This is a genomic window from Pseudomonas sp. GD04058, from assembly GCF_029836855.1.
Classification (GTDB): Bacteria; Pseudomonadota; Gammaproteobacteria; order Pseudomonadales; family Pseudomonadaceae; genus Aquipseudomonas; species Aquipseudomonas bharatica.
On the sequence record NZ_JAOECN010000008.1, the window covers coordinates 171,818 to 212,467 of the forward strand.

A 40,650-nucleotide genomic window follows, 5' to 3' on the forward strand; every position below is an offset into this window, starting at 1 on the left:
CCAAGACGCTCAGCAGTTCGCTGCGGGTCGGTTACCTGGTCGCCGATCCGGAACTGACCGCACGGCTGGCCGAGGTGAAGATGGTCACCGGGATTGGCAGTTCGAGGTTCGCTGAACAGGTACTGGCGCAATTGCTTGGCAGCGGGGTCTATCGCAAGAGCGTGCAACGCCTGCGTCTGCGCCTGGCCGAACACATGGCAAGCACCTTGCGCCTGTTGGAGGCCACTGGCTGGGAAGTGTTCGCCGAACCCTGCGGGGGCATGTTCGTCTGGACCCGTTACCCTGGTGTCCCGTTCGCCCGACTGCAACAGAGCGCCCAGGAGCACGGCGTACTGCTCTCGCCGGGCTCGGCTTTCGACCCGCAGGGACGCGACAGCGACTGGTTGCGCATCAATGTGGCCTACGCCCGCGACCACCGGGCCCAGGGGTTTTTCCAGGCGGTCGCGCAAGCATCGTCGTGACGACCTCCAACATTCTGAAAACGACGGCTCCGTAGCTTTTTGCCATTATTGCGACCAGGGTGGCTTGTGCAGTCCCCGGCGCCGTTGCCACTCTGCGCTCTTGGATATCCGGCGAGTTTTCCAAGGGCAGCACGAGGGGGCAGCGAGCAATGAAGTCGGGCACAAATGGCGGTTTTGCCAACCTGGGCATGGCCCGCAAGCTGGGGCTGGGATTCACGCTGGTGCTGGCCTTGACGGCTGTGGTCGCGGCGATCGGGATCGCTGCGCTGTATGGCCTGGGCCAACGCTTCGATGGCCTCAAGCAGGCCACGGCGTTCAACGAGGATGTCCTCGGCCTGCGCCTGCATGAGCAACGTTATGCCCAGCGTTCCGATCCCAAGGACGCCGAGGCCCTGCGCAAGGGCGTCGAAGAACTGCAAAGCCGCATCACGCAATTGCCGGAGCTGGCCGGCAGCGACGTGGGCAGCGCACTGGCCGCATACCGCAAGGCATTCGATGAGTTCGTCGAGTTGACCCAGTCCAAGGAGCTGGCGCTGGATATGGCCAGTTGGTCGGTGTCGAGCGTCGCCAACAACCTGGACGTCCTGCAGTCCGGGCTGGCCGATGACGGTACCTGGACCCTGAAGGACTCCCAAGGCCAGAAGGGCGCTGAATTCGTCGAGCAAGCGGGCCAGGTCGCCCAGGTGGCGCGCCTGATGTTGCAGGCCATGGACGAAGCGCGCATCCGCCTGGACCAGAACCGCAAGGGCGCCGAAGACGTCCGCCAGGGCCGTATCGAACAGGCCGAGCAGGCTGCGCAATTGGCCGAGCAGCTCAAGTCCGCGATACAGGACCCCGGCTACCAGAGCGTGCTTGGCGAAGTCACCACCCATATCGCCAGTTTTGGCGAGAAGCTGGGTGAATACACGGATCTGCTGGCCCGCGAAGCGCAATTGCGCAAACAGTTGCAGGAGCGTGCCGAGCAGGTCATCTCGCGGGTCGAGCAGATCAACGGGGCCATCGATGCCAGCATGCAGCACGAGCTCAAGCGCAATGCCCTGCTGATCCTGGTTTCGTCGCTGGCAGCCCTGCTGGTCGGCGTGGTGGCGGCAATCCTGATTACCCGCGCCATCGTGCTGCCGCTGCGCCGGGTCATCGCTAGGGCCCAGGAGATTGCCGCCGGTGATCTGCGGGGTGAAATCATTGTCGACCGCCGTGATGAAGTGGGCCAGTTGCTATTGGCGATGCAGCAGATGGGCAGTGGCCTGGCCGTTATCGTCAGCGGCCTGCAGACCGGTATCGACAAACTGGCCAGCAGTGCCCATACCTTGTCGGCGGTGACCGAGCAGACCAACCGTGAAGTCGGCAGCCAGAAGGAAGAGACCGACCAGGTCGCTACCGCCATGCAGCAGATGACCGCCACGGTGCACAGCGTCGCCCGCGATGCAGAAGAGGCGGCCCAGGCCGCGCAGGCGGCGGACGGCAAGGTGGAAAGCGGACAGCAGGTGGTGCGCCAGAGCATGCAGCGCATCGAGCGCCTGGCCAGCGCAGCGGATTCTGCAAGCCACAGCATTGAAAACCTCAGCGCCGAGATCCAGCACATCGGTTCGGTGCTGGAGGTGATCAAGAGCGTCGCCGAGCAGACCAACCTGCTGGCGCTCAACGCTGCCATCGAAGCGGCGCGTGCCGGCGAGCAGGGGCGCGGCTTCGCCGTGGTGGCGGACGAGGTACGGGCCTTGGCCCAGCGCACTCAGCAATCCACCGGCGAGATCGAGCGCCTGGTCAGCAGCCTGCGCAGCAATGCCCAGGCTTCGGTCGCGCAGATCCAGGACAGCGGCGAGCTGGTCAAGCTGGCGGTGGCCGATGCGTTGCAGACCGAAAGCGCGCTGGGCAGCATCGCCGGCGCTGTGTCGCTGATCCAGCAGATGAACCAGCAGATCGCCGCTGCGGCAGAGCAGCAAAGTTCGGTAGCCGAGGAAATCAGCCGTAGCGTCACCCAGATCCGCAGCAGTGCCGACCAGTCGGCGATGGCCATGCGCGACAACGCCAGCTCGAGTATCGAGCTGGCGCAGTTGGGTGCGGAGTTGAAGGGGATGGTAGGGCATTTCCGGATCTGAGCCCGGAAATGCCTGTCAGGCGTTTTTGCGCCAGTTCAGGATCAGCAGGGTAAGCACCCCGGCGACGATGCCCCAGAAGGCCGAACCGATCGAAAACAGGGTGAAGCCCGAGGCGGTGACCATGAAGGTGATCAGCGCCGCCTCGCGTTCCTTCGGTTCATTCATCGCCACGCTCAGGCCGTTCATGATCGAGCCGAACAGGGCCAGGGCGGCGATCGACAGCACCAGTTCCTTGGGCAGTGCGGCGAACAGGGCGGCGAGGGTGGCGCCGAAGGTGCCGGCGATGGCGTAGAAGATCCCGCACCAGACTGCTGCGGTGTAGCGTTTGCTCGGGTCCTCATGAGCGTGGGGGCCGGTGCAGATGGCTGCGCTGATGGCCGCCAGGTTGACCCCGTGGGCACCGAACGGCGCCAGCAGCAGCGAGGCGATGCCGGTCACCGAGATCAGGGGCGAGGCGGGTACCTGATAGCCGTCCGCACGCAGCACGGCGACGCCGGGCATGTTCTGCGAGGTCATCGCCACCACGAACAGCGGGATGCCGATGCTGATGGTCGCGGCCAGGGAGAAACTCGGCGTGGTCCACACCGGCACCGCCACTTCCAGGGCGAAGCCGCTGAAATCCAGCAGTCCGAGCACGGCGGACAGGCCCGTGCCCACCAGCAGTGCCGCCAGCACCGAATAGCGCGGCGACAGGCGCTTTACCAGCAAGTAGCTGAAGAACATGCCCAGCACCAGGGTGGTACGGTGCTGCGCGGCTACGAAGATCTCGCTGCCGATCTTGAACAGGATACCCGCCAGCAGGGCCGAGGCCAGGGATGCCGGAATACGTCGGACCAGACGCTCGAAGCTGCCCGTCAGGCCGCAGATCACCACCAGTACCGCGCAGGTGATATAAGCACCGATGGCTTCGCCATAGCTCACGCCGCCCAGGCTGGTGATCAGCAATGCCGCACCCGGGGTCGACCAGGCCACCGTTACCGGTGTGCGGTAGCGCAACGACAGGCCGATGCTGCACACTGCCATGCCGATGGACAGGGCCCAGATCCACGATGAAATCTGCGCACTGGTTAGTCCCGCAGCCTGGCCGGCCTGGAACATCAGGACCAGCGAACTGGTGTAGCCGGTGAGCATGGCGATAAAACCGGCGACTATCGCCGAGGGAGACGAGTCGGCCAGCGGCCGCAGTTGCGCGGAAGTGGCGTTGGGCATGGGAAATTCCTTGTTCTTCGATGTAAGCAGATTTTTCAGACTACCGTGGGCACGGCATGTGCTTGCGGTACAGCGAGCGTTGCATTTAGCCGTACAGTCAGCGATCGCGTTTTGGGTAAAAGAGGGGAGCACGATGTACAAGGTCTATGGGGATTACCAATCGGGCAACTGCTACAAGATCAAGCTGATGCTGCACCTGCTCGATCTGCCCTACACCTGGCAGCCTGTGGATATTCTCAAGGGAGATACGCAGACGCCGGAGTTCCTGGCAATGAATCCCAACGGCAAGGTGCCTGTGCTGCAACTGGAGGACGGTACCTGCCTGTGGGAGTCCAACGCGATTCTCAATTTCCTCGCCGACGGCAGCGAGTTCCTGCCAAGCGAGCCGCGCCTGCGTACCCAGGTGCTGCAATGGCAGTTTTTCGAGCAGTACAGCCATGAGCCTTACATTGCCGTGGCGCGTTTCATCCAGTTCTACCTGGGGCTGCCGGACGAGCGCCTGGAGGAGTACCGCAAGCTGCACAAGGGCGGGCACAAGGCGTTGAAGGTGATGGAACGGCAGCTGGAAGTGACGCCGTACCTGGTAGGGGACCAGTACTCGATCGCCGATGTGGCGCTGTATGCCTACACCCATGTCGCCCATGAGGGTGGCTTCGACCTGGCAGCGTATCCCAGGGTCAGGGAGTGGCTGGCGCGGGTGGCGGCGCATCCGCGGCATGTGCCGATGGTAGGGTGATGCTGCCGGCCTCATCGCTGGCAAGCCAGCTTCCACAGGGCCCGCATGCACCGCGAAACCTGTGGGAGCTGGCTTGCCAGCGATGATTTACACCGCAGAAAACCGCTTGTTCAGATAGTCGATGATCACCTTGGACTCATACATCCAGGTGGTCTTGCCATCTTCTTCGATCCGCAGGCACGGCACCTTGACCTTGCCGCCACCTTCGAGCAGTGCCTGGCGATCCTGCTCGTTGTTCTTCGCATCGCGCAATGCCACCGGTACATTCAGGCGGTGCAGGGTACGGCGGGTCTTCACGCAGAACGGGCAGGCATGGAACTGGTACAGGCTCAGGCCGCGGGCCTGCTCCTCCACCCTGGCCTGGGCCGCCGGATCCCGCTTGAGCCTGGCCGGACGGCTGATCCAGTCGAAAAAGACGATCATTTGGCCGAGGCCGACTCGCAGGGCTTTGACGATCATGATGATTCCTCGCAATAAAAAGCCGACCTGAAAAGGTCGGCCCGGATAACGCTCCCGATCACTTGATCAGGCTGAGAAACTCGCTGCGGGTCGCCGCGTTTTCGCGGAATTCGCCAAGCATCACCGAAGTGATCATGGACGAGTTCTGCTTCTCCACACCGCGCATCATCATGCACATGTGCTTGGCTTCGATGACCACCGCCACGCCCATGGCGCCGGTGACCTTCTGGATCGCCTCGGCGATTTCGCGGCTGAGGTTTTCCTGGATCTGCAGGCGACGGGCATACATGTCGACGATCCGTGCCACCTTGGACAGGCCCAGCACCTTGCCACTCGGGATATAGGCGACGTGCGCCTTGCCGATGAACGGCAGCAGGTGGTGTTCGCATAGCGAGTACAGCTCGATGTCCTTGACCAGGACCATTTCGCTGTTGTCGGAGCTGAACAGTGCGCCGTTGGTGACTTCTTCCAGCGTTTGGTTGTAACCGCGGCAAAGGTACTGCATGGCCTTCGCGGCCCGTTTCGGCGTGTCGAGCAGGCCTTCGCGGGAGACATCCTCGCCGAGTTGGCCAAGGATCGCGGTGTAATGCTGTTCCAGGGACATGGATCTACCTGTGGTGTATTTCGCAAACGCGAAGGGTACGGCGGCTGTGGCGCCGCCGCAAGTGCGGCGTTACTCGTCGCGTCCTTCGAGCATGGTCCGGCGCAGCATCACGTACACCGCGCCGGTGCCACCATGACGGGCCTGGCACGAGGTGAAGCCGAGCACCTGGGGGTGCTGGCGCAGCCAGGTATTGACGTGACTCTTGATCATCGGCCGCTTGCCGTCCAGGCGCACGGCCTTGCCGTGGGTGACGCGCACGCAGCGGATTTCGAAGCGGGTGGCCTCGGCAAGAAAGTCCCAGAGGATCTCCCGGGCCTTTTCCACGCTCATGCCGTGCAGGTCGAGGCTGCCTTCGAAGGGAATCTGGCCGATCTTGAGTTTGCGCATCTGGCTTTCCTGGACGCCGTCGCGGCTCCAGTGCAGGTCGTCTTCAGGGCCGACATCGATGACGAACTGGTCCGACAGGCCGTCGACCACGGGCTGGTCGCTGCGCACCGTGGCGTTCTGCCTCAGGCTGGCGAGCTGCTTGCGATCGGCCTTGGGCTTGCCGATATCGGCGCGGTCATGCTTGATCGGCTTGACGCCGCGCATCTCGCTTGTGAACAGGGAAAAATCATCGTCTTGCATGTAAGGCCTCCGCCGGAACCGCGCAGAGTCTACGCAGTCAGTCGTGTTTTTTCATCAAATGCGGGGACAGGCCGAGCTCCCGGCCACGACGCAGGCGCAGGCGGCGACGGCGCCAGACCCAGACGCCGAGGTAAAGAACCAGCAGGCCACCAAGCAGGATCAGGCTGGCGGCGGCGGGATTGTCGTTGAGTTCACCCAGGGCAGCGGGGCGCCCCAGCAGGCTGGCGGCACCGGCCATGGCCAATAGCACGCCGCAGGTGGTCAGGAGCATGGCGAACATCGCGGCCAGGCGCGAACCCCAGGCGCCCGGCTGGCGCGGGCGCAGGCGTTTGGCGTCGAAACCGTCGGATATTTTCATGCCGATCTCCTCAGTGGATATCCGGGTTTCGACCGGTAATCGTCGAGGTGGTTCCGTACGCCAGCCGGATCAGATCAGGCTGTCGACGGGCGCCACGCAGGCGAAGTTGTCGGCCATGATCGCCATTTCGCTCTGCTGGATCTGTGCGGCAGGTATGACGCCGCCCTTGAACGGCAGGTCGCGGGTGGCACAGCCATCCTCGACCAGGGTGCAGCGGTAGCCATAGTCCTTGGCCCGGCGCACGGTGGTGCTGACGCTGGAATGGCTCATGAAACCGCAGACGATGATGTCCAGGTGACCGAGTTCCTGCAGGGTTTCGTGCAGCCGGGTGTTCTTGAACGCATTGGGCATGCGTTTTTCGATGATGATTTCGTCGCCGCGGGGTTCCAGGCCCGGAATGAACTCGCCACGCGGACCTTGCGGATCGAACAGGCCACCGACGGTACCCAGATGCCGCACATGGATGATCGGCCGGCCGGCCCTGCGGGCCGCTTCGAGCAGTTTGCCGATGTTCGCCACGGCTTCGTCCATGCCCGACAGCGCCAGGGGGCCGCTCAGGTATTCCTTCTGGGCATCGATGATCACCAGGCTGGCGTTGCTCAGCTTCGCTGGCGGATAGCCGCGTCCACTGAGGTGGAACATGGTCGTTGGAACAGACATCAAGGGCTCCTTTGGCTAGGGCTTTTTGGCTATTCTCCCCTGCTTGGCCGCCGATGTGAATCGCTTAGCGTACAAGTGGCGTAGTTAGTGGCTCTCAGCCATGTCAGCGATTGGCTCATTTTTGTGGTGGCGGCCCATCACGGCGCGGGGCTGGTAGAATCGTCGGTCGTCTTTCAAGGAGTCTGCCGTGATCACTTCCCGCCTGCGCACGTTGCGCGATCATATTCGCTGGGCTGTCAGCCGTTTCCATGAACACGAGCTGTTCTTCGGGCATGGCGCCGACAACGCCTGGGACGAGGCCCGCCTGCTGGTGCTGGGCGCGGTGCACCTGCCTTGGGAAGTGGCCGACAGCTACCTCGATTGCCGCCTGGAGGACGACGAACTGGTCAAGCTGCAGCGCCTGCTCAAGCGCCGCATCGAAGACCGTGTGCCCACCGCCTACCTGCTGGGCGAGGCGTGGTTCTGCGGGATGTCGTTCATTGTCGATGAGCGTGTGCTGGTGCCGCGTTCGCCGATTGGCGAACTGATCGAAAAGCGCTTCGAACCCTGGCTGGCCGCCGAACCTGCGCGGATTCTCGATCTATGCACCGGTTCCGGTTGCATCGGCATCGTCAGCGCCGACGTGTTCCCCGACGCCGAAGTGGTGCTGGCCGACCTCTCCTTCGATGCGCTCGAAGTGGCCAACCAGAACATCGAGCGCCATGGCCTGGAGCAGCGTGTCTATACCGTCCAGGGCGATGGCTTCTCCGGCCTGCCGGGCCAGCGTTTCGACCTGATCCTGTCCAACCCGCCCTATGTCGATGCCGAGGACTTCGCCGACATGCCGGCGGAATATCACCACGAACCCGAGCTGGGCCTGGCCTGTGGCAACGATGGCCTGGATCTGGTCCGGCGCATGCTGGCCGAAGCTGCCGATCACCTGACCGAGAAGGGCCTGTTGATCGTCGAGGTGGGCAATAGCCAGGTGCATGTCGAGCAACTGTATCCGGAAGTGGATTTCGCCTGGCTGGAGTTCGAGCGTGGCGGCCACGGCGTGTTCATGCTGACTGCCGAGCAATGCCGCAAGCACCAGGCGCTGTTCGCCTCGCGGGTCTAAAGAACCACGCAGACCCTGTGGGAGCGGGTTTACCCGCGATTGCGGTAGTGAATTCACCGACGCAATCGCGGCGGTTCGGCGTTCCGATGAACCCGCTCCCACAGGGTACGCGGTGTATTTTCAGCGATGTGTTGCGATCCAGATCAGCAACCCGGCCTGGAACACGGCGAACGCCACCAGGCAGGTGATGGTAAAGCGCAGCCCGCTGTCCTCGCGCTTGAACTTGGCGACCCGTTCGTCCCGCTCGCGCAGTTGCGCTTCCTTCTCATGCAGCTTCTGCTCGGCCTGCTGGAGCATGTTGGCGGCATCGATGATGTCGACCCGCTGCAATTTGTCGGTGTTCCAGCCGCCCTTGAGCTGGCCGACCTGGGTTTCCACGTAGCGCCCTTTCAGGTGCTGGGCGTCGGCGTACTCCACCTCGATACCGCTGGCATGCAGCACGTGGTCGCGGCGCAGCCGGGTGTCTTCGTTGAGGGCGTCCTTGTTCGCCAGCAACCCGCCTTCCAGGCGATAGCCCGACCAGCGCCGCTGGGCCCATTGCACGCCCTGGGCCACCAGGAAGCGGCCGATGCCGCGGTTCAGCGGTTCGACCTGCAGCCCGCTGTCGGGGCCCACGGTTACCAGGCGCTCGGCGTGATCGACGCGGATGTCTAGGACATTCTGTTCCTTGCGCGTTTTCTGCCCGGGCAGGCGAATCTCCATGCGCAGCAGGCTGTGCTCCTTGCTGTGCCGTTCGGCATAACCGTACTGGACGAAGCGCAGCGGGCGCGGGCCGCTGTTGCGGTCGGTGGGCAGCGGCGCCAGGCGCAGCAACTGGAAGTGCTCCGGGGCAAGGTCCGCCCAGGGCAACGGAGCGGGTTCCGGCGCAACCGGTTCGTCGGTCGCTTCGGCAGCGTCCTGGGTGGGTGCATCTGTCATCAAGGCGGTCCTCTTTTATGCGCGCCAGGCAGCCTGCAATGGCGGTGCCTGCATCGGCTTATCGGCCGCGGCGGCGAGGACTGGAGGGCAAATTTGCTTAACGGGTTGCCAACTGCTGCACAAACGCGACGATCCGCTCGCCCAGGGCGCTGGCCAGGGGCAACTCGGGGTTGGTGTAGGCGTCGCGCTGTTGGCCTATGCCCGGCGGGCTGATGCGCAGCATATGATTCATGCCGTCGATCAGCGCCAGCTGCGCATCGGGCTTGGCCGCATGCAGTGCACGGGCATCGGCAGGACTGACCTGGATGTCGTTACGGCCCTGGAGGATCAGGGCCGGTACCTTCACGCTGGAGAACGCGGCAGCCGGGTCCTGGCGAAACAGGGAGATCAGGTAGGGCTGCACGCTGGGACGAAAGACATCCTTCAGTACCGCAGGCAACCGCTCGCTTTGCCGGCCGGCCTTGAGCTGGTCGATCACGGCCTCGGCGCGCTTGAGTTCGGCAGGCGGCAGTTGCTCGGCCAGTTGTTCGCGCAGTACCTGGTCGATTGGCCGGCCGCTGCCGGCCAGGGTAATCACGCCGTCGGCAGCAGCGGGTGTTGCCGCCAGGCTGGCGATCAGCGCGCCTTCGCTGTGACCCAGGAGGATCAGCGGACCGAAGCGTGGATCGGCTTTGATCTTGCGGCTCCAGGCGACAGCGTCGGCTACATAGCGCTCGACGCTGAGGTTGCGCTCGTCCGGTGTCGCCGCCAGGCTCTCGGCAACCCCGCGCTTGTCGTAGCGCACGCTGGCGATGCCATTGCGCGCCAGTTGCAGGGCGAGGCGCTTGAGGATATCGATGCGTCCCACGGCCGGGTTGTTGCCATCGCGGTCCGTGGGGCCGGAGCCAGCGATGATCAGCACCACTGGCGGAGGCGTGTCGCTGCGCGGCAGCAGCAGGCTGCCATGCAGGATGCCCTGGCCGGTATCGAGGCTGACCGGACGCTGGAACACCGCCGGAGCGGCCTGGGCTGTACAGCAAAGGAACATCAGGAGGAGGGCGGCAAGGCGCGGCATTATCGGACACACGTGGAGGGATGCCCGTATGACCGAAGCGGCCTGGGAAGGTTCGCTATCAGGGATGAACTGATTGGTTAGCCTGCGTATACTGGCGGCCTTGTTCAAATCAGGCTGATTCGCGGAGCGTCTGCATGTCCGGCAATACCTACGGCAAGCTGTTCACTGTCACCACCGCTGGCGAAAGCCATGGTCCGGCGTTGGTCGCCATTGTCGATGGCTGCCCGCCGGGCCTGGAGATTTCGCTGGAGGATTTGCAGCGCGACCTCGACCGGCGCAAGCCCGGCACCAGCCGCCATACCACCCAGCGCCAGGAAGCCGACGAGGTGGAGATCCTGTCCGGGGTGTTCGAAGGTCGCACAACCGGCTGCGCCATCGGCCTGCTGATCCGCAATACCGACCAGAAGTCCAAGGATTACTCGGCAATCAAGGACCTGTTCCGCCCGGCCCATGCCGACTACACCTACCACCACAAGTACGGTGAGCGCGACTACCGCGGCGGCGGTCGCAGTTCCGCACGGGAAACCGCCATGCGCGTGGCTGCTGGCGCCATCGCCAAGAAATACCTGGCCAGCCAGGGCATCCGCATTCGCGGCTATATGAGCCAGTTGGGCCCGATCGAAATACCGTTCAAGACCTGGGACTCGGTGGAAGAGAACGCCTTCTTCAGCCCCGACCCGGACAAGGTGCCGGAACTGGAGGCCTACATGGACCAGTTGCGCCGTGACCAGGACTCGGTCGGCGCGAAGATCACCGTGGTGGCCGAAGGGGTGATGCCGGGCCTGGGCGAGCCGATCTTCGACCGTCTCGACGCCGAGCTGGCCCATGCGCTGATGAGCATCAACGCGGTCAAGGGCGTGGAAATCGGCGCCGGTTTCGCCTGTGTTTCCCAGCGCGGTACCGAGCATCGCGACGAACTGACCCCGGAAGGCTTCCTCAGCAACAACGCCGGCGGCATCCTCGGCGGGATTTCCTCGGGCCAGCCGATCGTCGCCCACCTGGCGCTGAAGCCGACCTCGAGCATCACCACCCCGGGTCGCTCCATCGACAAGGACGGCAATCCGGTCGACGTCATCACCAAGGGCCGTCACGATCCTTGCGTGGGCATCCGCGCCACGCCGATCGCCGAGGCCATGATGGCGATCGTGCTGATGGACCACCTGCTGCGCCATCGCGGGCAGAACGCCGATGTACGGGTGAGCACGCCGGTACTGGGCCAGCTTTGATGCACTGCTTCATCCCTTGCGCCACGGCTCGCTAGCCGTGGCGCTTCCTTACTGGCGGCTGTCCAGTTTCTATCTGTTCTATTTCGCCCTGCTCGGCGCCACCGCGCCGTTTCTGGCGTTGTATTTCGACCATCTCGGTTTCTCCAGTGCACGGATCGGCGAGCTGGTCGCGATCCCCATGCTGATGCGCTGCGTGGCCCCCAACCTGTGGGGCTGGCTGGGAGATCGCAGCGGCCAGCGCCTGCTGATCGTGCGCTTGGGGGCGTTATGCACTCTGGGCAGTTTCGCCCTGATCTTCGTCGACAAGAGCTATGCCTGGCTGGCGCTGGTGATGGCGCTGCATGCGTTCTTCTGGCATGCCGTGCTGCCGCAGTTCGAGGTCATCACCCTGGCGCACCTGCAAGGCCAGACCGGGCGCTACAGCCAGGTCCGCCTGTGGGGCTCGATCGGCTTTATCCTCACCGTGGTAGGCCTCGGCCGGCTGTTCGAGTGGCTGAGCCTGGACGTCTACCCGGTGGCGCTGGTGTGCATCATGGCCGGTATCGTCTGCGCCAGCCTGTGGGTGCCCAATGCACAGCCTGCGGAGCACGCCGAACTGCCTTCCAGCGGCGGCTTTCTCCAGCAACTGGGCCGTCCCGGCGTGCTGGCCTTCTATGCCTGCGTCGCCTTGATGCAACTCAGCCATGGTCCGTACTACACCTTCCTGACCCTGCATCTCGAGAGCCTCGGCTACAGTCGCGGCATCATCGGCATGCTGTGGGCCCTGGGCGTGCTGGCGGAGGTGCTGTTGTTCGTGGTGATGAGCCGGATCCTGGCGCGGTTTTCCCTGCGTCGGGTGTTGCTCGCCAGCTTCCTGCTGGCGGCACTGCGCTGGTGGCTGCTGGGCGCGTTCGCCGAGCATCTGCTGGTGCTGTTGCTGGCGCAACTGATGCACGCGGCGACTTTCGGCGCGTTCCATGCGTCCTGCATCGCCTTCGTCCAGCGCAGCTTCGGCGCACGCCAGCAAGGGCAGGGCCAGGCGTTCTACGCGGCGCTGTCCGGCACCGGCGGCGCGCTTGGTGCGTTATACGCGGGCTACAGCTGGAAGGCCCTGGGGCCGACCATCACCTTTAGTATTGCCAGCGTCGCGGCGCTGGCCGCAGCCGTTATCATTGCGGCCCGGTTGAAAGAGGACGCGGTCTAGCGTTCTTCCGAGCTTTCGAAAGATCAGGAGTTGCCCCTTGAGCATCCTCAGCGTTTACCACCAGTCCACCCCCGATACGCCGAACAAGGTCCTCACCCATGCCGACGATATCGCCACGACCCTGGCCGAGCAGGGCGTGCGTTTCGAGCAGCGCGAGGTGACGCAGCGCATTCGCCCCGGGACGGTCGAGGCCGAGGTTACCGCCAGCCTGGGCGAGCAAATACAGGCCTTGCGTAGCGAGTTTTGCGCAACCGTGCTGCAAGTGCTCAGTGTCAATCCGGAGCATCCGCAAAAGGAAGAACTGCGTGCCGGCCTGATCGATGAGCGCACGCATGCGGGCGACGATGTGCGTTTCTTCGTCAGCGGGCGTGGGCTGGTGAACATTCGCATCGGCGAGTATGTCTACGGATTGATCGGCGAACGCGGTGATCTGCTGGTTGTGCCGGCGGGCGTGGCACAGTGGTTCGACATCGGTGAGCAGCCGAACCTGGTGCTGGTGCGGTTCTTGAGCAAGGAAGGGGAGAGGGCTCGGATGACCGGAGACAAGGGTTCCCTCGACTATCCAGGCTTGGATGACACGTTCTAAAGCATTTGGCAGGGACTTTGTGGGAGCGGGTTCACCCGCGATCGCGTTAGTGGCTTCACCGACGCAATCGCGGGTGAACCCGCTCCCACAAGTTTCCGTGTTGCTTGTTCTTTAGCGGTAGGTCGGCAAGGCAAAGCGCTGCTGGCTTTGCAGCATCGAAATCACTGGCAGTTCACTGGCCTGTTCGGCCAGGTCACGGCGAATCGCGCTGATCGCCCACGACAGTTGCTCGGCGTTGTGCAGTTGGGCGTAGGACAGGCAACGCTTGGTCTGCTTGCCGTCCGCAGCGCGCAAGGTCAGCAGGATGCCGCCGTCAGGGCGGGCCTGGGTGGTGACTTGGTAGGCGGAGAATACCGAGGCGAATTTTTCCTGAATGAGGTCCATATCAGCTCCTTGGCTGTGGGTGGCAGACATGGAGTGATAGTTGCAGCCTGCGTGCCAGCTTCAATGCAATAAAAAATCCTTTTAAATCAATAGCTTGTCAATGATGGCAATAAACGCCTTCGTGCATCGTGCAAGGTCGTGCAATTTGCACAGTGCAATTTGCAAGATCATCTTTCCCATTGACTGGATGGAATTATTCTCGGGCTTTACGGATCAATCCCTGACAAACAATTTGGCTTTGTACCGTCCAGGAGGTTCCTAATGTCCGACCAGCAACCCGTCAGCATGAGTGCCGATGAGCAGCAGGCCTTTGCTGAAGAGGTTTTCGAGCGTGCTCGCCAGGGTGATGCCGGCATGCTCCGGCGCTTGCTGGAAAAAGGCCTGCCGCCCAATCTGCGCAACCACAAGGGCGATACCCTGCTGATGCTAGCCAGTTACCACGGCCATCTCGATGCTGTTCGGGTGCTGCTGGAGCATGGCGCCGATCCGTTGCTGGCCAACGACAACGGCCAGCTGCCGGTCGCGGGGGCGGCGTTCAAGGGCAATCTGGAGATGGTCCGCCTGCTGGTGGAACATGGCGGTGACGCCGATGCCGCCGCGGGCGACGGGCGTACCGCATTGATGATGGCAGCGATGTTCAATCGGCTTGCCATCGTCGATTACCTGCTCGAACAGGGCGCCGACCCCACCCGTCGCGATGCTCGTGGCGCCGATGCCCTGGCCTCGGCGCTGACCATGGGCGCCACGGAAACCGCCGCGCGGCTGCGAGCGCTGGCCGACTGACCCGGTGGCGGCTATCCTTGCCGCCTTTTTTCCAGCATCCGGGAACGTCCCATGAAAAACCAACTGGCCGAACTGATCGGCAAGATCAGCTCCGGCTGCATGTCCGAACAGGATATCCAGCGCATCGCCGAAGAAGCGGCCCAGGCCTATGCCGATCCGGAAGGTTTCCTCGCTGCCAACCCGGATATCAATTACGACGACACGTTCCCCATTCCCCTGGGCGAATGGGTAGTAGTCGGCAGCCTGCCCGATACCGTGCTGTTCCAGGCCGACACCTACGAAGACCTGTTCGCCGCCATCGTCGCTTCCTTCGACAAGAGCGTGCCGTTCAATTTCAAGCCCAGGCAACTGGCCAAGGTCGAGGCACTGACTGCCCTAAACCGCATCCAGGTGCAGATGGGCAGCATGAACAAGGAAGCCGGTGGCTACGTGCTGGTCAACTTCAGCCAGTTGCTCGACGATGAACTGCAGATGGTCCTGGTCTGCGGCGACGACCTGGCGCGGGTGCTGGAGCTCTGCGCCGAGTTGAACATTGCCGCCGCGCCGGCCCTGGAAGCGCTGAGGGTTGCGGTGCACGTCTGACGGCAGCCCGCTAGCCGAGAGCCGTATCGAGGAACATCATCACCGCGAAGCCACCCATCAGGCCGAGAGTTGCCGAGGTCTGATGGCCATTGCGGTGGGTTTCCGGGATCACTTCGTGGGACACCACGAAAATCATCGCACCGGCCGCCAGGCCCATGCTGACCGGGTAGGCGAGGGCGAAGCCGCTGGAAATGCCCAGGCCGATCACTGCGCCAATGGGCTCCATCACCCCGGAACCGATCGCCACCAAGGCGGCTTTCAGGCTCGACAGGCCGGTGGCGCGCAAGGCCAGGGCCACCGCCAGGCCTTCGGGAATGTCCTGGATGGCGATGGCGCTGGTCAGCGGCAGGCCGACGTTGAGATCGCCATTGGTGAAGCTCACGCCAATGGCCATGCCTTCCGGCAGGTTGTGCAGGGTGATCGCCAGGACAAACAGCCAGACCCGGTTGATGCGTTCCGATTGCGGCCCGCAAGGGCCGGTGCTCTCGTGTTCATGGGGCGTGAAGCGGTCTAGGCCAAGCATCAGCAGCACGCCCAGACCCATGCCCAGCACGACCGTCAGCGCTGCGAGCGGGCCGTTTCCGGTGATCTCGCGGGCGGCATCGAGCCCCGGGAGAATCAACGAGAAGGAGCTGGCGGCGAGCATCATCCCGGCGGCAAAGCCGAGCATCACATCCTGGGTACGCGAGCTGACCTCACGCAGGATCACCGCCAGCACTGCGCCGAGGGCGGTGGCGGAAAAACCGGCGAGGCCGCCGAGCATGGCCATGTGCAGGTTTTCCTGATGATCGCCGTGGATGGCGTTCCACGCACTGGCCCCCATCAGCCACAACACCGCCAGCAGGCTTAGGCCTAGGCCGGCGCTGAGCCACGGCGATGCTTGTGCCTGTTGCAGCCAGGCACCAGGGAGCGAAGCGGGGGCGGATGAGGCATGGGAAGGGGGCATGCAGGAATCTCCAGAACAATTGCAAGCGAGTGTAACCAAGGCCTCGGAACGCCGATGAAACAAGCGCGTCTATAAGGCCGATAGCCAGCTATTCTTTGCTACAGCTTGAATTGGGAGTTTCAACATGGGTTCGACGTTCAATGGCCTTGCCGGCCTGGTCATCCTCGCCCTCGACATCTGGGCGATCCTTAATGTGGTCAAGAGCAGCGCCGGTGGCGGAGCCAAGGTCCTGTGGATCCTGCTGATCATCCTCCTCCCCGTGCTCGGCCTGATCATCTGGGCCATCGCCGGGCCGCGCGGCGACGTTCGCATCTAGCGTGAAAACACCACGCTAGCGCAACGTCCCGGTTTTGCACGCGGATTTGTGTTGGCCGGGCAACCCGGCTAGCCTGATCCGCGCTTTGCGTTGCCTCAACGAAATTTTCACAATCGATTGCGGACAATCGCGCGCGCTTTTACCCATCCGTCCAGTGGCTGGCCATCCGGAAATCCTCTCGGAGCGGCGCCGCCTGGCTTCGATGTGCTTTCTATAACCAGAATTCCAGGGACCTTCCATTTCATGGCTAAAACGGACGCCTCGCGCCTGCAACCGACGGTCAAATCACACCTGCTCTATACCTTCCTGTGCGGCCTGGTGATCATGCTGATGCTCAGCGCCGTGCGCTTCGCGCTGCTGGTCTATAACCGCGACATGATCGGCGACACACCCTATTCGACGGTTGCCGAAGGCTTCTTAAACGGCCTGCGCTTCGACCTGCGGGTGGTGGTGTACCTGAGCATTCCGTTGCTGCTGGCAATCCTCAGCGCCCGGGCCATGGCGGCTCGCGGGCTGTTCCGCCTGTGGTTGACCATCGCCGGCAGCGCCACGCTGTTCCTCGGCCTGGTGGAGATGGACTTCTATCGCGAGTTCCACCAGCGCCTGAACGGCCTGGTATTCCAGTACATCAAGGAAGACCCCAAGACCGTTTCCAGCATGATCTGGTACGGGTTCCCGGTGGTTCGCTACCTGCTGGCCTGGGTCGCCGGCACGGTGATCATGAGCCTGGCATTCAAGGCCATCGATCGCCTGACCCGGCCCCGCGGCCAGTACCAGAGCAACCTTGCCGGGGTGCGCAGCGTTGCGCCGTGGTATGTGCGCGGCGTGGTGTTCTTCATGATCCTGCTGGTGGCCGTGGTCGCCGCCCGTGGCACCTTGCGCCAGGGGCCGCCGATGCGCTGGGGCGATGCCTTCACTACCGATTCCAACTTCGTCAACCAGTTGGGCCTGAACGGCACCCTGACCCTGATCGATGCGGCCAAGAGCCGTTTCTCCGAAGACCGCGACAACATCTGGAAAGCCACCCTCGATCCGCAGGTTGCCCAGCAGACCGTGCGCGAGATGCTGCTGACCCCAAACGACAAGCTGGTCGATGCCGACAGCGCGGCGATCCGCCGTGACTTCACCCCGCCCGCGGACAAGACCCTGCCAATCAAGAACGTGGTGGTGATCCTCCTCGAGAGTTTCGCCGGACACTCGGTCGGCGCCCTTGGTGGCAAAGGCAACATTACCCCGTACTTCGACAAGCTGGCCGAGGAGGGCCTGCTGTTCGACCGCTTCTTCTCCAACGGTACCCATACCCACCAGGGCATGTTTGCTACCATGGCCTGCTTCCCAAACCTGCCGGGCTTCGAATACCTGATGCAGACCCCGGAAGGCGGCCACAAGCTCTCCGGTCTACCGGCGCTGCTCAGCGCCCGCGACTACGACGACGTGTACGTGTACAACGGTGATTTCGCCTGGGACAACCAGTCCGGTTTCTTCGGCAACCAGGGCATGACCACCTTCATCGGCCGCAACGACTTCGTCAATCCGGTCTTCTCCGACCCGACGTGGGGGGTGTCCGACCAGGACATGTTCGACCGCGGCGCCCAGGAACTGGCGCACAACTACGGCAAGAAGCCCTTCTATGCGCTGCTGCAGAGTCTGTCCAACCACACCCCGTACGCGCTGCCGAAGAACCTGCCGGTCGAGCCGGTAACCGGTTTCGGGCGTCTCGACGAGCACCTCACGGCGATGCGCTACTCCGATTGGGCCTTGGGCCAGTTCTTCGAAAAGGCGCGCAAGGAGCCGTATTTCAAGGAGACGCTGTTCGTCATCGTCGGCGACCATGGCTTCGGCAATGCACAGCAGGTCACTGAACTGGACCTGGGCCGCTTCAATGTTCCGCTGCTGCTGATCGCTCCTGGCATCCAGGAAAAATTCGGCAAGCGTGACCACACCGTGGGCACCCAGATCGATATCGTGCCGACCATCATGGGCCGTCTTGGTGGCGAGACCCGTCATCAGTGCTGGGGACGCGACCTGCTCAACCTGCCCGAGGGCGACCAGGGCATCGGCATGGTCAAGCCGTCGGGCAGCGAGCAGATCGTCGGCTTGTTCCAGGGCGATCAGTTGCTGATCGAGTCCAAGGACATGGAACCGCGGCTGTACCGTTACCAGGTGGGCAGCGAGTTCAAGGCCGAGTTGATCGATGGCCCGCAGAAGAGCGAAATGCAGAAGAAGCTTGAGGCCTTCATCCAGACGGCCACCAAGAGCCTGCTGGATAACACTGCGGGTGTGGTCCACGGTATTCCGGACTGATTTCCCGAGCATTGGCTAACCCAAGGACCCCGGCATTGCCGGGGTCTTTTTTTTAGCTGCCGGTTGGATGAAAAAACCGGAACAACACCCACTGGCCAAGGTCAACGGAAGGTAGGCCGTACTTCCATTCGAGGACAACGCCAGATGAAAGAGTGGGAAATCACTTTCGTGGACCAGAAGGGCGAGCGCACCGCGTTGCTGTTCGCTTGCGAAAACCGCCCGAGCATCGAAGACGCTGCGCGGCAGGTAAGGGGCCACCTGTTCCCGATCATGGACGAGCTCGACCTCAACGATTTCCAGGACCGCGCTGAAAGCCCTACTGCCAAGTGGCTGAAGGAGCAGAGCGGAGTGGTCATCACCGGCATCACTGAAATGCCCTGAGCGTCAGGCTGGCGATGTGCCCAGCCTGACGCTACGCTGAACACATGGTCGTCGTTTTTCCGGCGCCGGCCGTTGCCGTCGTTACATCCGCTCGAGACCCCGGCCGCAAGGTAAACGGGGTGGCGTGAACGCGCCGAAAGTCTATCCATCGTGATTGAGGAGGACGATTCAATGAGCAACCTGTACGAAGACATCAGCAGCATCGTGCTGCGCCGCATGAAAGAAGGCGGCTTCGATTTCACCCAAATCCATCCCATCGAGTTTTACGCGGTATTCCCGGACGAGGAACGGGCGCGCAGGGCTGCAGGCAAGTTTCGTGGCGAGTCGCTGTGTGCCTCGGTGCACGAGAGCGACGAAGGTTGGCAACTGGAATTGCAAAAGATCATGTACGCCACCCATGGCGGGATCGGCGAATTCGAGCATGATTTCGAAGCAGTGATCCGGCCCTTGGGTGGTGAGGCCCAAGGCTGGGGCGTCAAGCAGGAGCGTGTGCTGACCTGAAACCCGTTCCGGGGCGGCGCCTGGCGCGGCCCCGGATTCACCCGCGCTTCGCAATGAAGCGTACGCCCCATAGGCGTAGCGATAGCTGCACAAGTCTGGTGCGGCCTCTTTCCTGAATCTTTGCAACCGCTTGATTCACAAGCCTTATTGTTGCTGGCACGGGCTTTGCGATATTCCTTGGGCACGGGTGACAAGGAGTTCGGCATGATTCGCAGTTTCTATGATGAGATGTACGCCGCCGACGGTCAGCTCCGTCCGCATTATCGGGAATTCGCCCGCTGGCTGGGGGAGACTCCCCCGGAGCTGCTGGCACAACGGCGTCGCGAGGCTGACCTGCTGTTCCACCGCGCCGGTATCACCTTCACGCTTTACGGCGACGAGCAGGGCACCGAGCGCCTGATCCCCTTCGACACCATTCCCCGGGCCATTCCCGCCAGCGAATGGCGGGTGGTGGAGCGCGGCTGTATCCAGCGGGTCAAGGCGCTGAACATGTTCCTCGCCGACCTGTACCACGAGCAGCGCATCCTGCGTGCCGGGATTATCCCCGCCGAGCAGGTCCTGGCCAACGACCAGTACCAACTGGCGATGCAGGGCCTGAGCCTGCACCGCGACCTCTACGCGCATATTTCCGGGGTCGACCTGGTGCGCGATGGCGACGGCACCTATTACGTCCTCGAAGACAACCTGCGAACCCCCAGCGGGGTGAGCTACATGCTCGAGGACCGCAAGATGATGATGCGGTTGTTCCCCGAACTGTTCGCCGTCCAGCGCATCGCGCCCATCGATCATTACCCCAACCTGCTGCTGGAAACCCTGAAGAGTTCCAGCCCGCTGGATAACCCCAGCGTCGTGGTGCTGACGCCGGGGCGCTTCAACAGTGCCTTCTTCGAGCATGCATTCCTGGCACGGGAAATGGGCGTGGAACTGGTGGAAGGGGCCGACCTGCTCGTCCGTGACGAGCGGGTATTCATGCGCACCACGGGTGGTCCCAAGCCGGTGGACGTGATCTACCGACGCCTCGACGACGCCTATCTCGATCCCCTGGCCTTCAACCCCGAGTCCATGCTCGGCGTGCCCGGCCTGCTGTCCGCCTATCGCTGCGGCAACGTGGTGCTGGCCAATGCCATCGGCACCGGGGTGGCCGATGATAAGTCGGTCTATCCCTATGTCACCGAGATGATCCGTTTCTACCTCGACGAGGAGCCGATCCTGAAGAACGTCCCCACCTGGCAATGCCGCAACCCCGCCGAACTGTCTCATGTGCTGGCCAACCTGCCGGAGCTGGTGGTCAAGGAAACCCAGGGATCCGGCGGCTACGGCATGCTGGTCGGGCCGGCCTCGACCCAGGCCGAGATCGCCGCCTTCGCCGAGCGCATCAAGGCCCGGCCGGCGGCCTACATCGCCCAGCCAACCCTGTCGCTCTCGACCTGTCCGACCTTCGTCGAGAACGGCATCGCGCCGCGGCATATCGATCTGCGGCCGTTCGTCCTGTCCGGCCGCGAGACCCGCGTGGTCCCGGGCGGCCTGACCCGCGTCGCCCTGCGCGAAGGCTCGCTGGTGGTGAACTCGTCCCAGGGCGGCGGTACCAAGGACACCTGGGTGGTGGAGGACTGAACCATGCTCAGCAGAACCGCTTCCGACCTGTACTGGATGTCGCGCTACCTGGAGCGCGCGGAAAACCTCGCGCGCATGCTCGATGTCAGTTATTCGCTGTCGCTGATGCCCCAGGACGGGCGCGGCGACGGCCTCGATGAAATGACCCTGGCCCTGCGCATCACCGGCACCCTGGACGATTACCTGGAACGCCACGGCCAGCTCCACGCCGAGCGCCTGTTGCATTTCTTCGCCCTCGACCCGGAAAACCCGGCGAGCATCTACAGCTGCCTCGGCGCCGCGCGGGCCTGCGCCCATGCGGTACGCGGCAAGATCACCGCCGACATGTGGGAGAACATCAACGCCACCTGGCTGGAGATCCGTGGTATCGCCGAGCAGGGCCTGGGGCGCTACGGCATGAGCCGCTTCTGCGAATGGATCAAGGAGCGCTCGCACCTGTTCCGGGGTGCCACCTACGGCACCATCATGCGCAACGATGCCTTCCGCTTCATCCGCCTCGGGACCTTCATCGAGCGTGCCGACAACACCCTGCGCCTGCTCGATGCCCGCTACGAGATGTTTGGCGAGGCGGCCGAGGCCGTCAGCGACAGCTCCGCCCGTGGTTATTACCAGTGGAGCGCCTTGCTCCGCGCGCTGTCCTCGTTCGAGGCCTATACCGAGATCTACCGCGATGCCCCCACCGCGCGCCATGTGGCCGAACTCCTGCTGCTGCGCGCCGATGTGCCGCGTTCGCTGCGGGCCTGTACCGAAGAAATCGACCAGATCCTCGCCAGCCTGCACGGCACCAACGGCCGCCCGGCCCAGCGCCTTGCAGCGGAGGTGGATGCCCGGCTGCGCTATACCGGGATCGATGAAGTCCTTTCCCAGGGCCTGCATCCCTGGTTGAACCATTACATCCCGCTGGTGCGCGAATTGGGCAACGCCATTCACGGCGCCTACCTGGAGGTCGTATGAAACTGACAATCAGCCACGAAACCGCTTACCACTATGAAGACCAGGTGCGTACGAGCATCCAGTACCTGCGCCTGACCCCGTCGGACAACCAGCGCCAGCGCGTACTGCAATGGCAGCTGGACCTGCCGCGTCCCGTGCAGGCACGGCGCGATCCGTTCGGCAATATCCTGCACGTTCTCAGCCTGGAAGAACCCCATGCCGACCTGCTGATCGCGGCGCGGGGCGAGGTCGAGATCGACCCGGACCTGGAAGCCGAGCAGGACAGCCATTCACCCCTGCCATTCCTGCGCTCGACGCGCCTGACCGAGGCCGATGAAGCCTTGCGCGCCTTCGCTGTCCGGCATTGTGGCGAATACCGGGATCGCGGTGCCTTGATCGGCCTGATGGGGGCTTTGCACGACCATATCGCCTACCGGCCCGGCGCCACCGCCGTGGACACCAGCGCCGCCCAGGCCTTCGCCGGCGCTGCCGGAGTCTGCCAGGACCACGCCCACACCTTCATCGCCTGTGCCCGCAGCCTGCAGGTACCGGCGCGCTACGTCTCGGGTTATCTGTTCGACAATGACAACCAGCACATGGCCAGCCACGCCTGGGCCGAGGCCTGGCTGGACGACGCCTGGTACAGCTTCGATGTCACCAACCAGCTCGCCGTGCCGGAGCGGCACCTGAAGCTGGCGGTGGGCCTGGATTACCTGGACGCCTGTCCGGTGCGCGGCATGCGTCGGGGTGGCGGCTATGAGCAGATGCATGCCAATGTGCTGGTGACCTCAGGGTTCAACCAGTAGGGGTCAGGATTTACGCTTGGCCATGTGCGAAAGATAAGCGAGCAGGGCGTCGAGATCGGCGTCGGGCAGGGCTTCGGCGGTGAACTCTGGCATGCGCGCCTGCGGCCATTGGCGCAGGCTTTGCGGATTGCGGATATAACGCCGGAGGAATTCGGGGCGGAAATATTCGGTGGGGTTGTAGGGGCGGTTCAGGTCAGGGCCGAACTGGGCGTCACCGGCGCCGTTGAGGCGATGACAGGCCAGGCAGTTCTTCTGGAACAGGGCAAAGCCACGGTTCACCGTGGCGCTGGCGTCGCTGGCCGGAAGCAGGGCGGGAAAGCGCACGGCGACCGGATCGAGACGGCGGATAGTGGCGATCTGATAAGGCCACTGTTCAGGGCTGATATTGCCGGCCTTGGGATTGGTCCAGACCAGATAGAAAGGGCCGGCGCCCGGTTTGTCCTGGCCCAGCGCTGGCCATGGTTGTGCAGGGTCTTCCACCGCGATCCAGGCTTGTGCCGGGCCGCTTTCGAGCAATGGCGCTGCGGGCATTTCCGCTGCGAAACCATCGAGGGCCACGGCCTGCAGGTGGTCATCGGGCTTGATGTCCTCCAGCAGCGCGGCGAGGGGCACGGCGCGGTAGTGCATGGCCTTCTTGTAGGAAACATCCTCGTCGATTCGAATATCCCGAGCCTGCGGATGCTTGAGCAGGGCTTCGCTGTCCCACTGCGTGCTGGTGGTGCCCAGTTCCAGCTTCAGCTGTGCGGCATGCAGTGGCAGGCTCGCCAAGGCAAGCAGGAAGATGAGGCAAAGGCGCATGGACCAATCTCCGACCAGTGAGGCCGGCAGCATACACCAGAGCCTGGATGACACCGAATGACGATCGCTCAACCGAACAGGCGTGTCAGGTTGGGCAGGATCAGCAGCAGTGTGGTGGCGAACAGAATGAGTCCTGCCTGACGTACCTTGTGTTGTTTGAACATGGCTGTCTGCCTTTTTGTTGTTATTCCTGCAAGCCGGATGGCGTCCCTGTCTCCGGTCCGGTGGAAGCCTCTTCGGGCTCTCGTTTCGGACCTGCTATCAATGGGTATACAACCTGGGATGCTGCAACGTTACCGCCGATTTAGAACGCTTTCGTCTGTACTTTGGTAGCGAAAGACCATTCGTTTATGAGGCTTTTTGCCATCTACGCACGATGCGCCCGACTAGACACATGCGCCGCTTATACGTACGACTCGCAAGGAAATGACCGTTCGTCCGAGGGAATACTTGCTTGATACCAATAATCGCGGCAGGCTGCATCCGTGTTTTTTCACCACTGTCGTTCAGGGCCAAGTCTATGTCGCTACGCATCTGCATCCTGGAAACCGACGTCCTGCGACCCGAGTTGGTCGAGCAATACCAGGGCTACGGACGGATGTTCGAGCAACTGTTTACCCGCCAGCCGATCGCCGCCGAGTTCAGCGTCTATAACGTGATGAACGGCCATTATCCGCCGGAGGATGAAGTCTTCGATGCCTATCTGGTGACAGGCAGCAAGGCCGATTCGTTCGGCGACGATCCGTGGATTGGCAAGCTCAAGGAATTCCTGCTGGATCGCTACAAGCGTGGTGACAAGCTGCTCGGCGTTTGCTTTGGCCATCAATTGCTGGCGCTGCTGCTCGGCGGCAAGACCGAACGCGCCACCCAGGGCTGGGGCGTCGGCACCCACCGCTATGTGATGGCGGCCCGTGCGCCATGGATGAGCCCGCAGGTGGAAGAACTGACCCTGCTCATCAGCCACCAGGATCAGGTCACCGCGCTACCGGAGAACGCCACTGTGATCGCCTCCAGCGACTTCTGCCCCTATGCCGCGTATCACATCGGTGATCAGGTGCTGTGTTTCCAGGGCCATCCGGAATTCATCCACGACTATTCCCGGGCATTGCTCGACCTGCGCCAGGAGCACCTGGGCGCCGAGGTCTACCGCAAAGGCATCGACAGCCTGGGTATCGACCACCAGGGCCAGACCGTCGCCGAGTGGATGATGCGCTTCGTCGCCCAGCCTAAAGCCAGCCAGAACGCTTGAAGCTGCTGTACAGCGCGGTGCAGCCCACCACGATCCCGCCCAGAACGGCGAAATAGCCGTAGTGCCAGCTCAACTCCGGCATGTTCTGGAAGTTCATGCCGTAGATTCCCGCGATGGCCGTGGGGAACGCGAGGATCGCCGCCCAGGCGGCGAACTTGCGCTGCACGATGCTCTGGCGTGACGACTCCAGCAACATGCCGATCTCGATGGTCTGGCTGGCCAGGTCACGAATGCCTGCCAGGTCCTCCATCTGCCGGGTGACGTGAATCTGCACATCGCGAAAATACGGGCGCATGTTCTTGTCGATGAAGGGGAAGGCCAGGCGCTGCAGTTCCTCGCTGATTTCCACCATGGGCGCCACGTAGCGGCGCAGACGCAGGATGTCGCGGCGCAGGCCGTGGAGGCGGCGAATGTCCTCCTCCACCAATGAAGCGCAAAGCACGTTGCGCTCCAGTTCCTCGATCTCGCCATGGATGGCTTCGCTGACGGGTTGGTAGTTCTCGGTGACGAAGTCCAGCAGCGCGTAGAGCACGAAATCCTCGCCATGTTCCAGCAGCAGCGGTCGCGCTTCGCAGCGCTGGCGCACCAGGGCGTAGGACTTCGAATGGCCGTTGCGGCAGGTGATGATGTAGCCGTTGCCGGCGAAGATATGGGTTTCGATGAACTCCAGCTTGCCGTCCTGGCGTACTGGCGAATAGGTGACGATGAACAGCGCGTCGCCGAAGGTTTCCAGTTTCGGCCGGCTATGTTTTTCCAGGGCGTCCTCGATTGCGAGCTCGTGCAGGTTGAACTGGCATTGCAGGTTGGCCAGTTCCTGGGCGTTGGGCTCTTCCAGACCGATCCACACGAAGTGCCCCGGCTTGCGCGCCCATTCGGCACCTTCGTCGATGCTGATATTGGTGACCTTGCGCCCGGCACTGTAAACCGCTGCTGCTACGACTCGACCCATGGTTGTGCGAATCCTTCGTTTAACGTGTCAGACAGCTTGGTCTGACCTCGACGAAACGGCAACTGCTCAGCCCTGCCGATGCTCGTGCTCCATCAGGTCGATGCACGCCTGCATCTGGGCCCGGCATTGCTCCATCAGTGCCGGGATGTCCTGCTGGGTCATGCCGGTGGTCGAAATCGGCGGCAGCGAGCGGATTTCCACCCGGGTCTTGCGCCAGCCGTTGAGGTTCAGGCGTCGTGCATAGCGGCTGGCGCACACCGGTACGATCGGCACCCCGGCATCGATGGCCATATGGAACGCGCCTTTCTTGAACGGCTTCAACACCTCGCCGGGATTGCGCGTGCCTTCGGGGAAGATCCAGATCGACGTATCTTTTTGCAGGGTGCGGCTGGTGGTTTGCAGGGCACGGCGCGCCTGGTAGGCATTGCTGCGGTCAACCAGCACGTTGCCGCCCAGCCAGAACAACTGGCCGAACAGCGGAATCCAGCCGAGGCTCTTCTTGCCGATGCAGACGGTGCGCGGCGGCACCACATGGCCGAGAACGAACAGGTCGAAATTGGACTGGTGGTTGGCAACGATCACGCACCCGGGGGGCTGGTCGAACAGCGGTCCCACCTCGGCCTTGATCTCCAGGCGCAGCAGCCAGCTCGCGGGCCAGGCGTAAAGGCGCGCATAGAGACGGCTATTGTCCGGGTTGAATGGACGGCACAGGCCAATGACCAGGCCGATCAGGCCCACCAGGATGAAATGGATACCCAGCAGGAGCATGCGAGGAAGAAAGAGCATCGTACGACTCACTCGACAAAACGCGAGGCAGTGTACGGGTGTACTCCGGTGGCGGCAAACGGACTGTTCGGCAACGTGGCGGGAAAGGCCGGACAGGATGTGTCCGGCCTTGAATTCAGGCGAAGTGTTCCTGGTCGCGAATGATCGCGTCGTCGAGGGTTTCCAGCAGGGCCTTGCGCACTTTCAGCTTGGTGTTCTTGTGCGCGTTCATGTTGATCTTCTTCAACTGGTGGGCGGCGGCCAAGGCGGTTTCGGCCAGTTGCTCGGCGGGCACCACCTTGTCGAGGAAGCCCGCCTCGACGGCGCCGGCCGGGTCGAACATCTCGCCGTTGATCACCGAGCGATGGAAAGCCGCCTTGCCAAGGCGGTCACGGGCGAGCTCGATGCCTGCGTGGTGCATGGTCATGCCGATCTGCACTTCATTCAGGCCGATGCTGAACGGACCTTCGACGCCGATGCGGTAGTCGGCCGAAAGCAGCAGGAAGGCACCTTTGGCCACGGCATGCCCGGGGCAGGCGACGATGATCGGGTAGGGGTGGGACAGCAGGCGCCGGGCCAGGGTCGACCCGGCGGTGACCAGTGCCATCGCCGCTTGCGGGCTGGAGGTCATCACTTTCAGGTCGTAGCCCCCGGACAGGATCCCGGGCTGGCCGGTGACGATGACCACGGCGCGGTCTTCCTTGGCGCGGTCCAGCGCATTATTGAAGGCGGCGATCACGTCGGGCGAGATGGCATTGACCTTGCCGTTGTTCAGGGTGAGGGTCGCGATGCCATCGTCGAGGTGGTAGTTGATCAGCTCACTCATGACGGAATTCCTTGCAAGGAGAAGTGGCGGGAAAGTGGCAAGACGTTACCCAGCCACTGCGGTCAGGTAAAGCACGATGACTGACCATGCGGTCACCGATCGCGCTCCCGGGCCCGCCCGGCGGGCAATCGCCTGAAAGGCCGGACAAAGCAGGGCAGGGATTGGCCAAATTGCCATTTCACCTAGCGTTTTCCAGCCTCTGGCATAAATATCTGAAAATTCTGAAAAAAACCTTTGCCAAGTGAAAAGGTTTCGACTAAATTAGCGCGCCTCGACAGGCTGAACTGCTTGAAGAGATCCGGTGAAGTGTCCGAGCGGTTGAAGGAGCACGCCTGGAAAGTGTGTATACAGGAAACTGTATCAAGGGTTCGAATCCCTTCTTCACCGCCACTTTCGATGTACCAAAAAGCCCCTGGAGACGTGAGTTTCCAGGGGCTTTTTGCATTCCGGGGTTTTGTGTTGTTCTCCCGCAGCTCCCACAGGTTATGCGATCCCTGTGGGAGCTGGCTTGCCAGCGATGAGGCCCGAAAGAGCTCCGCAGGTCTCAGAAACTGACCGAAGCCGAAATCCGCGCCGTGCGCGGCGCCCCCTGGAACAGGTAGTTGTCCCCCAGGTAATCCCCCACATCCCGCCAGTAGCGCTTGTCGAAGACGTTATCCACAGTCAGGCGCAGCACCGTTTCATACCCGGCGATCTTCGTGCTGTAGCGGCTGCCCAGGTCGAAAACGCTATACCCGCCGACTTCCACCGTACCTTCCTGGTTGGCGTACTTGCTGGCGCTGTAGCGCATGCCGCCGAGCAGGGCCAGGCCGGGTGCGCCGGGAATGCTGTAGTCGGCCTGCAAGGCCGCGCGCAGGCGCGGTACGTTGAGGGCCTGGTGATCGTCGTAGGCGTCGGTGCCGCTGTCTTCGACCCGAGCGCGCGTCGCGGCGACGCTGGCATTGATCTGCAGGTCCGAGGTCGCCCAGCCGCTGGCGCCCAGTTCCAGGCCGATATTCTTCTGCTGACCCTGTTGCACGTAGGTGAAGTTCCCGGCGCCGTCGGGCCGGGCATACTGGTAGGCCTGGCGCAACTGGAAGAGCGCCGCGCTGAAGCTCATGCGCTGCCAGTCACGCTTGATTCCCAGCTCGATCTGGTGGGAGGTGGTCGGGGCGAGGATGTCCCCGCCATTGGAGGCGAACCACGGTGAGGTGCCGCCGGACGACAGGCCCTTGCTGTAGCTGGTGTAGATGGACAGGTCCGGACGCGGTTTGTAGATCAGCGCAGCGTTGGGCAGCAACTCATACTGGCGCGTGTGCCGGTTCGAGACACCGTCTTCACCGAAGGCTTCTTCGTCCAGGCGCACTTCGCGGGCGCCGATCACTGTCTGCCATTGTTCGTTGAAACTGATGCGGTCACTGAAAAACACACCGTACTGGCGGCTGTCCAGGCGTCGTTCGGTATGGCCGGGGCTGCCTGGTGCCGGATCGAAGGCCGGGGTTGCTTGATAGATGTTGGCGGTGCCCACCCACTCGTTGAAGGTCGGACGCTGATCGACGGTGCGCCGTTGTGCACTGGTGCCCAGTGTCAGTTCATGATTCACGCCGAGGGCGTCGAAGCGGCCGACAAGGGTGGCCTGGGCTTCGTCGGTGCGGCGGGTGTCGTCCGGGCTGCGGTAGTCGTAGATGTCGTAGTCGCCGTCGGGACTGAAGGTGTTGCCCAGGCCGGGACAACTGGCCGCACCGTAGCAACCCCAGGCGAACGAACTGTAGTCATCGATCACCACCCGGCTGCGCGACGCGCTCACTGCCCCGGTCCAGGCATCATTGAAGCGGTATTCGAAACGCCCGCCGAGGTTCAGCGAATCGCTCTTCACCTGGTGCGCCCAGTCCTGCCAGGCCAGGCGGTCCTTCGGGTCGATACCATGCGGCAGGCTGGTGCCGCCCAGCAACTGATAGCCCGGCACCGAATATTGCTCGCGGCTCTGGTACTCGACGTCCAGTTGCAGCAGCGCGTTCGGACTCATCTGCCAGTCGAACGCCAGGGAGGCGAAGTCCCGCTGGCCGTCGGCATGGTCCACATAGCTGCGGATATCCTCGTGCGCCAGGTTGGCGCGCAGGCCGAACTGTCGTTCGCTGCCGAACCAGCCGCCAAGGTCGGTGGCGATATAGCGCTCGCCCTGCTCGTTGCTGGACAAGGTCAGCGAGCGCACGTCTTCCGGGCGCTTGGTCACGTAGTTGATGAGCCCGCCGGGTTCCGACACGCCGCTTTGCAGCGCGGACAGGCCCTTGAGCAATTCCACCTGCTGCTTGTTCTCCAGCGCCACGTTCTGCTCGCCGGTGATGGTCTGGCCGTTGATCTTGTAGCTGTGCGCGGCGTCGAGGCTGAAGCCGCGCACATTGAAGTTTTCGTAGTAGCCGATCGGCGCGTAGGACTCGCCCACCGAGGCATCGCTTTGCAGCACTTCGCTGAGCAGGCGCACCTGGCGATCCTGCAGCAGTTGTTCGGTGAACACCGAGACCGAGGCCGGAGTGTCCAGCAGCGGTGCGGAAGAGAATCCAGCCACCTGGGTCTGACGCGGCTGATAGCCCTCATCCCTGGTGTCGGATACGTTCAGCGGATCGAGGACGACACTGTCTTCGGCAAAGGCGTACGGGTTGCTCAGGGCCAGGCCGGCGGTGAGCAGGCTGAGCGGCAGGCACGGGCGGTGCAAGGACATGCGGCAAAACTCCTTGGGGGCCGACAGCGGGCACACCGTTGTCGTTCGGAGTTGCCGGTGGCTGAAGACCCGGTACGGCGAGAGGAAGGCACGGGCGAGGGGGATGGCACTGCGCCAGGGCGTGCTGGCGCGGGCGCAATCTTAGCAGGGGCAACCGCGTTGCGGTGCCCCGATTTGCCATGTCATTGCAGAGGATGAGCGGTGTGGCAGGATGCGGGCTCAGGAGTTCGATAGCTGCCGCGGCTGCATGCGGCGGCGCCAGTTGCCGTCCAGCTTCGACCAGGTCTTGCCATCGGTCACCGCCAGTAGCTTGCGGCCATCCTTGAAGGTGGCAAGGAAGGTGATTTCCTCGCCCTTGCTGCCCAGCCAGAGCCCGGCGAGCAGTCCCAGCGGGCCGGCCATCAGGCAACCGGCGAAGCCCCAGCCAAGGGCGCTGCCCAGGTTGCGGCTGGTTTCCTGATTGGCGACCTTCATTTCCTTGATGCGCGAGAGCGCGATTTTTTCGCCCGGTGAAGGGCTCGCGGCGGTCTTGAGTGTGAGCGATCCATTGCGGTACTCGCCTTCACCTTGCAAGAAATCGCCGGATTGAACCGTGAGTCTTGTCATGGGGGTAATCCAGGTTTGAGAGGGCTTGTTGACCAGCGCTTACTCAGCCCTCCGGATACCCCCAAGTCAATTGCCAGGCGACGGAGGGTAGGGCGTCCGTCAGACAGTTCTGACCTGCATAACTTTGTTGCCACCCAGCCACCACACCAGCAGGCCGACGACACCGATCCCCAGCCCGGCGATAACGATGCCATTCCAGCCCCAGGCCTGGAACAACTGGGTACCCAGCAGCGAACCGCTGGCGCCACCGATGAAATAGCAGGTGATATAGCCGGCGTTAAGGCGGTTGCGCGCTTCCGGGCGCAGGGCGATTACCGCGTTCTGGTTGCTGACGTGGACCAATTGCACCGCCAGGTCGAGCAACAGTACACCGGCCAGCAATGCCGCCAGCGAGGTCGGGGCGAAAGCCAAGGGCACCCAGGACAGCAACTGCACCAGCAGGCCGACGGTCGTGCCTTGCGCGCCCTTGCCTTTATCGGCCAGGCGTCCGCCCCAGTTGGCAGCCAAGGCACCGGCGGCACCGGCCAGGCCGAACAGTCCGATCACACCATCGGAATACTGGTAAGGCTCGGCCTTCAGCAGGAACGCCAGGGGCGTCCAGAACAGGGCGAACAGGCAGAAGGAAATTGCCCCGAGCAATGAGCGAAGACGCAGTACCGGCTCTTCGGCGAACAACCGGAACACCGAGCCGATCAGCGCCGGATAGGCCAGGCCGGCATGCTGCTGACGTTGCGGCAGGGCGCGATACAGGGCAATGGCGCTGAGGGCCATGAGTGCGGCGGCGAGCATATAGATGCTGCGCCAGTCACCGAGGGTGGCCATAAAGCCGGCGGCGGTGCGGGCCAGAAGAATGCCCAGCAGCAGACCGCCCATCAGGGTGCCGACCACCCGGCCGCGTTCGCTCGGCTCGCTGAGTCCGGCGGCCATCGGTACCAGCACCTGGGCTACCACCGAAAACAGGCCGGTGAGCGTGGTGCCCAGCAGCAGCCACGGCAGGCTTGGGGAAAAGGCGCTGATCAACAGGCCGATGGTGGCAATGCTGATCATGCTGACGATCAGGCGGCGCTGCTCGAACAAATCACCCAGCGGCGCCAGGAGGAACAGGCCGGCGCCATAGCTGAGCTGGGCGGCGATGACGATGCAGCCGGCGCTGGCGGTGCTCAGGCCGAAGTGTTCGGCAATGCTGTGCAGCAAGGGCTGGGCGTAATAGTTGCTGGCCACCGCCAGGCCGGTGGCGGTGGCCATCAGCAGAATCAGGGCGCGACTCAGGACGGGTGTGGAACTCATGGGGCCTCCTTTCAAGAGCCGTCAGTATGGGAAATGCACTAGCATGACGCCAATGCATAGTTGTCATCGGATCAATCTCGAAAGCAGATGGATAAATGAATCTGAAGCAGATCGAATACGCCTTGGCTGTTGCCGAAACCGGCAGCTTCACTGGCGCCGCCGAGCGTTGTCACGTAGTGCAATCGGCGCTTAGCCATCAGATCGCCAAACTGGAGGAACAGCTCGGCACCCGGTTGTTCGAGCGCAGTTCGCGCCGGGTCCGGCTGACCCCGGCCGGCGAGGCCTTCGTGCCTAATGCCCGCATTGCCCTGGATGCGGCTCGGCGGATTGCCGACGAGGTGGCCGCCGCTACCGGTGAAGTGCGCGGGCGCTTGTCCATCGGCGAGATCAGTTCGCTGACCGAACTGGACCTGGTCGATCTGCTGGCCGGCTTTCACCGTGAGTACCCGAAGGTGGATATCCGCTGGCTGATGGGCAAGAGCGAGCTGATGATCGGCGATGTCCGCGAGCGGCGCCTGGATGTGGCGTTCATCGGTGTCTGGCCGGGGGAATCGCTGGACGGGGTCGAGCATCGCCTGCTGGCCAGGGAGGAGCTGGTGGCAGTGCTGCCGCTGGAGCATCGCTTGGTTATCCACAGTTGCTTGTCACTGGCGCAACTGGAGGACCAGCCGCTGGTGGACTTCCAGGCCGGCACCGGTGCACGGCGGCAGACCGACGAAGCCTTTACCGCCGCCGGCTTGCGTCACCGCGTGCAGTTCGAGGTGGGGACCACCAACCTGATCGAGAAGTTTGTCCAGCGCGGGCTCGCCCTGGGGCTGGTGGCAGAGCGGGTGGCCGCCGGGTTCCAGCGCGTGAAGGTACTGCCGGTCAGCGATGCGCCGGTGCGTCATGTGTATGCCATCTGGTCGAAAACCCCGACCCCGGCCGCCAGTGCCTTTATCCGCTTGCTGGAACGGCATCTGGCGGCGCGGTGAAGGTCAGGCGGCGAAACCGCCGTCGATGGTCAGGCTGGCGCCGGTGATATAGGCCGCTTCCGGGCCCGCCAGGTAGGCGACGAAACCGGCGATTTCCTCGACATGACCGTAGCGCCCGATCGCCATCAGCCCTATCAGGGTGTCGGCGAACTCGCTGTCGGCCGGGTTCATGTCGGTGTCTACCGGGCCGGGCTGCACATTGTTGATGGTGATGCCACGCGGGCCAAGGTCGCGTGCCAGGCCGCGGGTCAGCCCGACCAGTGCCGATTTGCTCATCGCGTAGGGTGCGCCGCCGGAAAACGGCATGCGCTCGGCATTGGTGCTGCCGATATTGATGATCCTCCCGCCCTGGCCCATATGCCGAAGCGCGGCTTGGGTAGCGACGAAGACGCTGCGCACGTTGACCGCGAGCGTGCGATCGAAATCCTCCAGGCTGAACTCGGCGACATCGCCAAGCGCCAGGACCCCGGCATTGTTGACCAGGATATCGAGGCGACCGAAGTGCCCGGCGGCCAGGTCCACCGCTTGCTGCACGGCGGCGGCGTCCGCGCTGTCGGCTTTCAGCGCCAGCGCCTTGCCGCCACCCTGGCGGATCTCGTTCTGCAGTTGTTCGGCGACGTTCTGTGAACTGACGTAGGTGAAGGCTACTGCGGCACCCTGTTCGGCCAGGCGTTTGACGATGGCCGCGCCGATGCCGCGCGAGCCGCCCTGGACCAATGCCACTTTGCCGCTGAGGTTGTGTTGAGTCGACATGCTTGATGCTCCGAAGGAACAAGGCCGGATGCCTTGTGAATGGAACCGAGTATCTGCCTGTGATTACCACTCGATAAGCCGGTAATCGCTATAGTCTGAATAAACCCTTGGTATGGAATCTCCGATGGAAACCTTCACCAGCATCGAGTGTTTTATCCGCAGTGCCGAAGTCGGCAGCTTTGCCGAAGCCGCGCGACGCCTGAGCCTGACGCCTGCGGCCGTGGGCAAGAATGTCGCCGGGCTGGAAGCGCGCCTGGGCGTGCGGTTGTTCCAGCGTAGTACCCGAAGCCTGACCCTGACCGAAGCCGGCCAGCGTTTTCTTGCCGAGGTGCGTGACAGCTTCCAGACCATCCAGCACGCCGTAACCAACCTGGCAAGCGCTGAAGGGCAACCGGCGGGGACCTTGAAGGTGAGCATGGGCACGGTGTTCGGGCGGCTGTATATCCTGCCGATGCTGGGCGATTTCCTGCGGCGCTATCCGGCGATCACGCCTGACTGGCACTTCGATAATCGTCAGATGGACCTGATTGCGCAGGGTTTCGATGCGGCCATCGGCGGCGGTTTCGACCTGCCACCCGGGGTAGTGGCGAGGAAGCTGGCGCCGGCACACCGGATCCTGGTGGCCTCGGCGGAGTACCTCGACAACTGCGGTGAAGTGCGCACGCCGGAGGATCTGGCCAGGGCCGACGGTATCCTGATCCGCTCGCCGCAGACCGGACGGGTGCGCTCATGGCCGTTGACCAGCCGCTGGCAGGAGCAGAGTCCGTTGAGCCTGCGCCAGCGCATGACCATGAGCGATTCCGAAGCGGCCTGCGCGGCGGCGGAGCAGGGCTTGGGTGTGGCACTGGTGAGCATGCCGTTTGCCGTGCCGTATCTGCAGCGCGGCAGCCTGCTGCGGGTGCTGCCGGACTGGTATGTGGATGACGGCAATATTTCGTTGTACTACGCCCAGCACAGGTTGCTGCCGGGGAAGACCCGGGTGTTCGTGGATTTCCTGATGGAGCAGTTTGTGGTGCAGGGGTTGGCGGGGCGGTTCGATGCGTTGGGCTGAGGCAGAGTTCAAGATGCTCTTTCGGGCCTCATCGCTGGCAAGCCAGCTCCCACAGGCTTTACGCGAACCTGTGGGAGCTGGCTTGCCAGCGATTGAGGCCCGGAAGAACAACTCTATTTCACGGAAATAATGACCAATGCCTGCCGCCCATTACCCACCGCCAGATCCAGTTCATCCTCTTCGAACTTGCCCAGCAGCTGCTGCCCCAATGGCGACCGCGGGGTAATCACCGTCACCAACCCATCCCCTTCGCCAATCTTCAGCCCCGCTGCCTCGGGGCCGAGAAACAGCCATTGCCGGCGCCCGTCCTGATCCTCCAGCAACACCAGGTTGCTCACCTGGATGCCGCGTTGCGCGTCGTAATCGCGCAAGCTCAGCTGTTGATAGGCCGAGCGCGCCTGACGGATCTCTTCCATGCGCCGGGCTTGTCCGGTCGCCAGATAGGAGGCTTCCAGGCTGAGGGTGTCGTATTTGTTCTCGGCGATGTTCTCTTCCGCAGTAGCGGCTTCGTAGGCGGTCTGGGCGGCGCGCCGGATCATGTCCAGGTCGACGTCCAGACGCTCGACGATGGCGTTCAACAGCGTTCGCTTGTCGGGTTCAGCGGCAGAATTCAAGAACATTGGCCCGGCTTTTCTCGGTAGGTGCAGTGCGGTTCTGTTGCAGCCAGAACTGGCATCTGGGATTGGAAAGGTTGCGTGGGTTTTTCTCGGCGCTGTCGAAGGCGTCCTCGACCTGTCGGGTCTGCAAGGCCTGTTGGTATTGCTCGAACATCCGGTTCTGTTCCGGCGATTGCTCCTGGGCGCCCGGATAGCGAGCGGCCGGTGGCTGTGCCGGCGCCGGCGCCGGCGCAGTGAGCGGCTGGCTGATCACTGAGGCCACTGGTTCGCGCACTTGCGGCACGAACTGCCAGACACCCCAGAGCGTCAGGCCGATAGCGATGAAGCCCAGCCACAGGCCAAGGGCGACACCCAGCGCCAGCGGCAGGATTTTGGCAGAAACCTTGAATGAACGCGGACGGGTTCGGTAGGACATGAAAGCCTCCTGGCCAGGAAAGGGACGGGATTGTCGCACGATGGATCTTTTGTCTGGAGCCGATAATCCGGACAATCGACGATTATTCGTTCGCGGTGCAAGAGGACCTGCCATGAAACCGACCTGGGACATCTTCTGCTGCGTCGTCGACAACTACGGTGATATCGGTGTGACCTGGCGCCTGGCCCGGCAATTGGTTGCCGAACATGGACTGGCGGTGCGGCTTTGGGTGGATGAGCCCAAAGCCTTCGTGCGCCTGTATCCGGAGGCGGATGTCGAGGCCCTGTGCCAGGTCTGCGAAGGGGTCGAGGTACGCCGCTGGGAAGCGCAGTGGCACGTGGAGGAGGTGGCCGATGTGGTGATCGGGGCTTTCGCCTGCCAGTTGCCGCCGGCCTATATCGAGGCCATGACGCAGCGCGCCAGCCCGGTGCTATGGCTGAACCTGGACTACCTCAGCGCCGAAGACTGGGTGGAAGGTTGTCACGGCCTTCCATCGCCGCAGCCGAACGGGTTGCGCAAGGTGTTCTTCTTCCCCGGGTTTACCGAGCGCACCGGTGGCTTGCTGCGCGAGGGCGATTTGCTGGAAAGGCGCGAAGCGTTCGACCGAGAGGTGTTTCTGCGCGACATAGGTATTACCCTTCAGCCCGATGCCCGGTTGATTTCGCTGTTTGCCTACGAGAATGGCGGATTGGCCAACTGGTTCGATGCCCTCGCCGAGGACGCCAGGCCCAACCACGTGCTGGTACCGGAAGGGCGAATCCTGGGTGATGTGAAAACCTGGCTGGCTGTGGATAACCTTGCCGTCGGAGATACCCACAGGCGCGGTGCCCTGACCGTGCAGATCCTGCCTTTCGTCCGCCAGGACGATTACGACCGGCTGCTGTGGAGCTGCGATTTCAATGCAGTACGTGGCGAAGACTCCTTCGTTCGTGCGCAATGGGCCGGCCAGCCGCTGCTCTGGCACATCTATGTGCAGGAAGAGTATGCCCACTGGGAAAAACTCGAAGCCTTTCTCGATCGCTATACCCAGGGCCTTGAACCCAGCGCTGCGGCGGCTCTGGTGGAGCTGTGGCGAGCCTGGAACATGGACCGGGACATGGGCCTGGCATGGAAGCAGATGTTGCCGCACTGGGATGAACTGGCGTTGCACGCCCGTCATTGGTGCGCGGAACAGGCCGCCCGGCCGGACCTTGCCAAGGCGCTGGTGCAGTTTTACCGAAATTGGATATGATACGCGGCCTCGATTTTTATAAATCCATCCAGATTCGGATACTTTGTAATGAAAACTGGTAAAGAGCTGAAACCCGGTACCGTACTGCGTATCGACAACGACCCGTGGCTGGTCCAGAAAGCGGAGTTCACCAAGTCGGGCCGTAACAGCGCGATCATGAAGACCAAGCTGAAGAACCTGCTGACCGGCTACAAGACCGAAACCGTCTACGGTGCGGACGACAAGCTGGACGACGTGATCCTGGATCGCAAAGAAGCGACCCTGTCGTTCATCAGCGGTGACACCTACACCTTCATGGACACCACCGACTACACCATGTACGAGCTGAACGCCGAAGACATCGACGCCGTTCTGCCGTACATCGAAGAAGGCATGGAAGACATCTGCGAAGCCGTCTTCTTCGAAGGCCGCCTGGTTTCCGTAGAGCTGCCGACCACCATCAGCCGTCAGGTCGTCTACACCGAAAACGCTGCCCGTGGCGACACCTCCGGCAAGGTCATGAAGCCTGCCAAACTGAAGAACGGTACCGAGATCCAGGTTGCCGACTTCATCCAGATCGACGAGTGGATCGATATCGACACTCGCGACAACAGCTTCAAAGGCCGCTCCAAGAAGTAATCTTCCTGGCGTCCACGAAAAAACCCGGCCTTAGCCGGGTTTTTTTGTGCCTGTGGAAAATCAGACGCTCACATGCAGGCGCACATCGACGTTGCTACGGGTGGCGTTGGAGTAGGGGCAGACCTTGTGGGCTGCGTCTACCAGGGCCTGGGCGTCGGCTTGCTCGAGGCCCGGCAGGCTGATGCGCAGGTCGATATCGAGGCCGAAGCCGCCTTCGATCTGGCCGATGCCGACCTGCGCGGTGATCGCGGTTTCGCCGGGCAACTGGCGCTTGCCCTGGGCGGCAACGAATTTCAGCGCGCCGATGAAGCAGGCCGAATAGCCGGCGGCGAACAGCTGCTCCGGGTTGGTTGCCGCACCGCCAGCACCACCGAGCTCCTTCGGCGTGGCCAGTTTCACGTCAAGGATGCCGTCGCTGGAGAGGGCACGGCCGTCGCGGCCACCGGTGGAGGTTACGGTTGCGGTATAGAGCGCTTTCATGGAGAGATCCTCGAACCTTGATAAGTGTTTGGCGTTTGGGGCGCCGGCTGGGTACGGGGGTAAAGTTAGTTCACAAATATTTAGTGCGCAAGATAAATTTTCGAATTTTTCCCTACCAGCTCTGCGATGGGGGCGGACAGCGAAGTCGAAAGCCCCGTCGCAGAGCCGTTTAAAGGTTCTTTTGCAATTGCTCGCGCAGTTCCAGCAGTTGCGCTTGCAGTTGTTGCAGTTGCTCCATCGACTGGCCGCTGGCACCGAGGATGCAATGCGGGACCCGGCGTGCCTGCTGTTGCAGCTCCCGTCCGGCGTCTGTCAGTTCGACGATCACTACCCGTTCGTCTTCACGGCTGCGGGTGCGCTTGAGCAGGCCTTCGGCTTCGAGGCGTTTGAGCAGTGGGGTAAGGGAGCCGGGATCGGTCAGCAGGCGATGGCTGATTTCGCCTACGGTCAAGGCATCCTGTTCCCACAGCACGAGCATCGCCAGATACTGCGGATAGGTCAGGCCAAGTGCCTGGAGCAAGGGTTTGTACACCTTGGTCATCAGCAGTGATGTTGAATGCAGGGCGAAGCACACCTGGTTGTCGAGGAGCAGTTCGTCACAGCGTTCGGGAGCTGGGGTATCGGCGTTCATGCAGATCCTTTTATTCGTCAGGCTCTTGAATATTAGCACGCAAGTTTTTAGCGCGAATGCCAGCTCAGTTCGCTCTGTAGCGCAAGATCCCAGGGCGGCACCGGGCTGAAACGGCTCTTGAGGAATTGGAGAAGCAAACGGCTGCGAGAGTTCGTTTCATGTTCGAGGCGCAGCGCGTAGACGCCGCTGGTTTCGGCGGCAGGCAGGCCGTTTTCGCAAAACAGCGGCAACAGTTCGCCACGCAGCAGGTATTCGCTGATCAGCCAGGTCGGCAGATGGGCGATGCCGAGGCCGGCCAGGGCGCCGAATAGAAGGGTCTCGGCATTGTTGGCGGTCATGCGCATGCGTGATGGGCGCAGCAGGCGCATCTGTCCGTCCACTTCGAAGCGCCAGGCGAAGGGCGGAGCAAGGCCGTCCCAGTCCAGGCCATCATGTTCGGGCAGCTCGGCGGGGCTGGCCGGCAAACCGCGCTGGCGCAGGTAGGCCGGGCTGGCGCAGGCGATGCGCACCATGTAGGCCAGTGGCGTCGCCACCAGGCGGGTGTCGGCCAGGGGGCCGGCGCGCAATACCAGGTCTACCTCGCCGAGATGAGCACCCTGCATATCGACGAAGCTGTCGATCAGGCGCAATTGCACATCGAGCCCAGGATAGGCGACCAGGAAATCGGCGATGGCCGGCGCCAGGTGGCGGCGCCCGAAGGCCGCCGGCGCGTCTATACGGATCAGGCCCTCGGGGGCATTGCTCAGGGAGACGGCCTCGGCCCGGGCCAGGCGCAATTCCTCGACGATACGCCGGGCCCGCTCGGCAAAGGCATTGCCCGCCGGGGTCGGGCGCACTGCATGGGTGCTGCGTACGAACAGGCGGCTGCCCACGGCACTTTCCAGATTGTCGATACGCCGTGCTACCGCCGAGGGTGTCAGGGGATGACGTCGGGAAGCGGCGGAAAAACTGCCGGTTTCGAGAACGTCGAGGAACAACTTGAACTGCTCGGTGAGGGCGTCGGGGTTCATGGCGATGGGTTTGCTTATGCGAAAGTGGCAAAGCCATTGTGCGCTGCTGTGCGTTTCCCCGCTAGCCGCAGATCGGTAGCATGCTTGCCATCAAACAGTGGGTGAGGCCGGCATGATCGAGTGGTTGATGTACATCGTCCTGGGTGCGGTCCTGGGCACCGTGGGTGGTCTGTTCGGTATCGGTGGTGGCTTGATCGCCATCCCGGCGCTGGGGGTGCTGTTTGGCCTGGACCAGCAGTTGGCCCAGGGCACGGCGTTGGTGATGGTTGTGCCCAATGTGATGCTGGCGCTGTGGCGTTATCACCAGCGCAACCGCATCGAGGCGCGGCATGCGGTGCCGCTGGCGGCGGCCGGTTTCGTGTTTGCCTGGCTGGGTTCCCTGTGGGCGGTAGGCGTGGATGCGCGTGCGATGCGTATCGGCTTCGTCGCGTTTCTTGTCGCCCTGGCGGCGTGGAATGTGCTGCGGATGTTCATGAAGACGGCGCAGCCTTCCAGCGAGTTGCGCCATCCCTGGCCGTGGCTGGGCGTGCTCGGCAGTTTCTCCGGGGTAATGGGCGGTTTGTTCGGCGTAGGTGGCGCGGTTGTGGCGACGCCTGTGCTGACCAGTGTGTTCGGCACTACCCAGGTCGTGGCCCAGGGCTTGTCGCTGGCCCTGGCCCTGCCGAGCACCGCGGTAACCCTGGCGACCTATGGCTTCCACCAGCATGTGGAATGGTCCATGGGTATTCCGTTGGCAGTGGGCGGCCTGCTTAGCATCAGCTGGGGCGTGAAGCTGGCCCATGCCATGCCGGAGAAGATGTTGCGCTCGCTGTTCTGCGGGTTCCTGGTGATCTGCGCGCTGATGCTTGGGTTCAAGATCTAGCTCTGAT

The 40,650-nt window shown here is 63.0% G+C and carries 45 protein-coding genes and 1 tRNA gene (1 of these 46 running past the window's edge); 23 read left to right on the forward strand and 23 right to left on the reverse strand.

Features of this window, described 5'->3' with window-relative positions; genetic code table 11:
* Together N7650_RS09990 and N7650_RS09995 are read left to right on the forward strand one after the other, a co-directional pair.
* On the forward strand, positions 1 to 461 hold the end of the coding sequence (locus N7650_RS09990) for a PLP-dependent aminotransferase family protein (RefSeq protein ID WP_009394129.1). It extends 934 nt beyond the left edge of the window; 461 of the gene's 1,395 nt are visible here — the last part of the coding sequence; the start codon falls outside the window, past its left edge; it ends in the stop codon at positions 459 to 461.
* 149 nt (positions 462 to 610) lie between these two features.
* A complete protein-coding gene (locus N7650_RS09995) occupies positions 611 to 2,557 on the forward strand; it encodes a methyl-accepting chemotaxis protein (RefSeq protein ID WP_064304924.1) in 1,947 nt (648 codons plus the stop codon).
* A 15-nt stretch (positions 2,558 to 2,572) separates the two neighbouring features.
* Here N7650_RS09995 and N7650_RS10000 read toward each other — a convergent pair whose 3' ends face one another.
* On the reverse strand, positions 2,573 to 3,766 hold the full coding sequence (locus N7650_RS10000) for a benzoate/H(+) symporter BenE family transporter (RefSeq protein WP_009394133.1): 1,194 nt from the start codon (positions 3,764 to 3,766) through the stop codon (positions 2,573 to 2,575).
* Positions 3,767 to 3,899: 133 nt separating this feature from the next.
* Between N7650_RS10000 and N7650_RS10005 the strand changes: the two genes are divergently transcribed.
* Entirely contained in the window at positions 3,900 to 4,502 is a 603-nt protein-coding gene (locus N7650_RS10005; RefSeq protein ID WP_279898046.1) for a glutathione S-transferase family protein, read from the forward strand.
* Between the two features lie 87 nt (positions 4,503 to 4,589).
* Here the strand turns inward: N7650_RS10005 and N7650_RS10010 are convergent, their stop codons facing one another.
* The 5 genes from N7650_RS10010 to N7650_RS10030 form a co-directional block, all read right to left on the reverse strand.
* Positions 4,590 to 4,961: a glutathione S-transferase N-terminal domain-containing protein gene (locus N7650_RS10010; RefSeq protein ID WP_009394135.1), complete on the reverse strand. Its 372-nt coding sequence runs from the start codon at positions 4,959 to 4,961 to the stop codon at positions 4,590 to 4,592.
* Positions 4,962 to 5,019: 58 nt separating this feature from the next.
* Positions 5,020 to 5,565, reverse strand: coding sequence for a GTP cyclohydrolase I FolE (gene folE, locus N7650_RS10015; protein WP_009394136.1), 546 nt, complete (start codon positions 5,563 to 5,565; stop codon positions 5,020 to 5,022).
* A 69-nt stretch (positions 5,566 to 5,634) separates the two neighbouring features.
* Positions 5,635 to 6,192, reverse strand: coding sequence for a Smr/MutS family protein (locus N7650_RS10020; RefSeq protein ID WP_009394137.1), 558 nt, complete (start codon positions 6,190 to 6,192; stop codon positions 5,635 to 5,637).
* Positions 6,193 to 6,229: 37 nt separating this feature from the next.
* Positions 6,230 to 6,550 (reverse strand): hypothetical protein, encoded by a 321-nt coding sequence (locus tag N7650_RS10025; protein WP_009394138.1) that lies wholly within the window; start codon positions 6,548 to 6,550, stop codon positions 6,230 to 6,232.
* A 69-nt stretch (positions 6,551 to 6,619) separates the two neighbouring features.
* On the reverse strand, positions 6,620 to 7,210 hold the full coding sequence (locus N7650_RS10030; protein ID WP_009394143.1) for a cysteine hydrolase family protein: 591 nt from the start codon (positions 7,208 to 7,210) through the stop codon (positions 6,620 to 6,622).
* Between the two features lie 187 nt (positions 7,211 to 7,397).
* Here N7650_RS10030 and prmB point away from each other — a divergent pair, with 187 nt between their 5' ends.
* The gene (gene prmB, locus N7650_RS10035; protein ID WP_009394145.1) at positions 7,398 to 8,306 is read left to right on the forward strand and encodes a 50S ribosomal protein L3 N(5)-glutamine methyltransferase; all 909 of its coding nucleotides are present in this window, start codon (positions 7,398 to 7,400) and stop codon (positions 8,304 to 8,306) included.
* A gap of 120 nt (positions 8,307 to 8,426) precedes the next feature.
* Here the strand turns inward: prmB and N7650_RS10040 are convergent, their stop codons facing one another.
* Positions 8,427 to 9,224 carry a hypothetical protein gene (locus tag N7650_RS10040; protein WP_009394147.1) on the reverse strand — a complete coding sequence of 266 codons (798 nt, stop codon included), beginning with the start codon at positions 9,222 to 9,224 and terminating at the stop codon, positions 8,427 to 8,429.
* A 97-nt stretch (positions 9,225 to 9,321) separates the two neighbouring features.
* Complete coding sequence (locus N7650_RS10045; RefSeq protein WP_279898078.1) at positions 9,322 to 10,281, reverse strand: alpha/beta fold hydrolase; 960 nt, start codon at positions 10,279 to 10,281, stop codon at positions 9,322 to 9,324.
* 131 nt (positions 10,282 to 10,412) lie between these two features.
* On the opposite strand from N7650_RS10045, the gene aroC reads away from it, so the two are divergent.
* From aroC to N7650_RS10060, 3 genes are read left to right on the forward strand one after another with little or no spacing between them, the layout of a single operon-like run.
* A complete protein-coding gene (gene aroC / locus N7650_RS10050; RefSeq protein ID WP_009394150.1) occupies positions 10,413 to 11,504 on the forward strand; it encodes a chorismate synthase in 1,092 nt (363 codons plus the stop codon).
* 16 nt (positions 11,505 to 11,520) lie between these two features.
* Entirely contained in the window at positions 11,521 to 12,687 is a 1,167-nt protein-coding gene (locus N7650_RS10055; protein ID WP_279898048.1) for an MFS transporter, read from the forward strand.
* A gap of 37 nt (positions 12,688 to 12,724) precedes the next feature.
* Positions 12,725 to 13,273 carry an acireductone dioxygenase gene (locus N7650_RS10060; protein ID WP_279898050.1) on the forward strand — a complete coding sequence of 183 codons (549 nt, stop codon included), beginning with the start codon at positions 12,725 to 12,727 and terminating at the stop codon, positions 13,271 to 13,273.
* Between the two features lie 111 nt (positions 13,274 to 13,384).
* Here the strand turns inward: N7650_RS10060 and N7650_RS10065 are convergent, their stop codons facing one another.
* Positions 13,385 to 13,657, reverse strand: a complete 273-nt coding sequence (locus N7650_RS10065; RefSeq protein WP_009394156.1) for a DUF3509 domain-containing protein — start codon at positions 13,655 to 13,657, stop codon at positions 13,385 to 13,387.
* 261 nt (positions 13,658 to 13,918) lie between these two features.
* Here N7650_RS10065 and N7650_RS10070 point away from each other — a divergent pair, with 261 nt between their 5' ends.
* Positions 13,919 to 14,440 (forward strand): ankyrin repeat domain-containing protein, encoded by a 522-nt coding sequence (locus N7650_RS10070; protein ID WP_064304915.1) that lies wholly within the window; start codon positions 13,919 to 13,921, stop codon positions 14,438 to 14,440.
* Between the two features lie 51 nt (positions 14,441 to 14,491).
* Positions 14,492 to 15,022: a hypothetical protein gene (locus tag N7650_RS10075; protein ID WP_279898054.1), complete on the forward strand. Its 531-nt coding sequence runs from the start codon at positions 14,492 to 14,494 to the stop codon at positions 15,020 to 15,022.
* 10 nt (positions 15,023 to 15,032) lie between these two features.
* On the opposite strand, the gene N7650_RS10080 is transcribed toward N7650_RS10075, so the two are convergent.
* Positions 15,033 to 15,968 carry a ZIP family metal transporter gene (locus tag N7650_RS10080; protein ID WP_009394162.1) on the reverse strand — a complete coding sequence of 312 codons (936 nt, stop codon included), beginning with the start codon at positions 15,966 to 15,968 and terminating at the stop codon, positions 15,033 to 15,035.
* A gap of 124 nt (positions 15,969 to 16,092) precedes the next feature.
* Between N7650_RS10080 and N7650_RS10085 the strand changes: the two genes are divergently transcribed.
* From N7650_RS10085 to N7650_RS10115, 7 genes are all read left to right on the forward strand, one after another.
* Positions 16,093 to 16,284, forward strand: coding sequence for a PLDc N-terminal domain-containing protein (locus N7650_RS10085; protein ID WP_009394166.1), 192 nt, complete (start codon positions 16,093 to 16,095; stop codon positions 16,282 to 16,284).
* A gap of 243 nt (positions 16,285 to 16,527) precedes the next feature.
* Positions 16,528 to 18,588, forward strand: coding sequence for an LTA synthase family protein (locus N7650_RS10090; RefSeq protein ID WP_009394168.1), 2,061 nt, complete (start codon positions 16,528 to 16,530; stop codon positions 18,586 to 18,588).
* Between the two features lie 144 nt (positions 18,589 to 18,732).
* Positions 18,733 to 18,969 (forward strand): hypothetical protein, encoded by a 237-nt coding sequence (locus tag N7650_RS10095; protein ID WP_009394169.1) that lies wholly within the window; start codon positions 18,733 to 18,735, stop codon positions 18,967 to 18,969.
* 171 nt (positions 18,970 to 19,140) lie between these two features.
* A complete protein-coding gene (locus N7650_RS10100; RefSeq protein ID WP_009394170.1) occupies positions 19,141 to 19,470 on the forward strand; it encodes a ribonuclease E inhibitor RraB in 330 nt (109 codons plus the stop codon).
* Positions 19,471 to 19,674: 204 nt separating this feature from the next.
* Positions 19,675 to 21,084, forward strand: a complete 1,410-nt coding sequence (locus tag N7650_RS10105; protein WP_009394171.1) for a circularly permuted type 2 ATP-grasp protein — start codon at positions 19,675 to 19,677, stop codon at positions 21,082 to 21,084.
* A 3-nt stretch (positions 21,085 to 21,087) separates the two neighbouring features.
* Positions 21,088 to 22,038, forward strand: a complete 951-nt coding sequence (locus N7650_RS10110) for an alpha-E domain-containing protein (protein ID WP_279898057.1) — start codon at positions 21,088 to 21,090, stop codon at positions 22,036 to 22,038.
* Positions 22,035 to 22,823, forward strand: a complete 789-nt coding sequence (locus N7650_RS10115; protein ID WP_064304910.1) for a transglutaminase family protein — start codon at positions 22,035 to 22,037, stop codon at positions 22,821 to 22,823. The genes N7650_RS10110 and N7650_RS10115 overlap by 4 nt, the downstream gene beginning before the upstream one ends.
* Before the next feature lie 3 nt (positions 22,824 to 22,826).
* Here the strand turns inward: N7650_RS10115 and N7650_RS10120 are convergent, their stop codons facing one another.
* Entirely contained in the window at positions 22,827 to 23,621 is a 795-nt protein-coding gene (locus N7650_RS10120; protein WP_279898058.1) for a cytochrome c, read from the reverse strand.
* A gap of 520 nt (positions 23,622 to 24,141) precedes the next feature.
* Here N7650_RS10120 and N7650_RS10125 point away from each other — a divergent pair.
* Positions 24,142 to 24,870: an amidotransferase gene (locus tag N7650_RS10125; RefSeq protein WP_009394177.1), complete on the forward strand. Its 729-nt coding sequence runs from the start codon at positions 24,142 to 24,144 to the stop codon at positions 24,868 to 24,870.
* On the opposite strand, the gene N7650_RS10130 is transcribed toward N7650_RS10125, so the two are convergent.
* The 3 genes from N7650_RS10130 to N7650_RS10140 form a co-directional block, all read right to left on the reverse strand.
* On the reverse strand, positions 24,848 to 25,819 hold the full coding sequence (locus N7650_RS10130) for a magnesium and cobalt transport protein CorA (protein WP_279898059.1): 972 nt from the start codon (positions 25,817 to 25,819) through the stop codon (positions 24,848 to 24,850). The genes N7650_RS10125 and N7650_RS10130 overlap by 23 nt on opposite strands.
* 66 nt (positions 25,820 to 25,885) lie before the next feature.
* Positions 25,886 to 26,605: a lysophospholipid acyltransferase family protein gene (locus tag N7650_RS10135; protein ID WP_279898060.1), complete on the reverse strand. Its 720-nt coding sequence runs from the start codon at positions 26,603 to 26,605 to the stop codon at positions 25,886 to 25,888.
* A 115-nt stretch (positions 26,606 to 26,720) separates the two neighbouring features.
* On the reverse strand, positions 26,721 to 27,410 hold the full coding sequence (locus N7650_RS10140; protein WP_279898061.1) for a crotonase/enoyl-CoA hydratase family protein: 690 nt from the start codon (positions 27,408 to 27,410) through the stop codon (positions 26,721 to 26,723).
* Positions 27,411 to 27,710: 300 nt separating this feature from the next.
* Between N7650_RS10140 and N7650_RS10145 the strand changes: the two genes are divergently transcribed.
* Positions 27,711 to 27,800, forward strand: a tRNA-Ser gene (locus N7650_RS10145).
* A gap of 154 nt (positions 27,801 to 27,954) precedes the next feature.
* Here N7650_RS10145 and N7650_RS10150 read toward each other — a convergent pair.
* From N7650_RS10150 to N7650_RS10160, 3 genes are all read right to left on the reverse strand, one after another.
* The gene (locus N7650_RS10150) at positions 27,955 to 30,108 is read right to left on the reverse strand and encodes a TonB-dependent siderophore receptor (RefSeq protein ID WP_279898062.1); all 2,154 of its coding nucleotides are present in this window, start codon (positions 30,106 to 30,108) and stop codon (positions 27,955 to 27,957) included.
* Positions 30,109 to 30,327: 219 nt separating this feature from the next.
* A complete protein-coding gene (locus N7650_RS10155) occupies positions 30,328 to 30,714 on the reverse strand; it encodes a hypothetical protein (protein ID WP_279898064.1) in 387 nt (128 codons plus the stop codon).
* 99 nt (positions 30,715 to 30,813) lie between these two features.
* Positions 30,814 to 32,001 carry an MFS transporter gene (locus N7650_RS10160; protein ID WP_009406656.1) on the reverse strand — a complete coding sequence of 396 codons (1,188 nt, stop codon included), beginning with the start codon at positions 31,999 to 32,001 and terminating at the stop codon, positions 30,814 to 30,816.
* 95 nt (positions 32,002 to 32,096) lie between these two features.
* Here N7650_RS10160 and N7650_RS10165 point away from each other — a divergent pair, with 95 nt between their 5' ends.
* On the forward strand, positions 32,097 to 32,975 hold the full coding sequence (locus N7650_RS10165; protein WP_279898065.1) for a LysR family transcriptional regulator: 879 nt from the start codon (positions 32,097 to 32,099) through the stop codon (positions 32,973 to 32,975).
* Between the two features lie 3 nt (positions 32,976 to 32,978).
* Here the strand turns inward: N7650_RS10165 and N7650_RS10170 are convergent, their stop codons facing one another.
* Positions 32,979 to 33,728 (reverse strand): 3-oxoacyl-ACP reductase FabG, encoded by a 750-nt coding sequence (locus N7650_RS10170; RefSeq protein ID WP_279898066.1) that lies wholly within the window; start codon positions 33,726 to 33,728, stop codon positions 32,979 to 32,981.
* 124 nt (positions 33,729 to 33,852) lie between these two features.
* On the opposite strand from N7650_RS10170, the gene N7650_RS10175 reads away from it, so the two are divergent.
* Positions 33,853 to 34,779, forward strand: a complete 927-nt coding sequence (locus N7650_RS10175) for a LysR family transcriptional regulator (protein ID WP_279898067.1) — start codon at positions 33,853 to 33,855, stop codon at positions 34,777 to 34,779.
* A gap of 113 nt (positions 34,780 to 34,892) precedes the next feature.
* Here N7650_RS10175 and N7650_RS10180 read toward each other — a convergent pair whose 3' ends face one another.
* Together N7650_RS10180 and N7650_RS10185 are read right to left on the reverse strand one after the other, a co-directional pair.
* Positions 34,893 to 35,318: a transcription elongation factor GreAB gene (locus N7650_RS10180; protein WP_279898079.1), complete on the reverse strand. Its 426-nt coding sequence runs from the start codon at positions 35,316 to 35,318 to the stop codon at positions 34,893 to 34,895.
* A gap of 58 nt (positions 35,319 to 35,376) precedes the next feature.
* A complete protein-coding gene (locus N7650_RS10185) occupies positions 35,377 to 35,811 on the reverse strand; it encodes a hypothetical protein (RefSeq protein WP_279898068.1) in 435 nt (144 codons plus the stop codon).
* Positions 35,812 to 35,923: 112 nt separating this feature from the next.
* On the opposite strand from N7650_RS10185, the gene earP reads away from it, so the two are divergent.
* Complete coding sequence (gene earP / locus N7650_RS10190; RefSeq protein WP_279898070.1) at positions 35,924 to 37,042, forward strand: elongation factor P maturation arginine rhamnosyltransferase EarP; 1,119 nt, start codon at positions 35,924 to 35,926, stop codon at positions 37,040 to 37,042.
* A 48-nt stretch (positions 37,043 to 37,090) separates the two neighbouring features.
* On the forward strand, positions 37,091 to 37,660 hold the full coding sequence (gene efp, locus N7650_RS10195) for an elongation factor P (protein WP_009406582.1): 570 nt from the start codon (positions 37,091 to 37,093) through the stop codon (positions 37,658 to 37,660).
* Positions 37,661 to 37,720: 60 nt separating this feature from the next.
* On the opposite strand, the gene N7650_RS10200 is transcribed toward efp, so the two are convergent.
* From N7650_RS10200 to N7650_RS10210, 3 genes are all read right to left on the reverse strand, one after another.
* Entirely contained in the window at positions 37,721 to 38,140 is a 420-nt protein-coding gene (locus tag N7650_RS10200; protein WP_279898072.1) for an organic hydroperoxide resistance protein, read from the reverse strand.
* A gap of 169 nt (positions 38,141 to 38,309) precedes the next feature.
* Positions 38,310 to 38,771: a MarR family transcriptional regulator gene (locus N7650_RS10205; protein WP_037062174.1), complete on the reverse strand. Its 462-nt coding sequence runs from the start codon at positions 38,769 to 38,771 to the stop codon at positions 38,310 to 38,312.
* 47 nt (positions 38,772 to 38,818) lie between these two features.
* On the reverse strand, positions 38,819 to 39,781 hold the full coding sequence (locus N7650_RS10210) for a LysR family transcriptional regulator (RefSeq protein ID WP_009398333.1): 963 nt from the start codon (positions 39,779 to 39,781) through the stop codon (positions 38,819 to 38,821).
* A 112-nt stretch (positions 39,782 to 39,893) separates the two neighbouring features.
* Between N7650_RS10210 and N7650_RS10215 the strand changes: the two genes are divergently transcribed.
* On the forward strand, positions 39,894 to 40,643 hold the full coding sequence (locus N7650_RS10215; RefSeq protein WP_009398334.1) for a sulfite exporter TauE/SafE family protein: 750 nt from the start codon (positions 39,894 to 39,896) through the stop codon (positions 40,641 to 40,643).
* Positions 40,644 to 40,650: the final 7 nt, after the last annotated feature.

Bases quoted from the DNA above. Each gene is read 5' to 3' on its own strand.
- N7650_RS09995 (WP_064304924.1), top strand. From the start codon at position 611: ATGAAGTCGGGCACAAATGGCGGTTTTGCCAACCTGGGCATGGCCCGC.
- N7650_RS10000 (WP_009394133.1), bottom strand. From the start codon at position 3,766: ATGCCCAACGCCACTTCCGCGCAACTGCGGCCGCTGGCCGACTCGTCT.
- N7650_RS10005 (WP_279898046.1), top strand. From the start codon at position 3,900: ATGTACAAGGTCTATGGGGATTACCAATCGGGCAACTGCTACAAGATC.
- N7650_RS10010 (WP_009394135.1), bottom strand. From the start codon at position 4,961: ATGATCGTCAAAGCCCTGCGAGTCGGCCTCGGCCAAATGATCGTCTTT.
- folE (WP_009394136.1), bottom strand. From the start codon at position 5,565: ATGTCCCTGGAACAGCATTACACCGCGATCCTTGGCCAACTCGGCGAG.
- N7650_RS10020 (WP_009394137.1), bottom strand. From the start codon at position 6,192: ATGCAAGACGATGATTTTTCCCTGTTCACAAGCGAGATGCGCGGCGTC.
- N7650_RS10025 (WP_009394138.1), bottom strand. From the start codon at position 6,550: ATGAAAATATCCGACGGTTTCGACGCCAAACGCCTGCGCCCGCGCCAG.
- N7650_RS10030 (WP_009394143.1), bottom strand. From the start codon at position 7,210: ATGTCTGTTCCAACGACCATGTTCCACCTCAGTGGACGCGGCTATCCG.
- N7650_RS10040 (WP_009394147.1), bottom strand. From the start codon at position 9,224: ATGACAGATGCACCCACCCAGGACGCTGCCGAAGCGACCGACGAACCG.
- aroC (WP_009394150.1), top strand. From the start codon at position 10,413: ATGTCCGGCAATACCTACGGCAAGCTGTTCACTGTCACCACCGCTGGC.
- N7650_RS10065 (WP_009394156.1), bottom strand. From the start codon at position 13,657: ATGGACCTCATTCAGGAAAAATTCGCCTCGGTATTCTCCGCCTACCAA.
- N7650_RS10070 (WP_064304915.1), top strand. From the start codon at position 13,919: ATGTCCGACCAGCAACCCGTCAGCATGAGTGCCGATGAGCAGCAGGCC.
- N7650_RS10075 (WP_279898054.1), top strand. From the start codon at position 14,492: ATGAAAAACCAACTGGCCGAACTGATCGGCAAGATCAGCTCCGGCTGC.
- N7650_RS10080 (WP_009394162.1), bottom strand. From the start codon at position 15,968: ATGCCCCCTTCCCATGCCTCATCCGCCCCCGCTTCGCTCCCTGGTGCC.
- N7650_RS10085 (WP_009394166.1), top strand. From the start codon at position 16,093: ATGGGTTCGACGTTCAATGGCCTTGCCGGCCTGGTCATCCTCGCCCTC.
- N7650_RS10090 (WP_009394168.1), top strand. From the start codon at position 16,528: ATGGCTAAAACGGACGCCTCGCGCCTGCAACCGACGGTCAAATCACAC.
- N7650_RS10095 (WP_009394169.1), top strand. From the start codon at position 18,733: ATGAAAGAGTGGGAAATCACTTTCGTGGACCAGAAGGGCGAGCGCACC.
- N7650_RS10100 (WP_009394170.1), top strand. From the start codon at position 19,141: ATGAGCAACCTGTACGAAGACATCAGCAGCATCGTGCTGCGCCGCATG.
- N7650_RS10105 (WP_009394171.1), top strand. From the start codon at position 19,675: ATGATTCGCAGTTTCTATGATGAGATGTACGCCGCCGACGGTCAGCTC.
- N7650_RS10110 (WP_279898057.1), top strand. From the start codon at position 21,088: ATGCTCAGCAGAACCGCTTCCGACCTGTACTGGATGTCGCGCTACCTG.
- N7650_RS10115 (WP_064304910.1), top strand. From the start codon at position 22,035: ATGAAACTGACAATCAGCCACGAAACCGCTTACCACTATGAAGACCAG.
- N7650_RS10120 (WP_279898058.1), bottom strand. From the start codon at position 23,621: ATGCGCCTTTGCCTCATCTTCCTGCTTGCCTTGGCGAGCCTGCCACTG.
- N7650_RS10125 (WP_009394177.1), top strand. From the start codon at position 24,142: ATGTCGCTACGCATCTGCATCCTGGAAACCGACGTCCTGCGACCCGAG.
- N7650_RS10130 (WP_279898059.1), bottom strand. From the start codon at position 25,819: ATGGGTCGAGTCGTAGCAGCAGCGGTTTACAGTGCCGGGCGCAAGGTC.
- N7650_RS10135 (WP_279898060.1), bottom strand. From the start codon at position 26,605: ATGCTCTTTCTTCCTCGCATGCTCCTGCTGGGTATCCATTTCATCCTG.
- N7650_RS10140 (WP_279898061.1), bottom strand. From the start codon at position 27,410: ATGAGTGAGCTGATCAACTACCACCTCGACGATGGCATCGCGACCCTC.
- N7650_RS10150 (WP_279898062.1), bottom strand. From the start codon at position 30,108: ATGTCCTTGCACCGCCCGTGCCTGCCGCTCAGCCTGCTCACCGCCGGC.
- N7650_RS10155 (WP_279898064.1), bottom strand. From the start codon at position 30,714: ATGACAAGACTCACGGTTCAATCCGGCGATTTCTTGCAAGGTGAAGGC.
- N7650_RS10160 (WP_009406656.1), bottom strand. From the start codon at position 32,001: ATGAGTTCCACACCCGTCCTGAGTCGCGCCCTGATTCTGCTGATGGCC.
- N7650_RS10165 (WP_279898065.1), top strand. From the start codon at position 32,097: ATGAATCTGAAGCAGATCGAATACGCCTTGGCTGTTGCCGAAACCGGC.
- N7650_RS10170 (WP_279898066.1), bottom strand. From the start codon at position 33,728: ATGTCGACTCAACACAACCTCAGCGGCAAAGTGGCATTGGTCCAGGGC.
- N7650_RS10175 (WP_279898067.1), top strand. From the start codon at position 33,853: ATGGAAACCTTCACCAGCATCGAGTGTTTTATCCGCAGTGCCGAAGTC.
- N7650_RS10180 (WP_279898079.1), bottom strand. From the start codon at position 35,318: ATGATCCGGCGCGCCGCCCAGACCGCCTACGAAGCCGCTACTGCGGAA.
- N7650_RS10185 (WP_279898068.1), bottom strand. From the start codon at position 35,811: ATGTCCTACCGAACCCGTCCGCGTTCATTCAAGGTTTCTGCCAAAATC.
- earP (WP_279898070.1), top strand. From the start codon at position 35,924: ATGAAACCGACCTGGGACATCTTCTGCTGCGTCGTCGACAACTACGGT.
- efp (WP_009406582.1), top strand. From the start codon at position 37,091: ATGAAAACTGGTAAAGAGCTGAAACCCGGTACCGTACTGCGTATCGAC.
- N7650_RS10200 (WP_279898072.1), bottom strand. From the start codon at position 38,140: ATGAAAGCGCTCTATACCGCAACCGTAACCTCCACCGGTGGCCGCGAC.
- N7650_RS10205 (WP_037062174.1), bottom strand. From the start codon at position 38,771: ATGAACGCCGATACCCCAGCTCCCGAACGCTGTGACGAACTGCTCCTC.
- N7650_RS10210 (WP_009398333.1), bottom strand. From the start codon at position 39,781: ATGAACCCCGACGCCCTCACCGAGCAGTTCAAGTTGTTCCTCGACGTT.
- N7650_RS10215 (WP_009398334.1), top strand. From the start codon at position 39,894: ATGATCGAGTGGTTGATGTACATCGTCCTGGGTGCGGTCCTGGGCACC.